This window comes from Runella defluvii (assembly GCF_014195535.1).
Lineage (GTDB): Bacteria > Bacteroidota > Bacteroidia > Cytophagales > Spirosomataceae > Runella > Runella defluvii.
In genome coordinates this window covers 115,344-173,014 of the sequence record NZ_JACIBY010000003.1, presented here as the reverse complement: position 1 = coordinate 173,014, position 57,671 = coordinate 115,344, and the positions used below count along the sequence as shown (strand labels likewise).

The window sequence follows — 57,671 nt, the reverse complement described above, 5'->3', positions numbered from 1 at the left end:
CGGCGCCATCGTCATGGGTAAAGTTTCAAACCCACGACCGACCAAGTCTTGCATCAAGACAAGGCGGCGGTGTAGGCGTTGTTGTTGGTCAAAACCAAACAGTATTTCTTGTCTTTTTTTGTCGTGTAAAAAAGGGATGGTTGGGTCAAAAAGTACTTCTTTCCCAAAGTTTAACCACGAACCATCGGCGGTTCCGTGGTGATGCAAATGTTGCCAAATAACCTCTTCTACTTGCTCCCACACGTTTTCTGAATGGTTGACAAGCCGACCGCCATCTCGCTGCACCCACTCAAACAGGCGAGGATGCGTCAAGACAATTTCCGAAAAACGGTCGGTGTGCGGTATCACATCCAACCCAACCGTTTTGCCCATGGCGTGTAGCAAATTTACCACCACTTTGAGTTGTTTCTCGACCGTATCCAACCACGGCACGGCACGTTGAAGCTGCCAGCTAAAAAACTCCGCGTTGATATTCCAGCTTACTTTTCCGTACAGGCTTCCTACCACCCCAGGTTCCCAAATAGGAAGCAAGTGAATAGAATCGTGGAAAGACGGCAGGGTAAGCGCATATCCTACCACGTTCCAGAAGCTTTCAATCGTTCGAACGTTTACGCCCACCATGTTGGACGTTTTTAGCCATTGGCTATCTGGCTCATTGGCCCGTGGCGAAACGATAGTTTCCGTGGGTTGCAGTGCGCGGCTAAGCAGCTCAGTGCCTAGGCGTTTCTGCAAAATATCGAGCAGTTGAAACGCATCAAATTTCGTAGGCAAATCGGGCAACAAGCCTGACACAAACGAGGATTTTTTTCGTTCGTAGCTTGTTAATGAACGGTGATAAGTAGTACGCCAATCTTGCACGTACGCATCACGCGTCAGCGAAGTAGTAGAAGTCAAACTGTTCATCATAGGTCTTTGTAGGTCAGCAAGGTACTATTTTTTAAGAAAAGGTCATATCTTGTGTTGGAAAAATTAAACAATCGTATGCCTGATTTATCCCCTGGCCTTGCCACCCTCAAAACCGTTATTGATGCGACATCCCCGTTGACAAATGATAGCTGGGAAGCTTTCAGTGGCATTTGGCGGCCTTTTTCTGCCAAACGAAAAGAAATCTTGACCGTGGCAAATGAGCGGGAACGTTATTTATATTTTGTGTTGGAAGGCGTACAGCGGGTCTATTACTTTGACGACCAAAGCCGCGAAGCAACCTTGGTTTTTACCTATGCGCCTTCGTTTGGTGGTGTTTTGGACGCCCTGATGCTCGCCTCGTCTTCTAGGTATTATTACGAAACCCTCACTCCTTCCGTTTTTTTGCGGGCTTCCATCACCGATTTACAACCATTGATTGACACCCGACCTGATGTGGCTACCTTGATTCGTTTAGGCGTAACAAGTGCTCTCTCAGGAGTGCTTGAGCGGCTCGTCGAGCTTCAAACGTTCAGCGCCGAAGACCGTTTTAAGCAACTATTGCGGCGCAGTCCGCACATTTTACAGCTTGTTCCTCACAAGTATTTGGCCAATTATTTGGGAATAGACGCGACCAATTTTAGCAAATTTATCAATCGAATGAAAATCTAGAAAATCTTGGTATTTGCCAAGATTTATTTGGCGGTATCCCCCGACTTTTGCGGACATACAACCAACAACAACGATGGCTACGATTCAGCATTACGAACTTATTGAGCAACTCGAAAACCGCATTGAACGACACTTGGAAGAAGCAATTCATTCACTGCAAAATTTACCCGAAAAAGTACTTCTACAACCTGCTTCTAACGGTGGCTGGAGCATTGCGCAGTGCCTCGAACACCTCAATACCTACGGTGATTATTATTTACCACAAATAAAATCAGGACTAGAAAAAGCCCAAAAATCGTCACCTTCCACGCATTTTCAAAGTTCGTGGTTGGGGGCTTATTTTATCAAAATGATGGAACCTGAAACGGGGAAGAAAAAATATAAAGCATCCAAAGGGCACATTCCTGCGCCCAATTTGGACGCCTACGCTACTGTCGCGCGGTTTATTCAACAGCAAGAAGAGTTGTTGTCGTACGTAAAACAAGCCAAGTCGGTCAACCTCAACAACATTCAAATTCCGATTTCCATCACTCGGCTGATTCGACTCAAACTAGGCGATGTTTTTCAGTTTATGATTGCTCACGATGAGCGCCATTTGCAACAGGCGTTTCGCAATCTGCCTCAAGGGGCATTACCAACGCCCTCAGTCTCTAAACAACGTTAACCTTTTAGGCGCATAAATAGAGAGAAGGAACTGCTATGTTCCCAACAGGTCACTTAAATATTCTTTTATCAAAAGGGAATTTTTCAACCTTTGTAATCTCTATTTTATAAAAATCTTTGTGGTTGGGATTAATCAAAATATTGTAATCACCTTGTGTCACTACTGATGGAACACGCAAAAGGCAATAGTTATTTTCCACCACAAAGTTATCTCCAAATTTTTGTGTAGAAATAGGATGAGGAAATTCTTGCCAGTCAGAAGGCAGCTCTTCTTCAGCTATTTCTTTCATCAAAAACTCATCAGGAATCTTGATAGTTAACATCACATAATCATCAGGCAGCGTCGCTAAAGTAAAATGCACCGCCACTTCCGCCATAGCCAATGATCTATTTTGCGCCGTATAAATCAATTCAACCCCAATTGAATTCCATCGTGCTCCCTTGAGAGCAGCACCTTTACCAGAAAGTGGAGTCGCAAACTTTTCCCTTGAAAGACGAAACACTTCCATTTTATACAAGTATTCCGTAGTTAATACGAGTTAGTTCGCTAATAACCAGTTCTTTCCCATACGAATCTTTCAGTAGTTCAATAGGTTTTAAACTACCTAGTGCATAGTTGGGCGTAGTTAGCCAAAGTCGCAGTTTCTCCATACTTCCAAACACATCTAATCCTACTTTGGTCACCTCTGCCATCTCAATGATTTTTTCAGAATGAATAGGTTTGAAATGGTGTTCAGCCGTTGTTTTATACCGTTGTAATGATTTTGTAGAAATGTCAAGAAAATTAGCCCAGTCATTTTCCGTAAACGGAGTATAAGCTTGAATTAACCCAAAAAGTGAATAAGGAATCCCCGTTCTAATCGCAACGATTATAAGCATTTTATTCGACAAAAAGTCTTCGTACGTCACGGCCTTATTTAACTCGATGTGGTAGTCTTCCAAACGAGATTGCTTCAAAAAAGACGATATTTCTCTATCCAGTCTTCCTTCAATGGTTGAATTGATTGTTGTTGCCATATCTGTATATTGAGACATTTGTCTTCAAAATTAAGACATTTTTCCTTAAAATAACGCAAACATTTCAAGAAATGTGCCTGTAGGCACTACCTATTTGTAGCGATGATGTTTATTTGGTCATTTCGGCGTGCCGTAGGTACGCAACTGACTACAAAAGTTTGCTTACTATTACACATCACACAAAGACAGCAAGGCGCAGAGGTATTAAATCAATACTTCGCGCCTTGCTGTCTTTGTGTGAGCAATTTTCAATCTTACAACTTCATCGTCAACGCAATTCGCTTGCGTGACAAATCGACCTCCGTCACTTTTACCGTCACGTGCTGTTGGAGTTTTACTACTTCGTTCGGGTCTTTGATAAAACGATTGGCCATTTGTGAAACGTGCACTAAGCCGTCTTGCTTTACCCCAATATCGACAAATGCACCAAATGCGGTGATGTTGGTCACGATGCCTGGCAACACCATTCCTTCGTGCAAATCTTCAGGTTTGCGAACGCGGCTGTCAAACTCAAAAGCCACAATGGTTTCCCGAGGGTCACGCGAGGGTTTTTCGAGTTCTTTCACAATGTCTTGCAATGTCAACAAGCCAGTAGAGGCACTTACGTATTTTTGAGGGTTAATTTGGCGACGCAACTCAGGTTTTCGCATCAATTCCGCCACATTCGTTCCCAAATCTTTCGCCATTTTCTCTACCACAGGGTAACTTTCGGGGTGAACAGCGCTGTTATCGAGCGGGTTGTCTGCATTTTCAATCCGTAGAAAACCTGCGGCTTGCTCAAATGCCTTGCCTCCCAAGCGGGGAACTTTCAGCAACTGTTGGCGCGACTTAAAATCCCCATTTTGGGCACGGTAAGCCACAATGTTTTTGGCCAAAGCGGGTCCCAATCCCGACACATACTGAAGAAGGTGTTTGCTGGCGGTATTGAGGTTGACCCCCACGGAGTTTACGCAACTTTCAACCACGGCATCCAACGCACCTTTCAGCATATTTTGTTCGACATCGTGTTGGTATTGCCCTACCCCAATGGATTTAGGGTCAATCTTCACCAATTCTGCCAACGGGTCCATCAAACGACGCCCAATCGACACCGCACCGCGGACCGTCACGTCCTTGTCGGGAAACTCATCGCGGGCCACTTCCGAGGCCGAATAAATCGACGCACCTTGCTCCGAAACCATGTAAATAGCCACACCGCTGATGCCACTATTCGGGCCGAGTGGGCCACTTTTTATAAAATCTTCCGTTTCGCGCCCAGCGGTTCCGTTTCCGATGGCAACCGCCTGAATCTGGTGTTTTTTGACCAAATTTAGAATCGTTGCTTCGGCTTCCAAACGTTTATCAAACGGATAAATAACCGTATCGGCCAGCAAATTCCCCTGAGAATCTAAGCAAACTACTTTACAGCCCGTGCGGAAACCTGGGTCAATGGCCAATACCCGTTTTTGTCCCAAAGGCGACGCCAAGAGCAACTGGCGCAGGTTTTCGGTAAAAATTTGGATGGCATATTTGTCGGCTTTTTCTTTTGACAAATTAGAAAATTCCGTTTCGATACTTGGTTTCAACAAACGCTTGTACGCATCCGATACGGTTTGTTCTTGTTGGTCCTTGCACGCAGGTAAGCCTTTGACAAACAAGCGGTCGAGGTATTCGATGGCTTGTTCTTCATCGGGAGAAATGTCAATGTTTAAGAAACCTTCTTCCTCGCCCCGTCGAATGGCCAACAAACGGTGCGAAGGAATTTTGTTGAGTGGTTCGCTGAAATCAAAATAATCGCGGTACTTGGCTCCTTCTTCCTGTTTTCCTTTTTTGACTTTAGAGGTAATGATGGCGGTACGCTCAAAGGCAAAACGCATTTTGTTACGGGCTTCGGTCGTTTCCGAAATCCACTCCGCCATAATGTCACGCGCCCCTTGAAGCGCATCATTGACCGATGCTACTTGGTCGTTGAGGTATTTCTCGGCCAATCGCTCAGGATTACCTTCTTTGCCCGAAAAAATCACCTGTGCAAGCGGCTCCAAGCCTTTCTCAATGGCCATCGTCGCCCGCGTTTTGCGCTTGGGTTTGTAAGGCAAATAAATATCTTCCAACGATTGTAGGTGATACGTATTTTCGAGCAATTTACGGAGTTCAGGAGTCAATTTACCCTGTTCTTCAATACTTTTCAGGATAGCCTCACGGCGTTTTTCTACTTCCTGAAACTTTTGGTATTGTTCTTTAATGGCAAGGATTTGAACCTCATCAAGTTGCCCTGTCATTTCTTTCCGATAACGAGCAATGAAAGGCACCGTAGCTCCTTCGTCGAGGAGTTGAATGGTATTTTGGGTTTGGCGTTCGCTAGTGCCCACGATGGGCGCAATGAATTGAGATGCGGTCATTTACGTTATTTATACTTTTAAAAATCTTTATCGCTTCGTCGCTCTTTCCAAAATTATAATTTAGAAAAAAAGGTCCAGCGTTTCCGTTGCAGTGCTGTCGCTGCACCGAACCAGCCCGCAAATAAGCAAACAGAAGCGGATTGGTGCAAACTATTTTTTCTATCTAAACCTAAAACGCTGGCACAATTGTTTTAGTCGTACCTTCGAAAATTCAAATCACAACTTTATGCACCTCGACATCACGAAAGCACAAGCATTGCAAGAATACCTACAGGCAAAAGGATGGCTCAAAGAGAACGAACCTATTTTTAGCCTTGAAATCCCTGGCGAAGGTAACATGAATTATACGCTTCGGGTTCGGACGCACGACCGTACGCTTATTATCAAACAAGCGCGGCCTTACGTTGAGAAATACCCCCAAATTTCGGCTCCTTGCGAGCGTGCGGTGATTGAGGCTCATTTTTACGAGAAAATCCAAGAATTTGCTTCCATCCAAACCTTCATGCCTGCCCTGATTGGGGTAGATGAAAGTGCCTGTATTCTTACGTTGGAGGACTTAGGGACGTCGAGCGATTATACGTTTTTGTACCAACCTCAGCAAAAGCTGTCGATGGTTGAAGCCGAAGCATTGGCGCATTTTTTGGCCATGTTGCACCAACTAACCTGGAAAGAAACCCTCGACGGGACGTTTGCCAACCGTGCCATGCGGGTACTTAACCATGAACATATTTTTAAGTTTCCCTTCGTGGAAAACAACGGGTTTGACCTCGATTCGCTCCATGACGGATTTCAGATGATTTCGATGGCCTATAAAGTTGACCCGTATTTGAAAAAGAAAGTGGAAGAACTGGGTCAGGTGTATTTGTCGGACGGGCACAGCTTGCTGCACGGCGATTTTTACCCAGGCAGTTGGCTAAAAACCGATTCTGGTCTGAAAGTGATTGACCCCGAGTTTTGTTTTTATGGCTGTCCTGAATTTGATTTGGGTGTACTCACGGCCCATCTGATGTTGGCCAAACAAGACGAAGACACCATTCGTAAAGTGTATCAAGCCTACGGTGCGGTAAAAAATCCACAGTTGGTTGATCAATTTACGGGCGTCGAAATCATGCGGCGTTTGCTCGGTTTGGCCCAATTACCCCTCTCATTGAGTCTGCTCGACAAAGAAGAACTGCTCGAAACGGCCTATGAAATGATTATGAAATAGGCACCCGAAACGGGGACGTTAGAGCGTCCCCGCAGCTTTTTTATAGCGCACATGGGCAATCAAAAATTGATACACACTGTTCAAATAATTGGTTTCGGCGTTCTGAAGGCTGTATTCGGTATTTTTCAAATCGGCCAACAACAACGTTCCTTTTTCGTAGCGAAAGCGGTCGGTTTCTAAAATTTGTTGCGCTAACGCTACGTTTTTCTTCGTGTCCAGCACATTGGCCTTTTCTTGGGTCAGAACTGTCGTTGTGTTGGTAATTTCGTATTCAAAATCTCCTTTTATTTTATCAATTGTATTGCGATTTACTTGCGTTTTCAACGCATATTCGTTGCGCAAAAGGGCCGTTTGTTTACCGTCATACAGGGGAATGTTTAGCTTCAAACCTACGTAATTGAACGGAAACCACGTTCCCGACGAAAACGGATTAAATTTGTCATTAAGCTGGAGTGCGGTGTAGTTTCCGTAAGCACTTACCAACGGTGCCAGCCGTGATTTTTGCTTTTGCTGAAGTAATTCATTCACCCGCAACGCCGATTGCTCTTGCTTTAGCTCAGGGCGAGTATCAAGCGCCGTTTCTGGGGTTGTATTTTCCGAAGTGGCCAACACTTTTTCCAAGGTTTCGGTTAGCTCTACCGAGGTTTGTTTTAAACCAATTTGGTACAACAGGTACGCCTGATTCACTTTTAAATCTTGTTTTGCCTTCGTCAGCGCCGTTTGAGCGTTGTTAACATCCAATTGCAGGCGCTCAAAATCGTTTTTCAGAATCGTCCCTTTTTCCCACTTCGTTTTCCCCGACTCCCAATACGCTTGCGCCCGAACAACCGCTTTTTCGGCCAGCGCAATTCTTTCTTGATTGAACAAAACGGCGTAATAAGCTTCCATAACGGCCTGTTTTATGTCTATTTTTTGTTTTTCAAGCGTAATTTTTTGGCCTTCCACCGTTTCAGAGTTTATCAATCGGTCATACTTGCTAGCCGCATCATAGACTTTTTGCTCGGCCGAAAGTCCCACATTATTGTTAAACGGAACACCTAACACCAATTTGACGTCTTGGCCGTTGGCAAAAGGGGCATTTTTAAAAACCGAGGTTTGAAGTTGGGTATTCCAACGCATATCTGCCGAGGCGTTGACTTGCGGAAGCCATTTTGCCCGAAGTTTAGCCTCTTCTCCTTCCACAATTCGCAGTTGAAGTTGTTGGTTTTTCAGTTCGAGGCGATTATCAATGGCCATTTTTAAGGCGTCATCAAGCGACAGTTTTTGAGCATTTACAGCCATAGGCAACAGCCCAATTCCTAATAAAAAAAACGCGATTTTCTTCATAACAATTAGGTTCTAAATACTTGGGCGGGTTCCATTTTCGTGATTTTACGCATGGCAAACAAACTCCCCAACACGGCGATGAACAGGGTTACGCCAATGAGAAAAAGGATGAGATACGGCGTAATTTTGATGTTAAGGCTGGTTTTGGTGACATTGACAAAGCCCCGCAGCAAGACGTAGGCTATGACAAAACCGACTGTCGAATAAATAACGGCTTGCCATAAAATCAGTTGGCGGATGATTCCGTTGGTTCCTCCAATGGCTTTGAGCGTGCCGTAATCTTTCAATCGGTCGTTGACGGCCGAAAACATCGTTAGACCCACAATGGCAAAGCCTGTGATGATGGCAAAAACGACCAACAAACCGAAGGAAGCGACAATGCCACTATTGAGCGCAAAGTATTTGAGACTTTCTTGGGTAAACGCTTCGCCGTCGCGGGCTTTCACCCCCAAAATCTCTTTGTTGATGTTGTTGACGACTTGTTGGTGCGTAAAACCTGCCTCGGCTTCCACCAAAAACGCCGATGCTTGGTTGGTAGATATTCGGCACAACTTACGGGCACGTTCAACCGTTGTAAAGCCATAGGCCACGCCTAACCCTTTAGCACTTCGGGTGTTTCCACTCAAAAAAACGCGGGAACCGTTGAACTCAAAATGGTCGCCAATTTTGATTTTTTTGGAAGAAATGGGGTCGTATTCGTCCGTAATGAGAGCACCTTCTTGCTGTAAATCTTCCAAATTTCCTTTGACAAAATTCCACGGCCCACCCGCGTGGCGCGGCGATTGAGTACCAATGAGCGTAATGGGCGTTTTGGTACCATCCTTAAACTTGGCGCTGCCTGCGGCCACCACCATCGTATTGACGCGCTTCACGCCCGCCACACTCATTAGCTCCCGCGAGACACGCATATCCAACAGCGGCAAATCACTGACTTGCTGACTTTTATCGCTCACAACCCAAATGTATTGCTTGTTGTTTTCGGCCAAAGAAATAGTGCCGCCCAACAAGGCAAAACAAATACCCAGTTGTTGTCCAATCAGAAACACCGAGAGAATGATACCAAACAAAATCCCAAACATTTTGGCTTTGTCGTACCACATGAACTTAAACGCCTCTTTGAGCATGGTAGGTCAGGTTTATTGGAGAAGAATGAGACAATCAACTCGGCTGCCAATCAACGGCATTTTTCCCGCCTCCAATCGAATGGACACGTCCCGAACGCGGCGGTCTTCTTGTTCGGTCGCTTGATCTTTAAACAGCGATTTTTGTTTCAGATACGCAGCGGCGTAGCTCACCTTTCCCTGCGCCAAGGTGTCGCCCGTGGTTTGGGATAAAATGTAGGCTTTCTGCCCTACTTGAACCCGTTCGGCGTAGAGTTCATCCACTTCGGTTTTGGCATACAACGGCCCTGACGGCGCAAAATCGGCGATTTGGGAGTCGTTATTGACGTATTCACCAACTTTGACCAACACTTTCAGGATTTTTCCAGAAAGCAGCGCCAACACTTTTTTCTTTTCTAAAACCGTTTGGTAATAGTTTAAATCAGCCTTCGATTCCCCAATGCGACTTTGGGCTTGCCGAACGTTGGCCTCGGCCGTCTCACTATCTTTCAGTAACTTATCTACCGTCGCTTTGCTATCATCCACGGCTTGTTTGGTTTGGGCGTTGCCTTTGAACAAATCCACGTTACGGGTGTAGTTTTCTTGGGCATTGGCCAAACTGACCCGCAATCCCTCAAGGGTGGCTTGGTTGGCAGCCAAGGTGGCTTGGAGCGTTGCAATCTTGCTTTGTGACTGGCGAAGTTGGGCGTTTTCCACGGCTACTTCCACGCGCAACAGAGGTTGTCCTTTTGTGACCGAATCGTTTTCGTCGATAAGCACCTCCAGAACGCGGCCTGTTGTACCTGCCGTTAGACTCATAAGTCCATCTTCTGGCTCAATTCTCGCCACCCCCAAAATCTGGTCTTTGGTCGAAGGAAGTGCCACCGAATCGACCTTGGCTACTTTTTCTTCCGAGTCCGATTTTTTACCACATCCCCACCAAAGTGGGAGGCAAAAAAGCAACAACCATTCTTTTTTGACTTTCTTTATTTCCACGTGTGTAAGTTGTTAAGATTAAAGCGGATTCAAAATAGCAGTAAGTAACTGTTAATCATACTAATTAAGTAATAAAACAAAAGTTTTAGAGTAATTCAAAGTAGCCTCGGTAGAGGCGCAACATTTGTAATAACAACAGGTGTTTTTTTAATTTTTGCCAACTACTTAACGGTTAACAAATAACGATTAACTGTTTATCAGCCCTTAACGTTCGTTAATTCAATGGGAATCACTTGTCCATTTTTCACCTCAACAGCACGATCGGCGTACTGTTGCAAGCGCGGGTCGTGGGTGACAACAGCAACCGACTTCCCTTGACGAGCCAGCGTCTGTAATTCTTTCATCACTACCCCCAACGAATCTTTGTCGAGCGATGCCGTAGGTTCATCACACAAAATCATTTTAGGGTTTGTTACCAAAGCCCGAGCAATGGCAATGCGCTGTTGTTGGCCACCAGATAACGCTTTGGGTAAATTTTTACGGCGTTCTATCATTCCTACCGTTTCAAGGGCTTTTTGAACTCGTTTTTTTCGTTCGCTGCTGTCCAAACCGAGTAATTTTAGCGGTAGCTCAACGTTTTCTTCGGCTGTAAGTGGTGCTAAAAGATTGAAGCTTTGGAAGACAAAACCAATGGTTTCCAACCGAAGACGGGCTAATTTGGTGGCGTTCAAGGAATTAATATGCTGCCCATCCACCCACAAATCGCCGTAGCTTGGATAAATGACACACCCCAACAGAGAAAGCAAGGTGGTTTTACCCGAACCAGAAGGGCCAATAATCAAGGTAAGCTCTCCTTCATGCAGCTGAAAATCACTCGCTTGAAGGGCTACAATTGTTTGATCACCCGTTTTGTATTCTTTTCCCGCACCTTTGAGTTCGGCGATGAGCTTTTTCTGATTCATGTTTTCTAAAAAAGTACGATATTGTAATTTATATAAAATACTACAACAACATCGTATTTTTCATACAACTGAGAAGGTTTGAATTTTGTTAGAAAAAAATTAAAATTTAATCTTCAAAAAACGGTGAAGGCAATCGTGAATTAGGTCAAATAAAAAGACTTCCCACTTCGGCCAACATAGCCTTAGTAGGAAGTCTCCAGCAAGCAGTTGAAACTACTTGGTTTACATATCCATCATCAAACGAAGCTGGGCGGCTCCGTTTTGGTCATCCAACACTTGTACAGAAATACTATTTTCTTTAAAGGCGTTTCTGTCGATGGCAATTGTGAACGAATGAATGCCTTTGGCCAATTCACCCGAGATACCCGTTGACGACATTTTCATCGGTTTGGCATCCACCCAAGCCGATACTCCCGTGACTGAGTTCAGCGCTAATTCAACGTTTCCTTTGTTGACTACTTCCAAATTGAAACGGACAAAACTAAAACGCTTTCCAGCACCGCCTTCCACCACTGGTAGTTCATCGAGCGGCAAATTGCCCGATACTTTACTGTAAATCGGCATGTTTATGACCTTTCCTTTGTCCTTTGCCACAAACAAACCTCCTTCTTCTGTTACTTTTCGGGTCAGCTCTTTGCTTCCCATGGCAGTATTCCAACGGCGAACAAAGCGGGAAGTAGGAACGCGGTATTGCCCACCCATTTTTGATAAAAACCCAATCAAATCCACAAATTCTTTCTTGTCAAGCCCCGCCGTCAAGCTCGCTGGCATCAACGAACCTGGTGTTTTTTCGATGGTTGAGATTTGATTTTTAGCCATTGATATTTCCTGTCCTGCAACATCCCGCACCACTACTTCAGTATTGCCATTGCTCACCAAATAGGCCATCATTTCACTGCCATCTTTTTTCACAATTCGCTGCAATTCATAGCCTTCTTTGATCGAAAGCGTAGGATACAACACCGAACGAATGATGGTTTCAACGGGCGAACTTGTGCCCAAACTACTCAAATCGGGTCCAATTCGTCCTCCAGCTCCGCCAATGGCGTGGCACGTTTGGCACAACAATTCAGTCTTTCTAAAGACTTTTTCGCCCAAGGCGGGGTCAGCCGTTTCGACCACCGTTTTGGCCAAGGCCGTTATTTCGCGGTCGTTGAGTTGTTGGGGCATTTTTTCGACGGGCAATGTACCGCCCGACGCCTCCAGCGCTTTTTCCAGTTGGACCACATCATCGGCACGGCGACGAGTCCAAGGAATATTTCGCCCCATCAATTGGCGGCCTGCCTTGGCAAAATTTTCAGGAATTTTTCGCGTATTAATGGCTTCTGACAAAGCCTCTGTCGCCGTTTTGGTCGCAAAAAACGCTTTAAACAACTCAGTTACATCCGTTTCAGCGGGAACAGTCCGCATCAAGTCTGTCCCAATTTTGGCCGCTTCGTTGGCATCCAGCCCCACCAGTTGCGTCACTGACATTACCCGTAGCTCGGGAGAATTTTTAGTCCCTGTTAAGTCGATGAGCATTTTTTTTGATTTTTCGCTGCCCATCGCCGATAAAGCCACCAATGCTGCCTTTTTGACGGGTTTTTCGCCTTGTTGAATCAACCCCAACAATTGCTCACTCAGTTCTTCCATTTTCCACAGCCCAATCAACCGAATCGCCGTGGTCGAGACGGCTTCTTCGTCACTCTTTATAAAATCCACAATTCTACCCAATCCATTGGTAGGTTGTATTTTTCGTTGCTGTGCTGCCTCCGCCAACGCTCCTAGCCGCGCCGCCGTTTGTTTGTCGCGTGCAGCGTTACCTTGAACCGCCATATCAAACAAGGTAGTTAAGTCACCAGCTTTCCCCCATTTTGTAATCGCCGACAACGCATCCTTTTGATATTCTTCGGGCACTTGTCCTTTCTGATACAATTGGGTCAAGCGGGCTACCGCTTCTGGGTTGTTGACTGATTTTAGGGCAAAAGATGTCTTCTTGGAGTCACCCATAAAGTTGGAATCTGTTTTTAAGCGACTCAACCACTGAGGCTCCAATTCGCGTACGGTTTCCCACAGTGCAAAATCCAAAAATTCATCCATTGAGTTGTCCAATACGGTCAAAGCCGTTTGCGCTGCTTCGGCAGATTTTAGCTTTCTCAAGGCAATTACGGCCTCCAATCGAACCCGAGGATGGGCGTCTTTTACGGCGTTTGCCAATAGTCCTGCCTCGTCTTTTATTTTACCATGCCACAACTGAAAGGCCCGAATCGCCGCTGCACGGGCGTTGTGGTTTTCAGCTTTGAGAAGAGTCAACAAAACCGACTCATTGACGGTATCCAACGTTTGATACGTCCACAACGCCTCCAACAACAAATGCTCGTAATTGGGGTCTTTTTTATCCAATTTACTCACCCATTGCTCAAGGGCAGGAATCACCTCCTTCGCTCCACGGCTTTTGAGGACTTGTTTGGCTTGAAGCCGTGTCCAATCTTCGGGCTGGCGAAGCGCCTCCAAGAGTTCATTTACCGAAGCTTTGGTCAGTTGTGGTTTCTTTACCAACGGACGATTCTTCGCCACAATCCGCCAAATCCGTCCGTGTTCTTGGTCGCGGCGTGGGTCATGGAAATCCACTTCTCCGTGCTGGATAATGGGGTTATACCAGTCAGCAACGTAAATAGCGCCGTCGGGCCCTACCGAAATATCCACGGGACGAAACGCTACATTATCGGTCCAAAGCAGGTCTTCCACTTGTTTAGAAACAAACCCGCTACCTTGTTCTTCCAATTTAAAACGGTTGATGCGATTGGCACGAAAATCATTGGTAATCAACGAACCCGCCCACGATTCGGGCAAGTGTCGTCCTGAAATAATATCCAAGCCGCTGTGCTTAGGTTGGCCTGGGTTAAGCCCTCTTAAAATACGTTCAGCACCAGGTGCCGTCACAAACGTAGCGCCAGGAAAGGCGTAGTTAATTCCCTCATTTCCCGCCCCATCGGTCAAGAATGACGAACCCCAACGCGAGAACTGCAAGCCCCACGGATTGATAAGCCCTTTGGCATAAATATCGAGGTCGAGTTGTTGAGGGCGCAGTTGCCACACTCCTCCCCCTTCCAAACGCTTAATTCCAGAGGGCGTTTCTACGTGGCTATAGATATATATGGATTGGTTAAAATACATGCTTCCTTCGGGTCCCCAGCGGAAGGTGTGAATCAAATGGTGCGTATCGGCAGTTCCGAATCCGCTCAAAATACGTCTTCTTTTATCCGCCTTCCCATCTCCATCGGTATCGGCAAAGTGCAAAATTTCGGTCGAGTTGGCTACATAAACGCCACCATCTCCTGGCAAAATACCCGTGGGAGTAAGAAGTCCTTCGGCAAAAATGGTTGACTTATCCGCCTTGCCATCCCCATCGGTGTCTTCCAACACAAACACTTTGTCGTTGGCTTGTTCACCCGTTTTTAAGTGAGGATAGGCAGTGCTACTTACCACCCAGAGACGCCCTTCTGCATCCCAGTTCATCTGAATGGGCTTTGCAACCAATGGCTCGGCCGCAAAGAGGGTCACTTCAAAACCATCGGCTACTTTAAACGATTCGAGTTCTTTTTGAACATCAGGGTTTGGAACATCCCAGTTTTTATCTTGATTTACCAAAGCCGTCGTCAAAATAACAACGGGCAGAAGTAAGGTTTTTCGCAACAACGAAATAGTTTTATTGATTGTAGTACGTTGCATAATCGAAGTTCACTGTTTGGGGTTTTCAGGTTGGGGTTTTGAGTGTACTGTTTGGGGTTTTCTGTTTAGGGTTTCGGGTTTTCTATTTTTTCCCAGGTTGAACGCATTAAAAATAAAAAGTGACTATTTATTGCTCCAGAGGAGCCAAATCTTCGTAGAAAGAAATAATTAGAAAATGTTTCGCCTCTCCGAGGCTGTTTTTTTAAAATGCTTTTAACCTGATTTTTCCCAATAACCAATCACAAATAACCAATACCTACTTCAAAAGGGTTAATTGATAAGTAACTGGTTTAGGTTGGTTGGCAGTGGCAATTTGAGCTTCTAGCCACGTAATAAGGTAATTTTGCTCCTCCAATCCTTTTTTATGTCGCCCTTGCTCGTACGAACGAAAGCCCAAAATGTACGTTTGATTCAAGGGGCGGTATTGGTAAAAAAAGAGTTCTTCCTTTTTAACAATGTTCTTTTTCAGTTCTTCGGCTTGGACAAAGGCAGCTCCTTGTCGAATAACAACGCCCTCTTCCCATTGTTTTGCCGACGCTACCGCAATCACTTCATTTTCGGACGTTAGTGTGTAAAAACCTTTCTTCAGTCCTTTGATGCTTAGCTTTCGACCGTTATCAACCATGATGGTTTTGCCATCCTCTTGCGGGGCTGGTAGAGGAAAATACGTCTCTTTCACCACAAAACTTGTGGATTCTTTTGCTTGACTTAACAGTTGGGTGGGCACATTCGACTCCACCGTATTTTTAGATACGTCCAACGTAATACCTTCGTTTCGGGCGATCCACCCCAGCCCTTTTTCCAAAAAAGTAGCCAAATGGTAATAGCCCGTCGCATTAAGGTGAACACCGTTTTCCGTAATCATGGACTGTTTACTTGCTTCCAAAATGGGTTTAAATACGTTGATAAAACGCTTGTTACGGGCTTTCGCAATTTGCTCAATGACCGAACCATACGTCTCTAACGCACTGTTTTTTTGTGAAACACTTTCAGAAGGTGATACTAAGAGAGGTATGGGCGAAACCAGAATTGTTTTAGCCCCCAACTGGTCAATTTTATCAATGAGTTGATTAAGACCTTGTTTAAAACGTGGCAAGCCCTCCTCTCCTTCCTGCGCTTCGATGCCCCCATAAGCGACAAAAACCACCGTGGGCTTTGCCTCCGTTATTTGTTGCATCAAAAGCTCGTAGGGCGTTGGCGGCGTTGTTACGTAGCTCCTCGCGTCACCAAACACATTGTCACCCGACCAACCAATGTTTCGGAAAGTCAAGTTTCGGTTGGGCCAGCGGGTCGTCAGGGCTAGTTCCAAATAACCAAATTGGACGTCGTTTTCAATCAACGAATTTCCAACAAAAAGTACCCTATCACCATTCTCAAAAGCGAAGGGTGCCGTAAGGTCCGTTTTTGGCTGGGAAAAAACGTGGGTACAAAAACCAACAATAAAGAGGAAACAATAAAAAGTAAGTGAATTAGACAGCTTACACATGGATAAAGGGTTTGTGAGGAAAGTGAATAAAACTCAATTTGTAGATAGATGATTGGTTGGTGCGTTGGTTGGCAGGTTGAAGTTTAGCCAAACCTATTATAAAGAGTCACTTTTTGCCAAAAATTACCTACTTGGTCGCCTAGATTTTCAAAAAATGAAGAAAATTCTCCTTATTTATGACATTGTTTGGCAATTAGCTTCATTTACAATTAACAAATAACGGTCAACCGACTTAGTACACATGATGAAATATTGGTTCTTCCAACTCCTTTTTGTCATTGCCGCAAACGCCCAGGAGCCATACGTGGTGGTATTGGGGACTGCACAAGACGGCGGTTATCCTCAAGCAGGTTGCAATAAAGCCTGTTGTAGAGCAGTTTGGGAAAAGAAATTGGCGTTTGAGGCCGTCTCTTGCATCGCCTTGGTAGATCCCAATACGGGACAACGTTGGATTTTTGACGCTACCCCTGATTTCAAAATTCAACTTGAAGCGCTTAAAACCACTTCCCAAAACGCGAACAACGACTTGTCAGGAATTTTTCTGACCCATGCCCACATCGGACATTATACAGGACTAATGGATCTCGGTCGAGAAGTAATGGGTGCCAAATCGGTACCCGTTTACGCCATGCCCCGAATGAAAACTTACTTGGAATCAAATGGGCCGTGGAGCCAATTGGTACAACTGGAGAATATTAAACTTCAACCATTGCAAGAGGATATACTTATTGAACTAAATGACCGCCTAAAAGTAAGAGCATTTAGAGTGCCTCACCGTGATGAATTTTCAGAAACGGTCGGGTTTGAAATAATTGGCCCTCAAAAGCGACTGGTCTTTATACCCGACATCGACAAGTGGCAAAAATGGAACCAATCCCTCGAAACACTCGTCCAAAACGTTGACTATGCACTTTTGGACGGTACTTTCTACAAAGATGGCGAAATCAATCGTCCCATGAGTGAGGTTCCCCACCCTTTTGTTACTGAAACAATTTCCCTTTTGAAGCACCTCCCAATATCCCAAAAAAAGAAAGTACATTTTATTCATTTAAACCATACCAATCCGCTACTTCAACGAACGTCACCCGAATACCAAGAGATACTAAAAGACGGATTTCAAGTAACGCATACCCAGCAATCCTTCAAACTGTAATTTCAGCCGAAAAGACGCCATAACAATCTATGGATTTTAGGGATTTATAAACTTTTTTAAGTATTAGTTCACTATTTGTCATTTTTTTTAGTGTTTTTTTGACACACTTCTTGCTATTTTCACAAATATCATTTTATCTTTACACCCAAGTTCAGAGAAATCTAAGAGCCAACAAAAAAAAACACGTATCGAGAGAACTTTTTACCTCAGTCATGAATTCAGTTTTTACGAGATTTAGTACAGTAGCTGTGCTGATTTTTTTAGCTACACTTTCTCGGATTTTACCTCATCCATTTAACTTTACTCCCATTGGAGCAATTGCCTTGTTTGGTGCTGCTCAGTTTAGTCGTAAAGTTTATGCTTTCATGATTCCGATGGTAGCCATGCTTTTGAGTGACGTACTCATTGGCTCACCTTCTCTCCCCACTTACGTTTCTTTTGTTATCATTTCCGCATTTGGTCTTTTCTTTTTGAAAAAAGTTACTTATGGACGCGTTGTCGTGGCTAGTTTGGTAGCTTCTATTTCGTTCTTTTTAATTACGAATTTCTTTGTTTGGTTTCAAGGTTCAATGTATCCACAAACGTGGGCGGGTCTTGTAGCGTGCTATACTGCGGGTTTAGCATTTTACCAACAAACCTTTTGGGGAAATTTATTCCTCAACACCGTCATGGGTGACTTCTTTTACAATGCTGTTCTTTTTGGAAGTTACTACGGTATTCAACGATTGACATTCAAGCCTTCTATGGCGTAAAATATTTGTTTTCATGGCTGTTAATAGGTAGATAAATAGCCCCGATATTCGGGGCTATTTTCTTTTTATCGGAGGCAACCGTTCACTTCTTCCTTGTAAGCCTCCCGTATGCAAAACTACCATTTGGGTTCCTGATTTAAAAAAACCTTCTTTCGCTAATTCCACCAGTCCATACATCATTTTAGCGGTGTAAACTTGTTCAAGTGGTATGCCCGTCTGCGTTTCAAAGTCGCGGATAAAATCCAGCAGTGTGTCGTTCATTTTTCCATAACCTCCAAAGTGATATTTTTCTATCACCTTCAGACGTCCTGTGGGTTGGGGAATATGCGTTAAAATCAACTGCGCAGCCTCTTCTGACGAAATTTTCAAACTAGGAAAAACCAATACCTCGTTCTCAAAGACAGATAGAATACCCGCTGCCGTTCCACCCGTGCCCAGCGCAGTACAGAAATAATCGATCTTTCCTCCAAGCTGATTTTTCACTTCTTCTACCATTTCCGCAACCCCTGGTACGGCCAACTGATTTGAGCCGCCTTCGGAAATCACAAAAGCATCTCTGCCGTAAAAGTGAGCCAATGTTTCTTTATCTCGATAGGCTGTTCGGCCTACAAAATGTAGTTTCATCCCGCACTTGGCCGCAAACTGCAACGTTGGGTTTGAGTCAGGACGAAGTTCTTCACCGCGAATGATACCGATGGTGTCAAAATCCAGCGCCTTCCCCGCAGCTGCTACGGCTGCGATGTGATTTGAAAATGCACCACCAAACGTAAGCAATGTTTGAAAGCCATTTTTTTCGGCCTCAATCAAATTATATTTTAGCTTCCGCCACTTATTTCCCGAAATGTAAGCATGAATTAAATCATCACGTTTGATGTAAACGCGTAAACCTAGCTCTATAAAAATAGGGGCTTCAACGATTTGAATAGGCGTTTGGGCGGTGTTCTCCCAAAATCTGACGACTTTACTCACAATAACAATTTCCTTTTTACGTACATTTGCTTAAATCAATACCCAAGTTTTATCAACTTTTATCATTCCCCAAACAACTATGAAAAAAATAATTTTGAGCCTGATGATGTTTGGCGTTGTTGGCGCTGCTTCAGCCCAAGAAACTCCCTCGGCAGATGCCATCCTTGACAAATACCTAGCTGCCATCGGCGGCAAAGAGGCCCTTTCCAAAATCGAAGACATTTCTATTAGTACCGTTGCCGAAACCCAACGCGGCTCGATGGAGTCGGAAGTGAAATTTAAAAAAGGCAATAAATTCAGCAGCGTCGTGTACATGATGGGCAATGAGGTTATGCGCCAAACTTGCGATGGGACAAAAGTAGCCATTACTTCTGGTTTTGGAGGTAATACCAACTCTAGTACACTCGAAGGCAAAGACGCCGCAGGCGCCATTTTACAAGCTGCTCCTTTCCCAGAATTACTTTATGCTGAATTTAACGTTCAAAAAACAGTGGTTGGCAAAGAAGCAGTCAATGGCAAAGATGCGTGGAAAGTGGAATTTGCCATTCCTGAGGGAAGAAAATGGAACGATTTCTTTGACGTAGAGACGGGTCTTAAAGTGAAAAGAGCTGGCTCGGGTGAAGGTCAAAGAGGCCCTCGTCCTGATGGTCAAGGCGGTGGTCAGCGTCCAGGAGGGCAACGCCCCGAAGGTGGCGGCGGACAGGGTGGCCAAGGCGGCGGCCGTGGTGGAATGATGGGCGGTGGAATGATGAACGCGGCCCTCAGCGACTACAAAGAAATCAAAGATGGCAATGGTGTTAAAATCCCTTACGTCCGCGAACAAGGTAACGGACAGTTCTCTTCAAAAGCAGAAGTGACGTCGGTCAAAGTAAACAAAGGCATCAAAGACAACAACTTCGTGATTAAATAAAATCACTCTTTCTTGAAATGTAGCGTATTGATAAGGTATTCTTTTTCGGTGACTCTCATCAAAATATATACCTGAAACGAATTACCATTAAGTGCCTGATACGTTGCTGTACAATAACGAACTTTAGAAGCCGTCCCCTGAAAGCCATATTTAAAGTCTTTCGGGGGATATTTTTTAAAGAAGTTTTTCAAAATCAATTCTGCCTGCCCATCACGAACGCGCCGAAACTCAACGTGTTCGGCATCAATGACTAAGTCCAAATTTTTCTCAAAATGCACCGCAAGATTGTGGGCATTTCCGCTTTTTATCGAGCCTTTTATTTTTTCGGCGATTTCAAGCTCGCGGGCTGCCTTTTCGGCAATAAAGCCACTAAAAATACACCCAACTACTAACGTCAAGAAAATAATTTGCAGGGTTCTCATTGCGAAAGCGTAAATTTGTTTTTTGATTTCAATAAGTTCTTGGCTAAAATTGTGCCAAACTCGTTCGTCTCACAAAAAACAGATTATTCCTTTTTCGCTGTGCAGAATCCAATACTTTCACTCGACCAAACCCACCAAAAAATAAAGCGAATTGCGTTTGAAATTTACGAACGTAACCTCGAAGAAACCAACGTTGTCCTTGCTGGAATTGTGGGCGAAGGCTATACCATGGCTGGTCTTTTAACCAACTACCTGCGGGAGATTTCGCCTTTGAACATTACGTTGATGAAAATTGACCTAAACAAAGAGCAGCCCCATACCAGCCCTGTTCATTTTGACATAGACAAAGAAGCGCTCAACGGCAAAGTAATCATTGTGGTGGACGATGTGCTAAACACAGGTCGTACGCTTGCCTACAGTCTTTCGCCGTTTTTAGGTGTTTCTGTCAAACGGGTACAAGTAGCGGTCATGGTCAATCGGGCACATCACTCCTTTCCCATTTCGGCCGATTATGTCGGTTATGCCCTCAGCACTACCCTCAACGAGCACATTCGGGTGAAGCTTTCTGAGCCTGAAGCAGGCGTATATTTAAGTTAATAAGAGGGGTAGCCCCCTCTTATTCATAAATAATGGCAGTACCATTGGCGCTTACCATAAGCATGGTACCACTACCACCGATGGTTTGATAGTCTAAATCAACCCCAATGATGGCATTAGCGCCTAGGCGTTGGGCTTGTTCAATCATTTCTTTGAGGGCAATACTCTTCGCTTCGCGCAAGCCCTGTTCGTACGCCCCCGAGCGTCCGCCTACGATGTCACTAATGCCTGCAAAAAAGTCTTTTACAAAATTGGCACCTATGATGGCCTCGCCGTTGACCAAACCGATGTACTGAGTAATTTTTTTACCCTCAATGTTGTTGGTAGTTGTTATGAGCATATCAAAAGCGGTGAGAATGTTAAATATTGGGCACAATAGTAGTCATAATGGGATAAATCGGCGGTACAATCTAGGAACAACGGTCTTGGGAATGTACCAACGACTTAAAACCTCCATGAAAATATTGGGATATGTGCTTTCTAAATAGTGGTTCCTCCATCGACGGTATAAATGCCTCCTGTGCAGTATCCCGACGCATCCGAAGCTAAATACAAAACCAACGAAGCCACTTCTTCTACTGTCCCCATGCGGGCAATGGGCAATCGTTTTGTAAAATGCGCCAATGTTTTTTCATCTTGCCACAATGCCTGACTGAACTTTGTCTTGATAAGCCCTGGCGCGACGGCATTTACGCGGATTCCGTCGGCGCCCCATTCTTTTGCCAATACTTTGGTAAGCATATTGATGGAGGCTTTACTCACGCTATAAATCCCCAAACCTGGATCGGGCGTTTCGCCAGCAATGCTACTAATATTGATAATGCTCCCTCCGCCTCTCAGTTTCATGACGGGATACACCAATTTTGATAGTTGAAAGGGTGCTTTTACGTTGATGTCCATGATTTTGTCATAGGCATTGTCGGGGCAATCTACGGTGGGGCCATAATAAGGATTGGCAGCCGCGTTGTTGACCAGAATATCAATTCCGCCATACACTTCAACCGTTTTATCAAATAAGTGCTTTGTTTGTGCTTCGTCTCCCATTCTTGCCTCTATGGCCGTAACTTCGCCCCCCGTTTTACGAATGTCTTCCGCCAATTCGTCGAGGTCTGCTTGCCGCCTACTACTGATCACGACTTTTGCGCCAAATTGCGCCAAATACCGCGCAATTTGCTCGCCAATTCCTTTACTTGCTCCCGTAATGAGTGCTACTTTACCTGTCAATTGAAAAAGTTGGTTGTCAGCCATTTTGGTTGTTTCTTTAGTAATTGGTGAATGAAATTAGGCAGTTAAAAGTCCGCCATCGAGGACGAGGGTGTGTCCTGTCATAAACGATGATGAAGCCGAGGCTGCGTACAAAATTGCGTCAGCGATTTCTTCTGGTTTTCCAAATCGCTTCATCGGAATGGCATTCTGGAGTGCTTCTAAGTAATTGGTATCGTCGTTGATAATCGCATTTTCGAGCATGGGCGTCAACGTAAAGGCTGGGCAAATGGCATTGACCCGGATTCCGTGTTTGGCAAATTCGAGGGCAGCCGAACGCGTCATGCCTACTACGGCATGTTTACTGGCCGAATAACCAATGTGCCCCGCAAATCCACCCAAACCCGCCACCGACGCAATATTGACGATGTTGCCTCTCTTTTTACTCAAAAAATGGGGTAAAACGGCTTGCATACAATAAAAAAGGCCGTTAACGTTGACATCCAACACTTTTTGAAAGTCGTCAATCGGATATTTTTCGGTACGAGCGCGTGGCCCAACAACACCCGCACTATTGACCAATACATCAATATTCCCAAAATAGGAAATACAATCGCTAATCATACGCTGTACATCTTCTACGTCGGTGACATCAATACGGGCAAAAGTCGCCGCGGCACCCATTCCCGTAAGTTCTTCCACGAGTTCGTCCCCTGCTTTTTCTGACAGGTCGGCAAGGAATAATTTAGCACCTTCGCGAGCAAAAGCCAATGCCGCCGACCGCCCAATGCCAGAACATCCTCCCGTAATAATCACTACTTGATCTTTGAAATTCATTGAATGAAAAATAAGTTAAATTAAGGGTTTTTGAAAAAAGTATCGGTTGTTAAAACTAGGATTATGACGCTTTAAACATCTTTTTTGACTTTCTAGCTAATCTTTACCAGAAGCTCAAAGAATACACCTAATTTTACGGCACGCATTTTGGTTATTTTTTTGATGTAAAACAAATAATTCACCCATTCCCTTTTGCTACTCAAATTTTGCGCATTTGTATGATGGACTCCCAGCAACCTAACGAGACCGAAGGATTACCACCTTTCATTAAAAGTTGGCGCCAAATGTACCGCATTGTCATTGGTACCTTATTAGTACTTATGGTGCTTTTTTACGTAATGATGAAGTATTTCGAATAATATTCCCAGATTTCTAAACCTTTCACTTTCCACCTAATCCCTCCTGCCAATGAGTTTTATTGACTGGATTGTCTTAATTGGTACCCTCAGTTTTATTATTATTTACGGTATTTACCGAAGCCGTGGCAAGCAAAACATCGATGATTATCTTATTGCAGGTCAATCGCTGCCTTGGTACCACGTATGCTTTTCCGTAATGGCTACACAAGCGAGTGCGATTACTTTTTTATCTGCCCCAGGCCAAGGCTTTGCCGACGGAATGCGCTTTGTTCAGTTTTATTTTGGGCTTCCACTGGCGATGGTCGTGCTAAGTATCACTTTTGTCCCTATTTTTCACCGACTCAAAGTGTTTACTGCCTACGAATTTCTCGAAACTAGGTTTGATGGTCGAGTTCGGATTTTTACCGTTATCCTATTTTTATTATCGCGCGGACTTTCAACGGGGCTTTCCATTTATGCTCCTTCCATCATTTTAGCCACTATTTTAGGCTGGGATTTAACTTGGACCAATATTTTGATGGGCTCGTTGGTACTTATTTATACCGTTACGGGCGGCACAAAAGCCATTTCTCACACCCACTTACAGCAAATGATTATTGTAACCATGGCCATGTTTGTGGCAGGTTACATGGTTGTTCATCTGTTGCCTAGTGACATTGGTTTTGTGGATGCGCTCAAGATTGCGGGTAAAGCAGGACGTCTTAACACCATTGATTTTCATTTTGATCCCAATAGCCGTTATAATATTTGGTCGGGTCTGATTGGAGGTTTCTTTTTGCAACTATCGTATTTTGGCACTGACCAATCACAAGTAGGCCGCTACCTCACGGGAGAGTCCATCGGGCAAAGTCGCATGGGTCTCGTAATGAATGGTTTGTTAAAAATCCCGATGCAATTCCTGATTTTGCTCGTTGGCGTGCTCGTTTTTGTCTATTATCAATACAATCCCGCCCCGTTGTTTTTTAACAAAGTAGAAACTGACAAACTCAGAAATAGCGAATACGCCGCCGATTACCAATCGTTGGAAGAGAAACATTCATTGGCCGTGAGCAGTCAACGGGCAGCCGTCGATGGTTTGGCCAAAGCATTGGATTCCAAAGACGAAACTTCGATTGCCCATTGGCAAGAAGCGTTGAAAGAATCGGACGACACCCAAAAACAGCTTAAAAAAGACGCGGTTTCCTTAATTAAGAAAAACAACCCAACCGCCGATACCAGCGATGTGAATTACGTATTCTTACGATTCGTACTCGACCGCCTCCCCATTGGACTGATTGGTTTATTAATTGCCGTCATTTTTAGTGCGTCAATGGGTTCTATTGCCGCTGCCTACAACTCCTTGGCCTCTACCACAGTTGTAGATTTGTACAAACGCGTCTATAAAACCGATGCCAATGACAATCATTATTTGATGGCAACCCGCATTTCTACCATTGGATGGGGCATTTTTTGCATTTTTGTGGCGCAATATGCCAGCAAATTGGGAAGCATGATTGAGGCCGTCAATATTCTTGGTTCACTTTTCTACGGCGTTATTTTAGGGATATTCTTAGTCGCGTTTTACTTCAAAAACATTGGTGGAAAAGCTACTTTTTGGGGAGCAATTGTGGCCGAAATCGGCGTAGTTCTGTGTTGGTGGTATGATTTAATGGCGTTTTTATGGCTCAACGTCGTCGGATGCGTACTCGTTATTGCTTTTGCGTGGTTAATTCAAAAAATTAAGCCTGCCAATGCCTAATTATCACTCTCCGTTCTGACCGAAAATAGTCGCTTCAACCAGCCCATTTTTTCTTCTTTTTCTTCTTTTTTTGCTTGTTCGTCTAAGTCAAAATGCGAGAAATCAGAAAGGATGGGCTGGCCTGCATCCACCCAACACGTAAACCAAAAATCCGCCACCATTTTAACCGAAGCACGCATTTGCCGTTCTACTTGGCGGTTTAGCAGCTGGTGGTACCGTTCCGAAAACTCCCTCGAATAGGTCTTTACTATCACCCCATTACGATCTTCCAATACGTATTTTTGTTCAGGTCGAAATTTCGCCGACAACTCCCGCTCAAACCGTAGGACACTGTCCAATCCTGCATTGGCATTGCGGACAGCCTGCCAAGCGCGATGGGCAACTTTATGTTCATACATAGCCGCACCCACAAACATATCATAACTTTCCCCGTACAATTCTGCCACCCTCGACTCCCAAAAGGCATGAATCCCTTCCTGACCCGTCATTTGTCCGTTGTAATTGCGGGTTGTGTGCAGGGGTACGTTGGCGTCGGCAATATAATGCCCCAAATCTGCCGCTACCCGTAAGATACGACGGGGATTTTTTTGACGAAATGCTTCCGTAAGCTGAAATTTGTATTGCTGGATTGCCCAAGGGACAGTACCATTGAGCGCCAGCGTATCTTCGCCGTATTTTTCAACCGCCTCTTTCCAGTAGTAAGGAAGTTTGTACAATGCGCTATCTCCATACGCCTCTGCGTCAATATAATGGCGTGGGGCCTCTCCCACTACGGCGTAGCGCCTTTTGTCGGGATTGACCGCATTTTCAGTCAAGTAGTTGATTTGTGTTTTGAAAAACACTTGCATTTCGGGAGGAAGGCTAAAAACCGCGAGACGGTTGATGCGCTGGTGCGCCCAAAAACCCCACTTTATTTTACCACAAAAGCCACCAATTGGGATATTCAGCAATAACAGAAGAAAAATTAGTGTAAATATTTTCCGAATTAAACATAGATTACAGGGGTGCACCCCAAATTTTATTTGGTATTTGTTCTTTACACAAAAGTGTAATATCGTATTTTTTATCCTCAAAAACCGAAATAAAACCATTTTTGAACTGTAAAATGGCGTAAAATAAGTTTTTGAATTAAGTAATTGGCTGAGTATTTTTTGCAGAATCATCGATTTAATCTTCAAATTTTTACTGAGACGATGAATAAGGTTGTATCGTCACTTTTAATACAGTCGTAATTTGATTTGGCAAAAAGCAAAAAATACAGAATTGTTTATATTTTTAATAAAAAAAGTACAATTTTTAAATTTCGTTCGTTATCTTTGCATCGTATTCAAAATCAGACGTGAAAACTGAAGTTTAAAAATCAACTTATTACCAAAATGAACAAGAAGAAGTTTTTCGGATATATCAAACCAGTATTTGGCCTTTGTGTATTTATGCTCATCATTTACGGAGCCTACACGCCAAGTCAGAATGCAGAGATTCAAAAAATCGTTTGCATTAAATTTAAAGCCGACGCAAGTGCCGCCGACATTGAGCGCCACATGAATGAATTTGCTCAGCTCCGCCGTGAGATTCACCAAATGGTTGCTTACTCAGGTGGTAAAACGTTGAGCGTGGCAGGAAGCTCAGAATATGATGCGATGCACTATCTTACTTTCCGCACAAAGGATGACATTTTGACGTTCCAAAATCACCCTAAATACCAAGAGTTTGTAAAAAACAACCAAGCATCTTGGGAAAAAGAATTGGTGATTGACGCAAGCATTGCTAAATAGTTTTTCTCAAAAAACTCCCCAACAAAAAAGCCTCGGCGTTGCCGAGGCTTTTTTGTTGGGGACGGGGCAGGATTACCCTGCCACCTTACCCATCACGTATAACTCTTCCAAATGAGGCGTCGGATTGCCTCCCTTCTTTTCGAGCGTGACCGCAAATGCTTCTGCTTGTCCCGTCGTTTTCATTTTTTGGAAGGCAGTACTTACATCAAACACGCCTAAATCAACTGGCTTTCCTTCCACCAACGCCCAAAGTTGATATTGTTTGTCGGCACTAGGAGTAGGCAATGACAAAACACTTAACTGAACTTCCTGCGTTTTAGGATTCCACACAACCCGCACCGAACTACTAGGTGATTTCTCTACCCCTTTCAAAGTCACAAACTGGTTATTGGCATCATTTAATTGCGCAATTTGCGTTGTTTGTACTTTTATTTCGGTCTGTTGTTGTGCCACCGTTGTAGAAAGTGTATCCAAACGAGCGTTGAAGTACACCACCGAGCCAACCAAAGCTGCTACTGAAGCCGCCGCTACCCATCCCCATTGAAAGGAATTTCCGCGCGAATTAAGCGGTAAAACGGGCACATTATCTTCTTCCTCCTCAACAAGTTGTTCCACCTGTGTTTCAGGTTCATCGTCTGCAAAGGTGAGCTGTGCCATAATTTTACTTTTCAATGCAGCTGGAGCAGCCACTTTGTTGGCAAAAGCAAATCGTTCTATTGTATCGCTGAGACTATCTAACTCAGTCCTTATTTCGGGGTAAATTTTAGATAGGCAATCCACTTCCCTCCGTTCCTGTTCAGAAACGTTCCCTGAAAGATAGTCTTCTAGGATACCTGATTCTATGTATTCTTTAACGTTAATCATGCACCAAAAAATTTTCTTAAATCCCTAAGAGCACTTCGCACACGCGTTTTTACCGTCCCAAGCGGCATGTCTAGCCTTTGGGCTGCCTCTTCGTGCGTGTAGCCTCCCCAATACACCATTTCTATCAGCGTTTGCTGCTCCGGTTTTAGTTGCGACACCACTTCTTTAAGTTCGTTGTTGTTAATTTCCTCATATATTGATTGACCTTGTTCTACAGTATATACGGCTGTATCTATGTCTTGGATTTCGAGGCGATTAACTCGCAAATAATCTATCGACGTATTTCGTGCGATATTGAGCATCCAGGTAAACAAACGCCCTTTGCTTGAGTCGTATTGGGCAATGTTCTTCCAAATTTTGACGAAGATTTCTTGCAACAAATCTTGTGCAGTTTCTTCAATGCGAACCACCTTTAAGATAACCCCGTACAGTGCGTCGGAGTAATTATCATAAAGGTAATTGAAAGCTTTGCGATCTTGCCTTCGCAACAGTTCCAATAGTTCGCTCTCATTCAATTTAGGCGTTTTTAATCCCATATAAAAAAGTTAAACCACTTGAGAATAGACAGTATTTACAAGTAAACAAAAGCGAGCGTACTTCTGTTTAAGAGCTTTCATGTATGCAATATCCAAAAAAAAAATCAGTCCTCTAAATCCAACTTGACATTCGTCCTCGTAGATAGTACCAAAAAGGTTATCGACCATGAAAAAAGGACTTATCAAAACCGCTAAAATTTCGCTTTACTCCTTAGGTTTTCTTTTTATGGCATTTGTTGTCTATGCCAATTTAGAACCTGCCCCCATGCACGCTTACGTAAAGCCAATTAGCATGACCATCATAAAAGTAGATGGGCTTGATGAAACTACTAATTCGGAAGCGTTACAAAAACAAATGAGTCAACAAAAAGGGGTCACCGCTTGTACAGTCAACCCCGCAAGTCAACTCGTGAGCATCACTTTTGACCCTGATGCCACCAACGAGTCTTCTTTGAAATCATTGGTAGGCACCTATTCTGCCAAAAAAGTTGAGCCCGCATCCTTTGATGGCATTACAGCAAGCGGCCCTGAATGCCCCGTGCCGTTGTCGTACATTCAAGCATTTGAGCGCGCTAAATACGCCTTCTGTTTCCGTTAGCATCTTTTATTTTCTCTCAATAACTACTCAAGTTTTAATTTAATCCATTTTCTCAATCAATTAAATCAATTAAAACCATGAAAAAAGCATTTTTGTCTTTATCGGTTGCGCTTGTGTTCATTATGTCATCTTGTAAGAAAGAAGAAGAAGCAGCGCCAAAATCATTGTATGACCGCCTTGGTGGGGTTAGCGCCATTTCAGCCGTTGTGGATCAATTTATCACAAACGTAGCGGCAGATCCAAACATGGTTCGTACGTTTACGCCACTTCTTCAAGAAGTACAAAAAGGTAACACGGCACGTTTGACTGCCCTTCGTAACAACCTAATTGACCAAATTGGTCAGGCTAGCGGCGGTCCACAGAAATACACAGGAAAAGACATGGTGACAGCCCACAAAGGGATGAAAATCACTGATACTGAGTTCAACTCACTGGTCAATGACTTAGTGATGGCCTTGAATAAGTTCAATGTACCATCTACCGAGCAAAACGAACTTTTAGGTGTTTTAGGAGGCTTAAAAAGCCAAATTGTAGGCCAATAGTAGGGTCTGGTTGGGTAGTTGAGTATTACAGCAGGGCAAATTGCCCTGCTGTTCTTATTTTTACTCGACCCAAAGTACCAGTCCTTTGAGGTAGCTTCCTTCAGGATGGAAAAGATTGACGGGGTGGTCGGCGGGCTGCGTAATTTGGTGTAAAACCCGCACTTGGCGTCCTGCCTCGATGGCCGCTGCAACCACCGTGTTGTAAAACAGCTCGCGATCCACTACTTGCGAACACGAAAACGTGAACAATATCCCGTTTGGTTTTAGGTGCTTGATACCTTCTGCATTCAATCGCTTATACCCTTGTACGGCACGATGACGCGCCGACATGCTCTTGGCATAGGCTGGTGGGTCAAGAATCATCAAATCGTAAGTACCTGTTGTTTCTTTTAAAAACTTCATTACGTCTTCTGCATACGACTGGTGGTTTGTCGTCTCACCAAAATTGGCTTCTACATTGCGCTCCGTCAATTCAATCGCTTTTTTGGAGGCATCCACCGAATCGACCGATTGTGCTCCTTCTGCCAAAGCATAAATAGAAAAACCACCCGAATAGCAAAACGCATTCAGGACATTTTTTCCTTTGGCATAGCTTCCCAACAACCGTCGGTTATCGCGTTGATCGAGGAAAAAGCCCGTTTTTTGCCCCGTTTCCCAATCAATCAAAAAAGTATGTCCGTTTTCTTTGACAGGATGCGGAACGGGACAACTACCGAAAACGTACCCGTTTTGGGTAGTTTTGGCAAACTCATCGGGCAAGGTATCAGCGCTTTTATTATAAATGGCTTTCAAATCGCTGCCGTATAAATCTTGTAATGCTTGCGCCAACTCATCGAGCACGCGGTACATCCCAATCGAATGGGCTTGAATAACCAACACCCCGTTGTAAAAGTCGATAATAAGCCCAGGTAAACCATCGCCTTCACCGTGTACCAAGCGGTAGCTATTGGTGATGGTGTCTTCACTACTCCATTGGGTGGCAAAAAGCTGCTGGCGAACGGTCAGTGCTTTTTGCAATTTTTGTTTCCAAAAATCAACGTTGGGTACAAATTGTTCAAAACTGAACAATTTTACGGCAATGTTGCCATTGTGGTAATGCCCCGTTGCCAAGTACTGGCCACGGCTATCACAAACTTCAACGATTTCACCGTCAGTTGGTTGGCCTTTGATTCGGGCGATAGCCCCCGAAAAAACCCACGGATGAAACCGCCGTACGGCTTCGTCGCGATTGGGTTTTAGATATACAAGTGGAAAAGAATGCACGAAGATGATTATTAATTGAAAGACAAAAATACTTAGCACAATGCAAGTAGAAAGCACATTTTTCGTTTTTTTTCCTGAAACTAACCACCAATCACCAATGAATCGTCGCGATTTTTTGAAACAAACATCCGCATTAAGCGCGGGAATTGCCCTCACACCAAGTCTTTTTACTGAAGCGAAACCCATCAAAAAATTTGGAATTCAGCTTTACAGCGTTCGTGATTTGATGCCAAAAGATGCCAAAGGAACCATGAAAAAATTGGCTGAAATGGGCTATACACAATTTGAAAGCTACGGCGGTCCTGACTTTTTGTGGGGAATGTCGCCGAAAGAATGTAAAACTTTTTTGGGTGATATGGGCGTCAAAATGGTGAGTACACACTTTGACATGAACAAAGACCTGGATAAAAACATCGAGCGTGGCGCTGAAGCGGGACTCAAATACATGCTTTGTCCTTATTTAGGCCCTCAAAAAACCATCGATGATTGGAAGAAAAAAGCCGATTTGTTTAACCAAGTGGGCGAAAAAGTAACCAACGCGGGAATGAAATTTGGCTACCACAACCACGATTACTCTTTTAAACCGCTCGAAGGGCAAATCCCTCACGAAGTGCTTTTGGCCAACACCGACCCCAAAAAGGTGATGTTTGAATTGGATTTGTGCTGGATTGTAGCAGCGGGACAAGATGCCGTTGAGCACTTCAAAAAATACGGAAAACGCTACGAATTGGTACACATCAAAGACATGGTAAAAGACAGTAGCGGCAAAGTAACCCAGAAAGATTTGGGACAAGGCTCAATCGACTTTGTGACCATTTTGAAAGCTGCCAAAAAAGCGGGTGTAAAATACTACCTTGTAGAACAGGAACAATACCCTGGAACATCGATTGATAGCATCAAAGTAGATGCTGATTGGATGAAGCAACTTTCGATTTAATAGTAACGCAAAACCAAAACCTCCCGAAAGTTTGGAAGAACCTCCCGAAAGTTTAAAACTTTCGGGAGGTTGGTTGGTTCACTCCCCTTCTCGCACCCCCGCTTCGGGTTTGAGGACATATACGTCCAACATCGCCTTAGGACGGGCAAGGTACTCACGGAGCAATGTTTTTAGCGAATAGCCATTGGGGACATCTTGCGCGGCAAATCCGACGGCATCCATCCCTTCATGTTCGGCTAAGTAAAGCGCTCGGGCATTGTGGAAATTTTGAGAAATCACCGTCACCCGTTCTTGTCCATATATCTCGCGACACCGCACTACGGAGTCAAACGTTCGATAGCCCGCGGTATCAAGCAACATGACATCTTCAGGAATCCCCAATTTTGTCAAGGCTTGTTTCATCGCTTTGGGTTCGTCGTAGGTTTCCGCTTCCTTGTTACCGCTCAAAATCAAGTACTTGACTTTTCCTTCTTTGAACAACAGCGCCGAAGCTTCCATGCGGTACTTAAAAAACAGGTTCTCTTTCCCCCGAGCTACGTATTTGCTAGTACCCAACACCAGCCCAACATCGTTGGAAGGCAGCGAGGAAACGTCAAAAAACACCTTGTGACGGGTCGTTAGTACCACAATCCAGTTACATAGCAACACTGCCACTACCACCCCAAATACCGACCACAAGCCTGCTTTGATGAGCTTTTTCATCAAAGAGACCCGCAAACGGCGCGAATGGCGAATGGCGTTGATATGTAAAAAAGCGGTTTTCACATTGCTAGTTTTTTAGAACAACCCCAGCTGCCCCGTCTCATCGGGAGCTGCGGGTGGGGTTTGTGGTGGCGTTTCGTCTTCATCAGACGGCGCGGCTATTTCAGGTTCATTTTCAACAATTTCTGGTTCGGCTATTTCCGCTTGAATAGATTCGAGCTGCTTTATTTCTTTGATTTTTAAAGCAGAAACCCGATTTCCCAGGGCTTTCCAGCCTCTTACCTCCACAAATTCGTCCAAAGTATGTTGCTCAACTTGGTTCTCCGTTTTGCTCTTTTCTATCACCACTTCCATGCGTGGATGTACGTCCGTCGAAACAAAAACGATTTTAGATCCTTTGTTTTCACCAATAAACGAAAATTTCTTATCAGTGGTTGTGGTTTCTATTTTAAAACGCTTGGCAAAGTAATTTTTTTGTACCGATTCGTAATAAACTGCCGTAATTGGTTTTTCGGGAACAAACTTCTCCAAAAGCACCAACTCTTTGGGTTCGTAACGGTTGGTCAAATCAAAGCTGGTAAGTTCGTACGTCCCTTCTTTGTAAAGAACCAGAATTAGGTCACCATTGTCAAAGTTACCCAAATAACGTCCCCGATCGTCACGGTTTAATCGACCTAGCACTTCGTCGTACCACAAGTCAACGCCGCCGAGTGTTGAGGCACCTGCCGATTTAAAGGCAATTTTACGGACGGGATACTTGGTCAGTACATTTCCCATGGCCGAGCGATTTTTGACCGCTAACTTAGAAAAATCAAAATCAAAAATCTTGATTCGGGCCGTACTTTGGGCCGTTAGACTTACGGTAATTATTTCTGCTTCTCCGTTGTCGTTGGCACTAAAATAGGTCATTTTTGACTTGTTTGTCCCCAATGACACGTCGTATTCTTTGTCGCGCGTGATGCCCGTTACGGCAAAACGTTTGGCATAACTCACCCCCGATTTTCCGTCAAGGTAGGATACATTGTATATTTTGCGTTCGTCGTTTTTCTTAAACACCGACACGTAAAATATGTCTTTGCCCACAAAAACCTTATCGGCTACGCGTACCACTTTGTATTTACCGTCGCGGCGAAAAACAATGATGTCATCGATGTCCGAACAATCCATGACGTATTCATCTTTTTTCAAGCCATAACCGATAAAACCTTCTTCACGGTTGACGTACAGTTTTTGGTTCGCAGCCGCAACGACGGTCGCCGCAATGGTATTAAACGAACGAATTTCGGTACGACGCCCACGGTCTTTACCATATTTTTTCAACAACTCTTTGAAATAATTGATGGCATAGCGTGTCAAATGAACGAGGTTATCTTCCACTTCGGCCAACTCCGCCTCAAGGCGTTTCATGGCTTCATCTGCCTTAAACGCATCGTATTTTGAAATACGTTTGATGCGCAATTCGGTCAGGCGAAGAATATCCTCTTCTACGATTTCGCGGTAAAAGTCATTTTTGTAAGGCGTCAACCCCGCATCAATCGTTTGAATAACCGCCTCAAACGTTTCACACTCTTCAATATCGCGATAAATGCGATTTTCGATAAAGATTTTCTCTAACGAACTGTATAAAAGTTTTTCTTTTAGCTCAAATCGTTTGATTTCTAGTTCACGTTTGAGCAAATGGACGGTTTGATCGGTACACGTTTTTAAGATTTGAGAAACCGTCACAAAGTGGGGTTTTTCGTCGATAATCACGCAGGCATTGGGCGAGATACTTACCTCACACTCCGTAAAAGCATACAAAGCATCAATGGTAATGTCGGGCGAAACGCCTGGAGCAAGGTGGATAACAATCTCCACGTCCCGTGCCGTGAGGTCTTCCACCGCTTGCATTCCCTTTTCGGGTTTTTTAATCTTAATTTTCCCTTCCTCGCTGGCCTTGATAATCGAATCCTTGATGGAAGTCGTGGTTGTTCCAAACGGAATTTCACGAATCACCAACGTTTTCTTATCAAGCTCTTCAATTTTGGCCCGCACGCGAATTTTCCCGCTTCGTAGTCCATCGTTGTAGTTGGTTACATCGACAAACCCTCCCGTTGGGAAATCAGGATATAACGTAAACGGCAATCCTTTCAAATAAGCCATTGACGCCTCAATCAATTCCACAAAATTATGCGGCATGATTTTGGTCGAAAGCCCCACGGCAATTCCTTCCACCCCCATGGCCAACAGCAACGGAAACTTCACAGGCAGCGTGACAGGCTCTCGCTTACGGCCGTCGTAGCTCATTTGCCACTCGGTCGTATCTTCGTTAAAAATAACGTCGTTGCCAAACTTAGAAAGGCGCACTTCGATATAACGAGCGGCGGCGGCACCATCGCCCGTTCGGATGTCACCCCAACTACCTTGCGTATCAAACACCAAGTCTTTTTGACCCATGTTGACAATCGCTTCGTTGATAGACGCATCCCCGTGCGGGTGAAATTGCATGGTAGCCCCAATCACGTTGGCTACTTTGTTAAAGCGCCCGTCGTCCATTTCTTTCAGTGCATGAAGAATACGACGCTGCACAGGTTTCAGGCCATCCTCAATGTTAGGAACAGCACGCTCTAGAATTACATAAGAAGCATATTCCAAAAACCAGTTTTGGTACATATCCGACACCACCAACTGGTCGTGGCGGGTGTGTTCAGGGAGATTTTGGTCTTCGGGTAAAGTGTCGTTGATTTCGCTCATCGGTTCGTATTGAGTGCCACGTAATTTAAGAGTTTTGCAAACTCTTTTACCAAAAATAGTCGCTCAATCGCTATTGGTAAATTACAATTTTTTAACACGTAAATATACAAAAAAATGTCCAAAAATCGCGTTTTATACCCACTCAATGCCTTTTTTTAGCATCGAAAGCGTGTATTCTTCGCGCGATTGTGGAGCGGGCTTATAGTCGTACTCCCAGCCTGCCAATGGGGGCAAACTCATTAAGATTGATTCCGTTCGCCCGCCCGTTTCTAGTCCAAATTTTGTGCCACGGTCCCACACCAGATTAAATTCCACATAACGCCCACGGCGGACCAACTGCCACGCTTTTTCTTGCTCACTATACGGAATATCAGCGTTTTTTTTCATCAATGCCGTATAAGTTGGCGCAAAGGTTTCGCCCACTGCTTTGACAAATTCAAACACCTGATTTTTATGGTCGTCGGAAGTTGGTTTTAAATAATCGAAGAATATTCCGCCCACGCCACGGGTTTCTTGACGGTGAGGCAAGAAGAAATAATCATCCGCCCAATTTTTAAATTTGGGATAATAATTGACATCGTGGGCATCGCAGGTAGCTTTGAGTTGTTGGTGAAACCAACGAGCATCCTCATCAACGACGTAATGTGGCGTCAGGTCAATTCCTCCCCCAAACCAGCTAGTGCCGTTGGACATCTCAAAGTAGCGAACGTTCATGTGAATGATGGGAACCATCGGGCTCACAGGGTGCATGACAATCGAGACCCCCGTGGCAAAATAATCGGCCCGTTCGGTGAGGTTCATTTGTTTCATAAGTGCCTCGGATGTTTGTCCCTGCACCGCCGAAAAATTGACGCCTCCTTTTTCAAGGATAGTTCCCGCCTGAATCAAGCGCGTTCGGCCACCGCCACCGCCGTGGTGTTGCCAAAGGTCTTCATGAAACTTGCCTTTTCCGTCGGTTTGTTCGATGGCTGCACAGATTTGGTCTTGTAACTGTTGGAAGTAATCAGAAATCGTGTTACGCATTTTTTAATTTAGAATATCAAATAATAGTCCTTTAATAAAGTACGAAAACCCTCAGAATACTTACCGTCTCCTTCGTGAATGGTAAGTTTCTCTATCTGCAATGGCTTATTGTGCCACTGGAAGGTCGTTATAAGTCGAAAAAGTGCTTTTTCTTCTCGTTGAAAAATCTGAAGTTGCTGGACAGGCCAAAGTCCTTTTCCCTGCAAGAGTTCCGTCATTTTTTGGGTTTCAAAGGGAGGTAATAATACCACAAATCGGCCTTTTTTTTGCAGTAAACTAGCCACTGAATTGGCTAATTCGACCAAAGAAAGGCTTTCGGCGTGCAGGGCTTGGTTTTTAATTTCGTTGGTAGAAAGCAAGTGATTTTCAAAAAATGGCGGATTGCTGATAATAAAATCGTAGCCCTTTTCTTTCTTCCAATTTTGGAGGGCGGTTTTATACACCTGAATACGTTCGGCAAAGGGACTTTGGCTAACATTTTCTTGGGCTTGTTCGGCGCTAGATTGCTCAATTTCAATGGCGTCGATGTGTAAATTTTCGTTCCTTTGCGCCAGCATTAAGGCCAACACCCCCGTACCTGTACCAATATCTAACCCTTTTTTCACCCCGTCCACCGACGCATACGCCCCCAACAAACAGGCTTCTGTACATACGCGCAATGAACTGCGGTCGTGCCAGACAGTAAATTGTTTGAATTTAAAATAGGGGTTTGAACTACGTCCCATTGTCTTACCTTTATAAAAAATGATGTATGAATAATTATCTAAAACAAATCCCTTACTCCATTGCCCAGTACATCATGTACGCCCTTATTGGCTTTGGTCTGGCATTTCAACTTTGTGTTATTATTGGACTCATACCCCATAACTATGTTTGGGGTGGACGGCTCGAAAATCAAGAGCAGATGATTGCGTTTGAGCTTATATCCATGTCCAATTTACTACTATTATTTATACTCATCCAAGTCCACGGACGAACAAAATATGCTAACTTAAAAAAAGTGGCGACCGTACTGTTATGGATTTTTGCGGGAATATTTGCTTTAAACACCCTTGGAAACCTCGCTGCCATTTCGTCGCTTGAAACGTTACTTTTTACACCTATTACTATCGTGGCGTCCATTCTGTGTGGCCGAATCGCGTTGGGCAGATGAAAATTTAGCTATTTGCGGCCAAAATCTGCGGGATTTTCTCCCCAATATTCCGTTTCCCACTTCACGATGGCGTTGGTAAATTTATTTTTTGAAAGCCATTCTTCTGCCCGTTGAAGCATTTCAAAGAGGGCTTTGTTACGCGGCGTTACTTCCAATTTGGTATTGGCGTGTTTCCGCTTAATCCAGCTCATTGCCGTTTTAGAATCGGTATAAATCGGCAGATTGCTCTGGTGTTTTTGGAGATACGCCAAGCCGTGTACAATCGCCAAAAACTCCCCAATGTTGTTTGTACCGTCCTGAAACGGCCCTTGATGAAAAAGTTTTTGACCCGTGCGCACATAGACGCCTTGGTACTCCATGTCGCCCGTGGCGGTATTCCACGCGGCATCTACCGCAATACTTTCAGGGTTGGGTTTGCCCACATTGGCAGGGGCTTCTTTGAGCACAGGCTTGGCTTTGCTAGGGGTAATAAACTCCCAATAACTTTTGCTAAGGGCAGCTTCTGCTTCCTTCAATGAATCGAATGACTTGTATTTTGCTTCAGCAAAACCTTTGATTTGCGCCTCGCACTCGTCCCACTCCGTAAACACCCCTCGACGGCGGCCTTCCCAGACTACGTAAAATTTTCGTTTTTTTGCCATGCTACAAACTTAAAGAAAGTACGGGGTAAAAACGGAATCTCAACGCCTTTAGAAGGAAATTCCACTACAAATTCTATGAAATTTCCTTTTTTAGTGGGCGCTTTGGCACTTTCAAGTTTAGCCATCGCCCAAAAAGGGGTTGTCCTCACCCCCAACGAAACCGAAAAGAAAATCGACGTTACAATCGATGGCAAGCCTTTTACCAGTTATTTTTATCCAGGCCCCGATGTTTTAAAAAAAGCAGTACTTTACCCTCTACTTACTGCCCAAGGTACTGAAATTACGCGCGGCTGGCCCATCAAACCTCGTACGGGCGAACGCGTGGACCACCCGCACCACGTCGGGATGTGGCTCAACTATGAATCGGTCAATGCCCACGACTTTTGGAACAACTCCACGAAAGTAGATCACGCCAAACACACCTACGGCACCATCGTTCATACGGGAATCACCAACATGAAAGGTGGCAAAAACGAAGGTACCCTTACCGTTACGGCCGACTGGCTCGACAAAAATGGTGGCCTGATGTTGACCGAAACCACCACGTATATTTTTAAGGGAGACGCTACCACCCGCACCGTTGACCGCATCACTACGCTAACTGCCAAAACCGAGGTAGTGTTTAAAGACGTAAAAGACGGCATGTTTGCCATTCGCGTTGCTCGACAATTGGAACATCCTTCTACGGGGCCTTCTGAGTTTACGGATGCTTATGGGGTAGTGACCAAAGTTTCGTCGATGGACAACACGGGTATTACGGGGAGTTACCGAACCAGTGAAGGAGTTGAAGGCGATAACGTTTGGAGTACGCGCGGCCGTTGGTGCAACCTTCGCGGAAAGATTGGCGACGAGACCATCAATGTCGTTATTCTCGACCACCCAAAAAATGTGGGGTATCCTACCTACTGGCACGCCCGTGGCTACGGTCTTTTTGCCGCCAACCCGCTTGGACAAGATATTTTCAGTAAGGGTAAAGAAAATCTTAATCTGACGCTCAAAAACGGCGAATCCACTACTTTCCGATACCGCACGGTCATCGCTTCCAAAACCCTTTCTGACGACCAAATCAATAAAATCGCAACAGATTTTGGGAAGTAGCCTTGGTAGCCTTGGTCAGACGATAGTCAGACCCAATAAGAGCAAGTAACGATGATAGTCAGGCCAAGTACCTACCCGAATTGTATTCGGTCTGACTGTCGTCTGACCGAGTATCAATTTAGGTTTGGTTTACCGAGTATCAAGCGCAGCTATTTGGGGTTTGTAGGCCGTAGGTAAAATGGTATCCTTTAGTAAATTTTCCAGCTTTAGGTACCTAAACAACTTGTATGTAGCAATCACAGGTGCAAAAAGTGGAATCCATCCAAGTCCCAAAAGCCGATTAACCCTTTGAGGAACGACTAACGTTTGGGCTTGCTTTAGAATAAAAAAGCGAACAGTCCCCAAATGTTTTTGGTATTGGCGGTACAGGTCATGGGTAAATTCGCTGGCCATTAAATTATCCTGCAAGTGTTCTTCACGCATTCTTTGCCAGTCTTCAAAAGTAGTCGGCAGCCCTCTGAGGCCCATTCTAGCCCCTACCCGATAAAATACGTCGAACGTTTCTTCCTTTTCTTCTTGGGTTAATTTTCGTTCAAGCACTTCAAACGAACGAATGGAATAATCAATCAGCATAAAAAGCACATCGCGGTACGCCCAATCGGGGATTTGAGCGGCTCTTTTTTGTTCTACGGCTTGGTGGATAGCGGCGATTTTATCAATGGACTGAAGGGCTTGTTCCTCCTCCGAAAACACAATTTGACGAGCGTAAGCCACCGTCGAAAATAACCGACCAAGCGGGTCAGAGGGCAATTTACCCGTAAAATACAGCCAATCGACGGCTTTATTGAGGGCAAATTCGGCCGATGCCCCCGCAAAAATAAACAAGATGGTATCGGCTTTCCCCCATATTGTTCGAACGATGGAATTGGGCGCGACAAAGTGTTTCATTTAGCTATTTTTGGAAGAAGATTTTTTTCAACAATCAATACGAACAGAACTCCAGCCGTGTAAGCAAGCATATCTAGCCAAGAAAAGCTCGTCCCCATTATCACACGTGCAATTTTGAAGTGTTCCAACCTTAAAAGTTGGACATAATTGAAAAATTGGAGAATTTCAATTGAATACGCAAAGAGCAATGTACTTGTTAATGCCCCATATACACTAAGTCGCGTAAAACCGCGGAGGGTGGCATAGACCAAAATAACCACCAAGAAATCGCCACCAAATGGGCGCAAAAAAGCATCGTGAACGAATAATGCAATAGCAATTTCAATCAATAACAAGAAAAAAGCCACTGCACTGTATTGTTTTTGAAAAAACATTAAAAGTACTTTTATTTACAAAGTAAAATAAAATGATAGGAAAATAAAAATGATTCTTTACAAAATTTAAATAGATGATTGTATCAACTTGTTAAGAGAAGGGCTTGACAAGCGACAGAATGAAGCTCAAACAAAAAAAGCTCAGATTTCTCTGAGCTTTTCAATTTATGTTGGCGGCCCGGACGGGACTGAAAATTAGTGGTGATTATCAAATAGTTAGATTTATTTTTAAATGTAGGTATCATTGGGGGTATCAAAAAGCTGTGATTTTACTTTACTATGACAATGTAAAGCCTTCAAAATCTTAGGATCCACTAGAAAGCTTTAAAATCAACTCATCGAATATTCATGTGATTGTTTACCTCTATACTCCGTAAATTTTATATTTACTCCCCTATCACTGCTTTTTGTAACAACATCTGACTGTTTACATAAAACGGAGTATCGGTTTTACCAAGGATGCTTTGAGGTAACATAGTCATCTCGCTTAAATTATCCATAGGTACCAACACCGTTTTAGCACCGTTTTCTGAAAGCAGGGTTACTTTTTCCGCAAAGTGTAGCGCCCTTTCTACCGCACCGCCAATGGAAATATTGCCGAGTACTGCCAATCCTCCCTTTAAGTTTTTCTTGTATATCGCTGATATAATACCCACATAGACGGCACATCCTATACCTCCGCTAATATAAGCCCCCATCAAATTGCTAACCTGAATATTCAGGTCATAGCCCATAAGGGAATGCTGTTCATTCAAGATGCTTTTTTCATTGGCTCGTAGGTAATTATAGGTGTTTTTGATATTTTCTTTGACCTCTTGGTTATTGGTACCCGTCACATTTATCTTGCCAGTACCACGGAGAGCCACTACTTCAATTTTTACCAAAGAGGTTGTATCGCCGTCACTGGTGGCGGTATAACATACCCCGGGTGAAAGTGGGTTGCTTTCAATAAGATTTGACCCTCTTTCCTCGGGTAAGCCCACAAAGATTTCTTCCTGCGTTTCTTTATCAATGTAAGAGAAATTGGTGTCCCAGAACTCCATCCCGCCAATGCGCTTTAATTGCTCTTTGACTCTTCTGCGCATTTCCATGGCGATGACCAAATACCCCCTGATGTCATTTTTGGAAAAGACGCCATCTGGATGGAGGAGCTTAATGAAGCCTGAAACGATTCGACGGACTGATTTTGAATCCCTTTGTTTTAGATGGGCACCCAGCGTAAAGTACTTATCAATGGCATCGTAGTAGGTGGTTTTGCGCTGTGACTTTAAAATCTCCGAAAAGAAATCGGTACTGAAGCCAAAGTGATTGGTAAAGTTTTTGGGACTGAACTTTGTGATCTCCCAGCCCGGTAAGAAAAGATTGATACGGTCTAAAAAAGCGGTATCAAAGTTTACTTCATCAGATAATGGACTGAATAAATGGGAAGTCCGTAAAACTGTTTCAACGGGTTGATTGATATTACCGTTTAGAATGATGGATGCCGACCCGGAAATTTCGCCGCCCTTTGCCCTTGAAAATGATCCTGATTCCATGAAGTCTTTCATCAAAGGAATGGCGTCCCGGTCTTTGAAGAGCTTATCGGTACTTTCATCAAAACAAATAGCATCCCACAAACCAACCGCCCCCACTCTTCCCGTTGTGTTGTTCACAAACAATTGCGCTACTGAGCCCTGACCTCCTGAAATCAAAATGGCATAGGGGGTAATTTCTTTGTAGATATAGGATTTACCGGAAGAACGGGGCCCCAATTCCACCATGTTGAAATTGGCTTCTACCAGTGGTATCAAACGGCATAAGAGTAGGGTTAGTTTTCGCTCATCCAAGCCCTCACTGAGTGGCTCATAACCCGCACTGCGCAGCAATAAAGTCTTCCATTCGTCTTTGGTAAAATCTTTCCGCTTTTCAGCAATCTTTGAATTGTCAAAGCTGGATAACTGAATGGGTTTTATGTCCCGAACAACAAAGGGGTTTATTTTGGTCCCGTTGGTAATCATCGGGTCGTATTCCATATCAATAATGGCCCATATACCGCCTAGCAACAGTTTCTCGTGGCTTTTTACCAACTCGTCACTGATGGTTGCTTTTCGGATGTTGCTATTGCTGATAGATGCATAGTATCTGTCTTCGGAAGGCACAAGCTCTACCGACACCTTGTCAATAATTTTATATCGGCCTTTTTCTCTCAGCTTGGACTGAATCAAGGTACTTTCTTCCGGATTGACGTAATGGTCGCGAAGAATTCTTTTCACATTCTCCATCCCTTCTTTTAAAATCTCTTCGTCGTCTGTACTGCATGTATTGGCCAATAGGTATTCCAGCACAAACGCTGGGACATTTGCACCGCCTTTGATGATTCCTACGAGGTCTTTCTTGACCACAAAACCTCTGAAATTTTCTAATGCTTTTTTATCTAATTCGTCTAAAACGATCATACCCTTTTGTATTAAAGTAAACCGCCCAAATCACGGAGGTTTGATTTCTTAATGATTACCGTATCCAATTGTTCCTGCGTTGATGCGTCCACGATGACCGCCTGCACCTGTTGGTTGTGGTTGAACGAAAATTCTTTTTGGTCCCCTTTGCCTGTTTCCAGGGTAATAATGTCACTGCTTTGGTATTCTTTGTTACCAGCGTATAGTTTTATTTGAACTTTCCGCTTTTCCCCAAACAGATTAAAGCCTGTTTTTGCAGCTTCCAATTTGATCATAAATAATTCGCTCGGGACTTCCTTCAAATCGTCTTTATTCGCAATGACCACCTCCAACTGTGAGGTTTGGTGGCCTGCTTTGGTAAACTTAAAGTTGGGAATGATGATCTCCTGTGGTGTAAAACCACCATGGGAAAAGCCATACACGCCTTTTGATTTGAAAGGACGGTGGTTTTTAGCTACGTAAACATACCTGTATTCGGCATAGGGTTCTTCAAAAGCCAACCATTCGTTGTTGTTCTGTTTGTCAATCGTTCGGATAAAGCGCTCGTGCACCTCTTTCTTTCCTACGGTGATTGGGTCAATTTTATCCGCTTCATCCAATAAACCGGTCAACACAAATCCATGATCGGTGATGAGATATACTTCCTGGTAACCGATGTTAAGCAGTAAGCTGATTTTCTCAATAAGTACGTTTTCAAACTCAGAGAACAATTTTATAGCACCCTGTTGCAGTTTTTCGCCGGCACTGTCAATATCCTTGTACGTTAGGATCAGGTAATCGGCCTCTATGCCATAGTTCAGTTGTTCTAAAGGCAGGTACGTAATATTCTTAGCCGATGACTTTGTCAACCTTGTTTCCCGGTCCTTATGGATGGGCACAACTTCATGGCCGCCTATATACAAAGCACTCATGTTATGCTCGGTTTCGGAAGGCATATCCGCCAGCATTATTTGCCTGTCAACCTTAAACTGTTTCTGTAGCTTGGTAGCCACGTAATCGGCTATTTCGTAGCGTACGCCATCACCGACTATCACTGCCGTTTTAGGTTTTGCTGTTTTCAGGAGCTGGGGCAAATAGCCCTGCTGATCAGACGTGTATTCGTTGGAGAAGGTAAACCACGTTTGCAGCACTACATCATTGAGTCCTTCATAATATTCCTGTAAAGGACGTATAATGGAGGTGTCGTTCAGAAAGGTAACGTACAGATTACGAATGGCTCTATCCACCTTTGCGAAAGTCCCCGTATAGTAGTCGATAAAAGCATTCAGGTTATGGCATTTTGACAGCGGCTCGATACTTACCTCAAATAAGGTCAATACGTCCTGCCACCAATTCGGCACAAAGACTTTTGCTTTGGAGGCATTTATTCTTTGTTTCAGCTTTTGCAGCTTCTCGTTTACGAATGATTTATCCCTGAAATTTTCCGTTATCTGCCTAAGTGCACTCAGGTCGAGTTTTTCAAAACAGTGGTCGGGATGGGCATTCCATGGATTGACGACCCCGTTTAGTTTATAAGTCAGAATGTATTGTTCCAGCGAAGGGCGGTAAGTGGTACTATCGGCCCATTTATAATACAGTTGCAGCAATGTATCCGAAATCTCGTTGTTGGCAAGTCCGTCCAGCATTTTTTTGACTACTTCTTCAGCCAAAGTTTTGGCGGGTTTGCTGAGGTATTGTTGTCCCAATAGTTCGTGGACTTTTTCTTCGAACAGCCGTCTGACATCGGTTTCTTTCACGTCCAGATAGTCTTCGGGGGAATGGACAAAAGGAAGCAGCTCTTCCTCCAAATCAATGACTTCTTCTAAATCCTGCACGATTTTCTTCCACCAGCCGAGGTCTTTGCCGATGCCTAACTTTGCCGCAGTAAGCAGCATGGGATTATCAAGTTGTACCTGCAAACCGGCATGGGTAAATATTTTCTTTTTGAGCCAATCCTGCGGATGACTTAAATCAAGGCAACCATGCGTAAAACAGAGGTCAAACAAAAAGCTGAGTTTATCTTGAGGACGGGTCACATAAAATACCACCGGACTGTCCTTGCAGGTGGTTTCTGCTTCATAACGCAAAAAAAGCTCTTCTTTTTCCTGTTGCCATTGGGCTGTTAGGCTTCCATCTGTTTGGAATACCGTCAATTGATTTTGCTGCAAAATAGGAAGCACAAAACTGCACCGACTGGCAGGGTCTAACAATACGACGCGGTTTCGGTGCTGCATTAACCTATTAATATCCTGAATGAGCCATTGTTCTGTCATGGTTGGGTAAGGTCAAGGAATTGGGGGATATATCTGGGTGCGCTATTAAAAGTTAGTTTTGGTTCTTTAATTGTTTTAAGAACGTTCGGCCCATTTCGGTCAATTGATGTCTTTGGGCAGGGTGATTCACGTTGTTGGGAATCAAGTTTGTAATCAGTTGGTCTTGGTGAAGTTTACGAATCACTTTTCTTAACTGCCCGGATATGTTTTTTTGACCCAACAGTTCTGATAGTTCTCCGGTATTCAATGGTTTATCGCTCAATAGCCGTAAGACAGCCCCATAAAGAGACTCTTTTCGTAACTCTGACTGCAACTCTGACTGTAACTCTGACTGTAACTCCGGCTGACGGCCAGTCTCTTTCTTAATAAACTGTACTTGAAAGGAAATCCCGCGCTCATACCATTTGAACTCTATTTCGGGGTAGGCTTTGAGCTCATCCGCAATCAGTTTCAGTCCATTACCCCATTGGTCGATCACGCCTATCTTTTTAAAGAGAGGAGCTATTATTTTATTGCGGATGTCTGATTGGCGAGCTTCCAGTTCGTTGAAGTCAATGGAGGGCATTAGCTTACCGGGGCTGGTGATTTCCACCATATCATCGTAAATCGCTACTTTGATGTCTTTTCCGGTGAGGGAATAGTCCCGATGCACCACGGCATTGCGCAGGGCTTCGCGGATGGCTTTGACCGGATATTCCCAGCGGCTTTCGGTATATACTCCGTTGACCGTTGCTCCTTGGTTGATGTGTCGCATTACAAAATCATAGGCCAATTCGGCCTGAATACCGATGTGGGCATCAATGGTTTTTTGATCAATGAACAGATCGGAGGTAGTTCCCTTAAAACGGGCACATTCAATTTTAGAATAAGGAAACCACTCTTTTCTTGAATCATACTCAGAAAAAAGCGCAAAAGCGTGGGTAGGAATCCAATTGCCCTGAAATGCTTTTAACAAGTCCAGTTTTTTTAAGGCCGCCTCATTGAGGTCTTCACCCGTTTTTTCTTTGAAAAATACTTGGAAAGGCTCGATCATGAAATCAGAGGCTGCTTTATCATAAATAGGTTCACTATCGAAAGAGATGTTGCGTTTTTGACGTTCCAGTTCGGCAATGATCTCGGCATCGGCTTGGCGATTGGTAGAGCCTACTCGGATAAAAGTACCTTCTGATTTTCCTTTTGATTTTAAGTAATAGGGAAGATTGCTGCCTCTGAAAACAGTAACTCGGATCACCTTGGCGGTGGCTTCGCCAAAGAAAGAAATATCGGGGACAATGACGGGGTAGCAGTGGTCATGGATGAGATTGCTGATCTGCTCTTCCAGCTTCAATAGGTCTTCTTCCGGAATACCCACCACTTCTCGCGGCTCATTGCGAATACCGATAAACAACTCCCCACCGGCATCGTTGGCAAAGGCTACGATGGTTTTGGTCAGGTCGGCTACCGTGGGCAGGGTTTCTTTGAACTCCAAGCGACGACCTTCGGGTTGTTGTATGATTTCGTTTATTCTCATTTCCAAATTTACTAATCAGCGTTTAAATATTTCTGTAACTGTGAGTTTTTGCCGGCTGATTTCAGCACCTCGGCCCGGAGCATTCCTTTGGCTTGCAGCGGGGCGATGTTTTTACCGACGCCATCGTCGAGTTTGGGGTCGTAGCATTCGGCGATGAATTCATCTGTTTTCTTGGCAAAGGTTTCTATTTCCTGCAATTGCAGGCGGATCTCTTTCATCTGTTACTTCTATTGTATTTTTTTCCTACCTCCAACTGTACCTTCATTTACACCTTCATCATCAGAAGCAAGCACTTCTATCCAACAGCTTTATATCTTCTGCTGTGAGCATATGATTTTTTTGTACCTCTATCAATCTAAATCCGTAAATCTGCGTTTATATTTTCAGCTATTGAAACTTGTTTTTATTAGCATCATTAAACTTTTAAATATTTTTAATCATTTCGACCCTTGCTTTCTTTTCCCATTCAACGAGCATCTCATTTGCCAGAGCTTCCTCAATATCAGTTACTTTATCTATTAAATTTTTATTCAATTGAATTTCCTTTTCGGATCTATAAGATTCGATTTTTTGCAGTTCATCTTCAAGTAGCTTTATTTTTACTTTTGCTTCCATTTCTGTTACTTTTTCCAGTTTATACATTTCCCAGTCGTATTGGCCAACGGGAGTTTTTAACTTTAAATAGGTGGGAAGGATTTCTATTACCAATAAAGCTAAGAAAATCAACCACTTCAAAACTTGAACGCCAGCATTCGGCATTAAAAACAAAGTAGTAAACTGAGTATCAAACCCTTGCATAGACTCAATCATGCCTTTGTAGCCATCGCTCTGCTTTTTTATACTGTCTTGATTTGCTCTAACTTTACTCTGAGTAACTGCCAGGCTACTGTCCTTTTTTGCTTTTGATACTTTTGTCTCTTCCAGCCAATCATTACAAATTCGATTGGCCTGACTTGCTAAAGAACTAATTTCACCAAGTTTTCTTCCGTAATCTCCGGCAGCTTTTCGTTTAGCAGTATTAAGTGATGTTAATTTAGAATCCGATTTAAAATCTTGAGGGGTAGCATCTGCCTGAGATTGTCTATTTTTCCATATTTTATAATAAGAATTGTAGTTTTTATCGGCAATTTGCTTCTTGTTCAATAAACCTGGCAATTCCTTCCTGTTTATATCATTTATTTGATTTTTGAGGTTTTTATATTCTGCGACAGGGCATAAATCACAACCTTTGTTTATCATATCTTCAAGCTTTTCGGTCTCTTTTTCTAATCTTGCTACCTGTAATGTATCCGCCTTTATATTGTATCCTACGCTTAAATCTGCTTGTCTTTTCAGCCAGTTTTGGGCATTATTTTTATCCATTTCAAACTTAATCTTTTCATGGAATACAATATGGTCAAGAGGAATAGACATAAAAAAAGATAATATAATGGCTAATATAAATCGTGGAACAAAGTAAGGAAGAATTCTAAAGTCAGTAATAGTTGGGTCTTTTTTAATGGAATTAACCATAGACCTATCTAATGAAAAGATTAAAAATGCCCATACTAAAGCAAATCCAATAACACCGATTTCATTGTCCTTTACAAAAGTCTTACCCGCTATGTATCCCATTAGTCCTGCAAATAACGATGTAATGAAAATCATTAACCCGATATTTGCATGGCGATTATAGTCATTAGGACATTTTTTAAGGGCTGAAATTTCGGACCCTGCTATTACCCAAAAAATATACTGTATTTTAGAGTAATGTACTTCTTCATTTTTTTTCATCGTACTTCAGTAATTTCAGAGTTGTAGATATAAATTTTGTTTTGATACTTTTGAAGGGTATTTTTATTCTCAGGATAATCAGAAACAAGTTGAATGAATCCAGTATTTTATTTATTTTCACAAAGTCCCTTTCAAATTTTGGGGTTAAGGAATCAATGTTGTTGATTTTTTGAAAAATAGGTGAAGGAATATTTAGACTTAACTTGGGTAACTCAACGATCTTCCTTTCATATTTCGGAGTGGATAATACTTCAATAGAACCTTCAAAAACTTGCCTATATCTCTTATTCTCAGCAACAATGGAGAAATAAAGATTTGATTTTGTTTTAACATTATACTCTTTTTTGCCAGTCAAATCTACCCCCAAAGGCTCTAATGTTATTTTTTGAGCATTCGTCGCATTTATAGTCAATTTAACTGGCCTGTGTGGGAATACCACCCTTTTATCTTGTGTAATATCAAGATCAATAGGATAATAAACATCCACTTTTAAGATATTTTCTGTAAAGTATTTAGTTTCTAAAGCAAATGCCAAAAGTTTTATTTTAGTAGATTGACCTAAATTTTTAATTTTATAGGTTGACAATTCGGTTACGTCAATTTCAAATTGATTATACTTCAATATTAACCTACTAAAACTTATAGCTGACCAGCTCAAAGTTAATTCTTCATCAAATTTTAAATCTTTATTGTTAGCGGATAAGGAAATGATTTCTGGCTTAGGATAGCAGTTGACTACATACTCATGCTGTAATTCTAAGAGCTCATTTCCATACTCAAAGAAAAATTTATTTTTATCACTGAAGCTAAATGACTTGGAACCTGCCATGGCTAATTCATCACCATTTATTCTTACATAGGTACAGTTTTCGGTAGTCCATACTAAATCTCCCTTATCTCCTGACAATACAGCCAAGGGCTTTTGGAAGATATTTATTTGGGGTTTTGGGAATATACCATTAAGAATATTTATTAAATCTTCAATATATATAAATGGACTCAACGCTGACAATTTCAGATAATAAACGAACCCCTTAATTTCACTTAATGTAAAAAGGTAATTAAATAATACAGAATCATTTGGCGACTTGAAATCATTTTCATTAAATATGATGTTATCACCGTCATTATGGGCATCGTATAGAAGCGGATTAAGTGAAAGAGCAAGAAGTGAAGTATATATCAAGAGAATTGAAAAATGGTCAATATTACTATTATAATCAGCTAATTCCCTATTTAAATGTTGGTACGTAGGAGTACCCAACTCTATAGCTGTTTCACTTGTTAATGTTGGCACAAACATCCCATCGTAGTCAATTAAAGTAAGATTTAGGTTTTCATCTACTAAAATATTACTTAACTTCAAATCACCGTGCGCAACCCCTTCTTTTAAAAGTATAATTGAAATATCTTTAAAGTTCTCTGCAATCTTTCTGATTTTTCCTAAATCTCTATCTTGTACAAGTTTTTTAAGTTTGGTTTCTAAGGATTCCCCTTCAATCCATTTCATCACAACTCCAGGGAAGAATTTTTCATCCTCTCGCAAGTCATCAACATCTACATAAATTAATTTTTGTACAAATTTGAATGGTGTAAAAAATGAATGAGAAGTATTTTCTAAGTACTTTGAAATTTTCGTTAATCTTACAAATCTACCTTCAATGTTTTCATTAAAAAGCTTTAAAGCTGAAAGATCACCTTGTTCGTTAGTTACCTTGAAAACAATAGCATTGCCACCCGAAGAAAGTATCGGCTCGTTACCATTGTATATTGGCTTAAAGCGATAACCTTTGTTCTCTTCGTCGGGAAACATTCCGTTTACCAGCGCAGATTTGTATTGTGATTTACTCGGATACATTTCCCTTGATTACAATGAGTGAATAATCATCTATCTCTATTTCTTTTTTTAAGTATAAACTTTTTAAGTGCTCCTTAAACACATCGTTACTATTACTTATTATATAAAGTTCATTTATATAATCTTCACAAGAACTAAAAGAATATCTTTTTTTAAAATCTTCCTTTAGAGCTAAATATTTATCACTGACCAATGAACGTAAAAAGCTTTCTTCAAAATTAATAGGCTCAAAAAAAGGCAAATCTAAAATATACAAATGAAGTAACATCCATTTTGCCAGACTGTCGGAAGCCAATACTACATAAAAAGGCGAGTTAACCGAAAATTCTTTATGAGGAAAAGCTTTATTACCTTCCATATTCCAATTCAGTAATTCAGGTGAATCATCTATACTGTGTTGTTTATTAATGGAGGTAATATAGGTTAGATGAAAGGTGTCATCACGATGAACAAAGTAAAATACACAGGTATCTCCAATTGAGGAAAATATTAATTTGTTGTTGATTTTATCAACCCAACAGGCACAAAAGGTAGAATAAGAACCATCTCGATGGACTTTTTTATTCAGTATTAAATCAGACAAATCTTTTTTCTCTATGACATTTTCATAAAATAATCTGCAAGTTTCAGAATACCAATTCTCGGAAGGCATAAAAAAATGCATTGGATTTAGTGGAACCCTCTCTGCCAAAAACTTAGCCCATTCTTTACAGAATACTCCCGAACCGCCTGCGCCATCGCATAAGACAAAGGAAGAGAATGGCTCTTCCTGAGAATGATTAATGTGTATAGCATCTTCATTTTCAAACTCCCTTTTATCAATAAAGTTTGCTACGGATGCCCTATGACATTCAATTTCCATTAGCTAATCCTGTTTTTTAGAGTGGATGTACCTATATTCAAGAAGCTGATTACACTTTGAAAGTTACCGAATACTACTCCTTTTATTTCTTCTTCATTGGGTTTTTTTTTTGAGACAAACTTTTTTAAAGAATCAGGGATTGAACTGGAAGCATCAAATAAAGCTGCTTCATATTTATTGCCTTCAAAACTATTACGTTCTGATAAAAGTGGATACTCATTTAGATTTTCACTGTTTTCTGATAATAATAAATTAAAAAGCAATGTGTCTCCATCGTCTGTTGAAATGGATTTTATTCTGTCGGACGCCTCAACTAATTCAGAGTAGGTAGAAATATCTGTCGCGACACCGTCCGTAATATTAAAAACCATGGGCGGAAAGCTTTCTGGATGTGCCTTGACCCATTCCTGCAAATAGGTACAGCTTATATCAAACGCCTTTTTCATGGGTGTCAATCCTTCAGCATAAGGTTCTACCCAAATGTTAACTTCTTCTTTCATTTCTCTTGGACCAAATGGCTTTGGGTTAGGAACAGAGATGACTTCTTTCCGGATTGATCCGTTTCTTAATTCATTTACCGTAACCCATGTACGATTTGCTAACGACCCTTTCCAAGCAATTTCTACAACATTTCCATCATCTTCTTTTATCCTGCCATATCCAATAATTAACAGTTCAAAGTAATCTTTAATAAGATCCGTTTTTTGGCAGGTCAATATCGTTTCTTCTAAAAATTGGTTAACCATCAAGGCTAAATGCTCAGCCTTGGTTTTAATTACACCTCTATTATCTTTCAACTCCTCTTCCATGGAGCCTGATTGATCTATTAATATCAAAAAAGCGCAGGGGTTTGCACTTGAAACTCTAGCGGAATAGTGAGTAGCTGTCATTGCGGCATTTCTGGCACCAAACAAACTCACAGCGTTTGTCAGAACATTCGGAGCGGCTTGGCCCGAAGTGGTTGTTAAATTAGTATTGCTCATTTTTTAGACTATTTAATTCATTTTCTAATCTTTCCTGTTCCTCCTCAAAAAAAGCGGTATTACTTTGATACGCTTTAATATCACGGTATGATTTATCATTCTTTATAATGATAATGTCATTAAACAGCTTGCTTCTACGCTGTTTTAGGTAGTCCAGCCTCTCTTGTAATTGCTTTTTGGTAGATCGCTTGTCTTTTTCATCTATATCATAAATACCGTTTTCAAGTTTATGCAATATTTCAAGTACTCGACTCAGTTCATTTTTCTTGTAGGCATTACTCAGCTCTACAAAGATTCGGTGCGCTTTACGCTTCATCTCTTCTTCCGTAAACTTATCCGGGTGGCAAAGTACGACTGCCTTACGATATGCTTTTTTTAATTCCTCCTGATCCTCATTGCTTAATTCAGCTCGTTGCTCTTGGATAATTTCAGCGTATTCACTTTTAAAATTATTGAATCGTTCCTCTGCTTTTTCGTATTCCTCAGAGCGGATATTTCTTCCAATATTCTTTAATTTCTCTTTTTTGAGTTTTAGAATTTCAAGTATCAGGCTTCCGAAAGCTGTGTTATATTTATGGACAAAATCTGAAATGTATTTTTCCAGCGTACCCTTTTCATTTTCAAGGGTTACTATTTCAATTTCAAGGTATTTGATTTCCCATTTCAAACTATCCAAATCTACCTCATCGTACAGAGTAATGGATTGAATTCTAACTAAATAGTCCTGTATTCTTTCCGAAGCATTTTTAAAGTCCAAACGGTTCAATAGGTCTAAAATGCTGATTATTTCCTTTCGTAATTCATATTCCGCAATTTTTCGAGTATGTAGCGTTATCTGGTCATGCTCCTCCAGTTGGATCAGGCTATTGATCATTGTGAGCCTTCTACAAATTATTTCGACATCAAACTGTTTTAAGGTGTCGTGGCCATGATACAGTACTTTTATTCTTTTAAACTCATCTGTAAATACCTGAGCAAGCTGCTCATTTTCACGGTTGATTGTGATATTTTCGTGATTAGACTGCGCTCTTTTACTCCAATTATAGGAGCCCGTGATGGTGGTTGAGCCATCAATTACACAAAATTTGTTGTGCATGGTAATACCGGCAGTTTTATCATTGATCATGTGTACCCTGCCACCGCACGCTTCCAATTGGGTATAGTCTAATCCATACGTTCTGTTTGTATAATCGTCCATCAGGATCAATTGAACATCCAGCCCTGCTTTTGCCTTATCACATAAAATCTCAAATATTTTTGAGTCGGTAAACCAAGCTACAGCTACATAAATAGAGCTTGTTGCTCCGGTTAATTCGGCGGAGATATGGGCTCTGATGTTTGTAAAATAGGCTTGTGTTTCCATATCAAATTGAGACTACCAATCGGCGTTTAAATATTTCTGTAACTGTGAGTTTTTGCCGGCTGATTTCAGCACCTCGGCCCGGAGCATTCCTTTGGCTTGCAGCGGGGCGATGTTTTTGCCGACGCCATCGTCGAGTTTGGGGTCGTAGCCTTCGGCGATGAGTTCATCTGTTTTTTTGGCAAAAGTTTCTATTTCCTGCAATTGCAGGCGGATGGTTTCGCGCTCGGTTTGGGCTTGTGCACTGCTGCTGTCGCCGATCTGCTGGAGGCGGTAGTTTAGGCTCTCGGTGCGTTTGCTGAGGTAGCTGCTTTTGAGCTTGTAGAGACTGTCGCGGTTCCATTTGTAGATGATGATGTACGCCTCAAAGCCTTGGTGCTCGCCGCTGCTCAGGTGCCAGATAAAAGGCGTTTTGGGCAGGTACATAAACAGGTTGAGGTGATCGCTGAGGTTTTTGAAGAAATGATGCTCGATGTACTCGTTGATGGGGCGACCAAGCAGCCCATCCAACTGCATAAACTGCGCGGAGCTAAAGCCCTGCTGAAAGCAGTACTGTTCCAACCGATCCATCAGGCGCGGCTCGCCGGGCAGGCCCACCAGCGGCACGATGCCGTCTTCATCTTCCATGAGAATCGTACGGAAGGCATCGGCCAAAAACTCCAGGGCGATCTCGGCGGCGCGGGCTTGGGGCAAGACTTTGCTTTCTTTGAACCAATACCACACGTTGATGGGATTGACCTGATGACGAATACAAAACTCCTCCAGATCATTGTTGCTTTGGTACAGGGTGCCAAACTCCGCCTTGAGGGCCTGCACCTGCTGCTCTTCTGCCTCCATGACGGCCAACTGACGGATATGCTCGATGACCGTTTCTTGTTCCAATACGACCTCGGCCAGATACGCCTCGCGAGCCGCCTCCACTACGGGCAGTTGGCCCACGGGCTTGCCCATTTTGGCTTCTACCTGTTGCCGATCTTCCTCGCTAAATTCATAGACTTCAAAAATAAGGTGGTTTATAATAGCTTCATTCAATAGTACCTGCGTAAGTTGGGCATTCTCAAAATTGAGGTATGCGAATAAACGGCCTTTTAATGTAGAAATATTATAGGCTAATATTGGGCTATTAAATAACTCTGTTTCAATTAACTCATATGAACAGAGTTGTTTTTTTATCGCTATATTTTTTGCTGATAAAGAAGAGATATTGTCTTCATGAAGGGGCGAAGGTTTTACAAAGGGTACTCGTTTTATATCACCTACTTGTGTCTCAACTGTTGAATTTAAACAATTTGATACATATGTAACAAATTTTGAATTTAAAAGAGCTAAAAAATAATCAATTTGACTGCTATTTTGAATTTCCCTTAAAAATAAGCAAGAACCTTTTTTATCAAAGATTTGATTTAGGTCAATCTTTCTAAAAGACGCACCTTTACCAGAAGTTGCACTGTAAGTAATACCTTCTTGAAAATAGAATTTTTTATTATCAGTAGTCGCTAAGAGTTTACCCTCTTGATCATAGTTTACTAATAACCAATTATTCCCAAACCACTTATTAGACCCTCCTCCTTTTTGATAAGGAACCCATTTAATAGAGTCTTTGAAATAATTTTGAGAATAAACATATACTTCCCATTTATATCTTAAAAACTTATCATTATTCCCAGTCATTAAACCAGTTACAATAAATAACTCATCATCTAATGCTTTACTTTTAAATTTTTCCCTAAATCCATCACTTATCCAATAAACGAATGGCCAAGTTTTAATTACTTTCAGTTTATCTTGAGAAAGAGAAATGTTATGCTTGTTAGGGCGATTAGATATGTAATCATCAAGTGCTTCAAGGCAGAAATTTTTTTTCAATTTTTCATTTGATGTGCGGGTGTACTGATTTAGGGAAATAAATAATGTATCTTTTTTAAATGTCGTATTTTCAAAAACGTACATTACGGGAGCAGATGCAAAACCTCCGTCAAATACATTTGTAGCGTCAGGGCCATAATCAACAAAAATATTTATGTGCAGTTTTTCCAATATAAATTTACGTACGTCCTCAAACGTTTTGATATACATGAACGTAAGAGGGTGAATCAACGCCATTTTTCCGTTTTCATCAATTAATTCATAACACCTCTTAATAAATGTAGCATAGAGATTGGTATTGAATTTATAGGGCTTTTTGTAGTTGTCTTCCACAAATTTTTTGAGTTCAGGGCCAAAATCGGCACTGTCGGTATAGGGAGGATTGGCTACGGCCACGTCGTATTTCTGCGTTAGCAATTGCAAAAAAGTAATGGCATCCTGCGTTTTGGTATTCAGGAAGGTTTGGCCCTGCTTGGCGGTGTTTTGTTCCACGGCTTTTTGCAGGTTGGCAAAGAAAGTGGCCCTGAATTTCTCAAAATCTTCGAGGTTTTCCTGTCCAAACAAAACGATCTGGTTTTTGTCCACCTGTTTGGTCGTACCAAACCATTTGAGGTTTAGTTTCTCTTCGAGGCGTATCAACGTGCCAAACTTATGGGCGTTTTGGAGGTCGTCCCACAGGTCGGCTATGATGCTGCGCTCACGCTCGCTCAGCGCGGTATTTTCTTCAAAAATGTGTTTTACCTCCGGGTAGGCGGGCAAAAAGAAATCGGCGCTTACAATGTTGAAATGGTCTATTTTGGCCGTGCGTTTTTTGCGTTTGGCCTTGATGTACAGGCCCAACTGCGCCAATTGTATGGCGCGGTCGTCCAAGTCCACCCCGTGGAGGTTGTGGGCAATGATGAGCTCGGCTATTTTGCGGTCGTCATAGTCGGCCCCGTAGTTCTCGATCTGATCGGTGTATAGGTCATAGAACAGATCAAAGCCGTACAGCAAAAAGTTGCCGCTGCCCGGGGCGGGGTCAATCAGCTTGATGTCCGTCAGCGGTTTGGGGGTGCGGGTTTGGGTCTTGGGCGCATTGGCAATCTTGTAGCGGTTTTTGAGGTCGCTGTCGGGGTACATTTCAAGGTATAGTTTTCCCAGGCTGTTGTCCACCAAAAACTTCACCACCCAGCGCGGGGTATATACCTGGCTTTGGATGCTTACTTTGTTAAACTCCGTTTTGTCGCCGCTGTCTTTGTGGGCGGCTTTTTTGTAGTTGTTGTAGCTTTCGTAGAGCCAGCCCAGCACGTCGTCGCTTTTCCAAATATCGTCTTCTACCTGCGCATCGGTTTCCACTTGGTTAAAGGCATTCATGATGCCGTTGAGCTCAATGGCCGTGGGCAGCAAGTGGTACGGGTGCAGGGGGCTGAACAAAGGTATATCGCCGGCCAAGTCGTTCAGTTGATCTTCCATAAACCGTACCAGTCCTTCCATTTCTTCGCTGCGTCCTTCGGGGTGTTGGTCCAGCCAAAATTTATGCGCAAACGAGCGGTCGCCGTGTTGGCTGCGGCGGGTTACGATCTCGGGGTGCAGCGTGTGGGCTTCCATCACCTTCATGGCCGCCAATCGGTTGAAGAGCGTAAAGGTAAATTCCTCCACCAGCTTTTCGTAGGCTTCGCCCACGGTGCCCGTTTCGGCAATCCACACTTCCCGGATGGTTTCAATGCGGCTTCGATCGGCGCGATACTCGTCGGGAACAGTCTCTAAGGGTTGGAGAGCGGCGGGGGTTACGCCCATTCGTCCTAAGCGGTTGCGAAAGGCGTTGTCAATCAGCTGGCGGATATATTCTACGTGGTCAGCGAGTTTCATTTTTTATATTAATGCGCGATAAAAGAATTATATAGATCGGTAGTTGAAGGAAGCGGTTCTTCATTTTGATGACGTTTCTTAAAATACTCGACAATGTCTTTGTATTCAAAACCCCAATTTGAAACCGGATACCGAGTTGAGCAATCAGCTCTTCTTTCATCTGGGCATAAGCAATCCCAGATAAATTGAATCATGTCAACTCCATTAATAAACATATAATTTCCTCTCCCTCCATGTTCTGATTCAATTGAAAAAAGGATAGGCCGTATCGTTATTGCCCCAAATCTATTTTCATGACATACTATGTCAAATGTATTGTTCGCAGCCCGTCCATTTTTGTCTAAAACAGCTTTGATTTGAGGGATTAAGTCAAGAAGTTCCTGCTCTTCAAAAAGGCCACACCAATGCAATAGCTGTGATAAATTCTCAGTACTTCTACTTCCTATTGATCTAATTGATGCATTGAATTTTTTTTCATGATTCTTCACTTCAGCAA

General features: G+C 43.0%; 51 protein-coding genes (2 of these 51 cut by a window edge). 14 read left to right on the top strand and 37 right to left on the bottom strand.

What is annotated here, in order from left to right:
* Positions 1-906: the 5' portion of an alpha-amylase family protein gene (locus FHS57_RS08350; RefSeq protein WP_183972458.1), read on the bottom strand. 1,122 nt of this gene lie to the left of the window's left edge; the window shows 906 of its 2,028 coding nt (coding positions 1-906); it begins with the start codon at positions 904-906; its stop codon lies off the left edge, out of view.
* 75 nt (positions 907-981) lie between these two features.
* On the opposite strand from FHS57_RS08350, the gene FHS57_RS08345 reads away from it, so the two are divergent.
* Positions 982-1,575 carry a Crp/Fnr family transcriptional regulator gene (locus tag FHS57_RS08345; RefSeq protein ID WP_183972456.1) on the top strand — a complete coding sequence of 198 codons (594 nt, stop codon included), beginning with the start codon at positions 982-984 and terminating at the stop codon, positions 1,573-1,575.
* 73 nt (positions 1,576-1,648) lie between these two features.
* A complete protein-coding gene (locus FHS57_RS08340) occupies positions 1,649-2,239 on the top strand; it encodes a DinB family protein (RefSeq protein WP_183972454.1) in 591 nt (196 codons plus the stop codon).
* 49 nt (positions 2,240-2,288) lie between these two features.
* Here the strand turns inward: FHS57_RS08340 and FHS57_RS08335 are convergent, their stop codons facing one another.
* The 3 genes from FHS57_RS08335 to FHS57_RS08325 all read right to left on the bottom strand — a co-directional run bounded on the left by FHS57_RS08335 (position 2,289) and on the right by FHS57_RS08325 (position 5,633).
* Complete coding sequence (locus tag FHS57_RS08335; protein WP_183972452.1) at positions 2,289-2,747, bottom strand: RES family NAD+ phosphorylase; 459 nt, start codon at positions 2,745-2,747, stop codon at positions 2,289-2,291.
* 1 nt (position 2,748) lies between these two features.
* Positions 2,749-3,255 carry an Xre family toxin-antitoxin system antitoxin gene (locus FHS57_RS08330; RefSeq protein WP_183972450.1) on the bottom strand — a complete coding sequence of 169 codons (507 nt, stop codon included), beginning with the start codon at positions 3,253-3,255 and terminating at the stop codon, positions 2,749-2,751.
* Positions 3,256-3,509: 254 nt separating this feature from the next.
* Positions 3,510-5,633 (bottom strand): Tex family protein, encoded by a 2,124-nt coding sequence (locus FHS57_RS08325; RefSeq protein ID WP_183972448.1) that lies wholly within the window; start codon positions 5,631-5,633, stop codon positions 3,510-3,512.
* Between the two features lie 226 nt (positions 5,634-5,859).
* Here FHS57_RS08325 and FHS57_RS08320 point away from each other — a divergent pair, with 226 nt between their 5' ends.
* Positions 5,860-6,840: a phosphotransferase gene (locus FHS57_RS08320; protein ID WP_183972446.1), complete on the top strand. Its 981-nt coding sequence runs from the start codon at positions 5,860-5,862 to the stop codon at positions 6,838-6,840.
* 18 nt (positions 6,841-6,858) lie between these two features.
* Here FHS57_RS08320 and FHS57_RS08315 read toward each other — a convergent pair whose 3' ends face one another.
* From FHS57_RS08315 to FHS57_RS08290, 6 genes are all read right to left on the bottom strand, one after another.
* A complete protein-coding gene (locus FHS57_RS08315; RefSeq protein WP_183972444.1) occupies positions 6,859-8,166 on the bottom strand; it encodes a TolC family protein in 1,308 nt (435 codons plus the stop codon).
* 5 nt (positions 8,167-8,171) lie between these two features.
* Positions 8,172-9,290: an ABC transporter permease gene (locus tag FHS57_RS08310; RefSeq protein ID WP_183972442.1), complete on the bottom strand. Its 1,119-nt coding sequence runs from the start codon at positions 9,288-9,290 to the stop codon at positions 8,172-8,174.
* Positions 9,291-9,302: 12 nt separating this feature from the next.
* Positions 9,303-10,262, bottom strand: a complete 960-nt coding sequence (locus FHS57_RS08305; RefSeq protein ID WP_310586981.1) for an HlyD family secretion protein — start codon at positions 10,260-10,262, stop codon at positions 9,303-9,305.
* A 197-nt stretch (positions 10,263-10,459) separates the two neighbouring features.
* Complete coding sequence (locus tag FHS57_RS08300; protein WP_183972440.1) at positions 10,460-11,164, bottom strand: ABC transporter ATP-binding protein; 705 nt, start codon at positions 11,162-11,164, stop codon at positions 10,460-10,462.
* Between the two features lie 222 nt (positions 11,165-11,386).
* Positions 11,387-14,875, bottom strand: a complete 3,489-nt coding sequence (locus FHS57_RS08295) for a PVC-type heme-binding CxxCH protein (RefSeq protein WP_183972438.1) — start codon at positions 14,873-14,875, stop codon at positions 11,387-11,389.
* 256 nt (positions 14,876-15,131) lie between these two features.
* Entirely contained in the window at positions 15,132-16,361 is a 1,230-nt protein-coding gene (locus tag FHS57_RS08290) for a GDSL-type esterase/lipase family protein (protein WP_183972436.1), read from the bottom strand.
* A gap of 241 nt (positions 16,362-16,602) precedes the next feature.
* On the opposite strand from FHS57_RS08290, the gene FHS57_RS08285 reads away from it, so the two are divergent.
* Together FHS57_RS08285 and FHS57_RS08280 are read left to right on the top strand one after the other, a co-directional pair.
* The gene (locus FHS57_RS08285; protein WP_229601288.1) at positions 16,603-17,514 is read left to right on the top strand and encodes an MBL fold metallo-hydrolase; all 912 of its coding nucleotides are present in this window, start codon (positions 16,603-16,605) and stop codon (positions 17,512-17,514) included.
* Positions 17,515-17,726: 212 nt separating this feature from the next.
* On the top strand, positions 17,727-18,266 hold the full coding sequence (locus tag FHS57_RS08280) for a DUF6580 family putative transport protein (RefSeq protein ID WP_183972434.1): 540 nt from the start codon (positions 17,727-17,729) through the stop codon (positions 18,264-18,266).
* A 54-nt stretch (positions 18,267-18,320) separates the two neighbouring features.
* On the opposite strand, the gene FHS57_RS08275 is transcribed toward FHS57_RS08280, so the two are convergent.
* Complete coding sequence (locus FHS57_RS08275) at positions 18,321-19,235, bottom strand: 1-aminocyclopropane-1-carboxylate deaminase/D-cysteine desulfhydrase (protein ID WP_183972432.1); 915 nt, start codon at positions 19,233-19,235, stop codon at positions 18,321-18,323.
* Positions 19,236-19,314: 79 nt separating this feature from the next.
* On the opposite strand from FHS57_RS08275, the gene FHS57_RS08270 reads away from it, so the two are divergent.
* A complete protein-coding gene (locus tag FHS57_RS08270; RefSeq protein ID WP_183972430.1) occupies positions 19,315-20,145 on the top strand; it encodes a DUF2059 domain-containing protein in 831 nt (276 codons plus the stop codon).
* A 2-nt stretch (positions 20,146-20,147) separates the two neighbouring features.
* On the opposite strand, the gene FHS57_RS08265 is transcribed toward FHS57_RS08270, so the two are convergent.
* Positions 20,148-20,567, bottom strand: a complete 420-nt coding sequence (locus FHS57_RS08265; RefSeq protein ID WP_183972428.1) for a DUF4783 domain-containing protein — start codon at positions 20,565-20,567, stop codon at positions 20,148-20,150.
* 99 nt (positions 20,568-20,666) lie between these two features.
* Between FHS57_RS08265 and FHS57_RS08260 the strand changes: the two genes are divergently transcribed.
* Entirely contained in the window at positions 20,667-21,164 is a 498-nt protein-coding gene (locus FHS57_RS08260) for a phosphoribosyltransferase family protein (RefSeq protein WP_122934342.1), read from the top strand.
* A gap of 19 nt (positions 21,165-21,183) precedes the next feature.
* On the opposite strand, the gene FHS57_RS08255 is transcribed toward FHS57_RS08260, so the two are convergent.
* The 3 genes from FHS57_RS08255 to FHS57_RS08245 all read right to left on the bottom strand — a co-directional run bounded on the left by FHS57_RS08255 (position 21,184) and on the right by FHS57_RS08245 (position 23,204).
* Complete coding sequence (locus FHS57_RS08255; protein ID WP_028525734.1) at positions 21,184-21,504, bottom strand: YbjQ family protein; 321 nt, start codon at positions 21,502-21,504, stop codon at positions 21,184-21,186.
* Positions 21,505-21,644: 140 nt separating this feature from the next.
* The gene (locus FHS57_RS08250) at positions 21,645-22,412 is read right to left on the bottom strand and encodes an SDR family NAD(P)-dependent oxidoreductase (RefSeq protein WP_028525735.1); all 768 of its coding nucleotides are present in this window, start codon (positions 22,410-22,412) and stop codon (positions 21,645-21,647) included.
* Positions 22,413-22,445: 33 nt separating this feature from the next.
* On the bottom strand, positions 22,446-23,204 hold the full coding sequence (locus FHS57_RS08245) for an SDR family NAD(P)-dependent oxidoreductase (RefSeq protein WP_183972426.1): 759 nt from the start codon (positions 23,202-23,204) through the stop codon (positions 22,446-22,448).
* 408 nt (positions 23,205-23,612) lie between these two features.
* Here FHS57_RS08245 and FHS57_RS08240 point away from each other — a divergent pair, with 408 nt between their 5' ends.
* Entirely contained in the window at positions 23,613-25,301 is a 1,689-nt protein-coding gene (locus FHS57_RS08240) for a sodium:solute symporter family protein (RefSeq protein WP_183972424.1), read from the top strand.
* On the opposite strand, the gene FHS57_RS08235 is transcribed toward FHS57_RS08240, so the two are convergent.
* Positions 25,298-26,251 (bottom strand): zinc dependent phospholipase C family protein, encoded by a 954-nt coding sequence (locus FHS57_RS08235; RefSeq protein ID WP_229601287.1) that lies wholly within the window; start codon positions 26,249-26,251, stop codon positions 25,298-25,300. The two genes, FHS57_RS08240 and FHS57_RS08235, sit on opposite strands and share 4 nt — an antisense overlap.
* Positions 26,252-26,677: 426 nt before the next feature.
* Between FHS57_RS08235 and FHS57_RS08230 the strand changes: the two genes are divergently transcribed.
* Positions 26,678-27,076, top strand: a complete 399-nt coding sequence (locus tag FHS57_RS08230; protein ID WP_028525739.1) for a Dabb family protein — start codon at positions 26,678-26,680, stop codon at positions 27,074-27,076.
* 72 nt (positions 27,077-27,148) lie between these two features.
* Here the strand turns inward: FHS57_RS08230 and FHS57_RS08225 are convergent, their stop codons facing one another.
* Positions 27,149-27,940, bottom strand: coding sequence for an anti-sigma factor (locus tag FHS57_RS08225; protein ID WP_183972423.1), 792 nt, complete (start codon positions 27,938-27,940; stop codon positions 27,149-27,151).
* On the bottom strand, positions 27,937-28,476 hold the full coding sequence (locus FHS57_RS08220; protein WP_183972421.1) for an RNA polymerase sigma factor: 540 nt from the start codon (positions 28,474-28,476) through the stop codon (positions 27,937-27,939). The genes FHS57_RS08225 and FHS57_RS08220 overlap by 4 nt, the downstream gene beginning before the upstream one ends.
* A 166-nt stretch (positions 28,477-28,642) precedes the next feature.
* Between FHS57_RS08220 and FHS57_RS08215 the strand changes: the two genes are divergently transcribed.
* Both FHS57_RS08215 and FHS57_RS08210 read left to right on the top strand, forming a co-directional pair.
* Entirely contained in the window at positions 28,643-29,074 is a 432-nt protein-coding gene (locus tag FHS57_RS08215; RefSeq protein ID WP_183972420.1) for a heavy metal-associated domain-containing protein, read from the top strand.
* A gap of 77 nt (positions 29,075-29,151) precedes the next feature.
* A complete protein-coding gene (locus FHS57_RS08210; protein ID WP_028525742.1) occupies positions 29,152-29,616 on the top strand; it encodes a group I truncated hemoglobin in 465 nt (154 codons plus the stop codon).
* 60 nt (positions 29,617-29,676) lie between these two features.
* Here the strand turns inward: FHS57_RS08210 and FHS57_RS08205 are convergent, their stop codons facing one another.
* Positions 29,677-30,879: a class I SAM-dependent rRNA methyltransferase gene (locus tag FHS57_RS08205; RefSeq protein ID WP_183972418.1), complete on the bottom strand. Its 1,203-nt coding sequence runs from the start codon at positions 30,877-30,879 to the stop codon at positions 29,677-29,679.
* A gap of 97 nt (positions 30,880-30,976) precedes the next feature.
* On the opposite strand from FHS57_RS08205, the gene FHS57_RS08200 reads away from it, so the two are divergent.
* The gene (locus FHS57_RS08200) at positions 30,977-31,816 is read left to right on the top strand and encodes a sugar phosphate isomerase/epimerase family protein (protein ID WP_183972416.1); all 840 of its coding nucleotides are present in this window, start codon (positions 30,977-30,979) and stop codon (positions 31,814-31,816) included.
* A gap of 78 nt (positions 31,817-31,894) precedes the next feature.
* On the opposite strand, the gene FHS57_RS08195 is transcribed toward FHS57_RS08200, so the two are convergent.
* From FHS57_RS08195 to FHS57_RS08180, 4 genes are all read right to left on the bottom strand, one after another.
* Positions 31,895-32,581: a SanA/YdcF family protein gene (locus tag FHS57_RS08195; RefSeq protein WP_310586980.1), complete on the bottom strand. Its 687-nt coding sequence runs from the start codon at positions 32,579-32,581 to the stop codon at positions 31,895-31,897.
* 12 nt (positions 32,582-32,593) lie between these two features.
* Positions 32,594-35,251 carry a DNA gyrase/topoisomerase IV subunit A gene (locus FHS57_RS08190; RefSeq protein ID WP_183972414.1) on the bottom strand — a complete coding sequence of 886 codons (2,658 nt, stop codon included), beginning with the start codon at positions 35,249-35,251 and terminating at the stop codon, positions 32,594-32,596.
* Between the two features lie 132 nt (positions 35,252-35,383).
* Entirely contained in the window at positions 35,384-36,274 is an 891-nt protein-coding gene (gene hemF / locus FHS57_RS08185; RefSeq protein ID WP_183972412.1) for an oxygen-dependent coproporphyrinogen oxidase, read from the bottom strand.
* Positions 36,275-36,282: 8 nt separating this feature from the next.
* A complete protein-coding gene (locus FHS57_RS08180) occupies positions 36,283-36,999 on the bottom strand; it encodes a tRNA1(Val) (adenine(37)-N6)-methyltransferase (protein WP_183972410.1) in 717 nt (238 codons plus the stop codon).
* A 26-nt stretch (positions 37,000-37,025) separates the two neighbouring features.
* Between FHS57_RS08180 and FHS57_RS08175 the strand changes: the two genes are divergently transcribed.
* Positions 37,026-37,427, top strand: a complete 402-nt coding sequence (locus FHS57_RS08175) for a hypothetical protein (RefSeq protein WP_183972408.1) — start codon at positions 37,026-37,028, stop codon at positions 37,425-37,427.
* Between the two features lie 8 nt (positions 37,428-37,435).
* Here FHS57_RS08175 and FHS57_RS08170 read toward each other — a convergent pair whose 3' ends face one another.
* A complete protein-coding gene (locus FHS57_RS08170; RefSeq protein ID WP_183972405.1) occupies positions 37,436-38,068 on the bottom strand; it encodes a ribonuclease H1 domain-containing protein in 633 nt (210 codons plus the stop codon).
* Between the two features lie 75 nt (positions 38,069-38,143).
* Here FHS57_RS08170 and FHS57_RS08165 point away from each other — a divergent pair, with 75 nt between their 5' ends.
* Positions 38,144-39,166, top strand: coding sequence for a DUF6807 domain-containing protein (locus FHS57_RS08165; RefSeq protein ID WP_183972404.1), 1,023 nt, complete (start codon positions 38,144-38,146; stop codon positions 39,164-39,166).
* Between the two features lie 129 nt (positions 39,167-39,295).
* Here the strand turns inward: FHS57_RS08165 and FHS57_RS08160 are convergent, their stop codons facing one another.
* The 13 genes from FHS57_RS08160 to FHS57_RS08100 form a co-directional block, all read right to left on the bottom strand.
* Complete coding sequence (locus FHS57_RS08160) at positions 39,296-40,054, bottom strand: oxygenase MpaB family protein (protein ID WP_183972401.1); 759 nt, start codon at positions 40,052-40,054, stop codon at positions 39,296-39,298.
* A complete protein-coding gene (locus FHS57_RS08155; protein ID WP_183972399.1) occupies positions 40,051-40,428 on the bottom strand; it encodes a ribosomal maturation YjgA family protein in 378 nt (125 codons plus the stop codon). Before FHS57_RS08155 ends, FHS57_RS08160 begins: the two co-directional genes overlap by 4 nt.
* A gap of 386 nt (positions 40,429-40,814) precedes the next feature.
* The gene (gene brxL, locus FHS57_RS08150) at positions 40,815-42,863 is read right to left on the bottom strand and encodes a protease Lon-related BREX system protein BrxL (protein WP_183972396.1); all 2,049 of its coding nucleotides are present in this window, start codon (positions 42,861-42,863) and stop codon (positions 40,815-40,817) included.
* 11 nt (positions 42,864-42,874) lie between these two features.
* Positions 42,875-45,115: a PglZ domain-containing protein gene (locus tag FHS57_RS08145; protein WP_183972394.1), complete on the bottom strand. Its 2,241-nt coding sequence runs from the start codon at positions 45,113-45,115 to the stop codon at positions 42,875-42,877.
* 52 nt (positions 45,116-45,167) lie between these two features.
* Positions 45,168-46,625 (bottom strand): RNA-binding domain-containing protein, encoded by a 1,458-nt coding sequence (locus FHS57_RS08140; protein WP_183972392.1) that lies wholly within the window; start codon positions 46,623-46,625, stop codon positions 45,168-45,170.
* A gap of 11 nt (positions 46,626-46,636) precedes the next feature.
* The gene (locus FHS57_RS08135) at positions 46,637-46,843 is read right to left on the bottom strand and encodes a hypothetical protein (RefSeq protein WP_183972389.1); all 207 of its coding nucleotides are present in this window, start codon (positions 46,841-46,843) and stop codon (positions 46,637-46,639) included.
* A 205-nt stretch (positions 46,844-47,048) separates the two neighbouring features.
* Positions 47,049-48,398, bottom strand: a complete 1,350-nt coding sequence (locus FHS57_RS08130; protein ID WP_183972387.1) for a DUF4407 domain-containing protein — start codon at positions 48,396-48,398, stop codon at positions 47,049-47,051.
* Positions 48,385-50,211: a serine/threonine-protein kinase gene (locus FHS57_RS08125; protein WP_221225573.1), complete on the bottom strand. Its 1,827-nt coding sequence runs from the start codon at positions 50,209-50,211 to the stop codon at positions 48,385-48,387. Before FHS57_RS08125 ends, FHS57_RS08130 begins: the two co-directional genes overlap by 14 nt.
* A 31-nt stretch (positions 50,212-50,242) precedes the next feature.
* Entirely contained in the window at positions 50,243-51,118 is an 876-nt protein-coding gene (locus FHS57_RS08120; protein ID WP_183972383.1) for a PP2C family serine/threonine-protein phosphatase, read from the bottom strand.
* A complete protein-coding gene (locus FHS57_RS08115; RefSeq protein WP_183972381.1) occupies positions 51,118-52,101 on the bottom strand; it encodes a hypothetical protein in 984 nt (327 codons plus the stop codon). The genes FHS57_RS08120 and FHS57_RS08115 overlap by 1 nt, the downstream gene beginning before the upstream one ends.
* Positions 52,088-53,464, bottom strand: a complete 1,377-nt coding sequence (locus tag FHS57_RS08110; RefSeq protein ID WP_183972379.1) for a phospholipase D-like domain-containing protein — start codon at positions 53,462-53,464, stop codon at positions 52,088-52,090. The genes FHS57_RS08115 and FHS57_RS08110 overlap by 14 nt, the downstream gene beginning before the upstream one ends.
* Before the next feature lie 12 nt (positions 53,465-53,476).
* Positions 53,477-57,175 (bottom strand): BREX-1 system adenine-specific DNA-methyltransferase PglX, encoded by a 3,699-nt coding sequence (gene pglX, locus FHS57_RS08105; RefSeq protein WP_183972377.1) that lies wholly within the window; start codon positions 57,173-57,175, stop codon positions 53,477-53,479.
* A gap of 8 nt (positions 57,176-57,183) precedes the next feature.
* Positions 57,184-57,671, bottom strand: partial view of a hypothetical protein gene (locus tag FHS57_RS08100; RefSeq protein ID WP_183972375.1) — the 3' portion only. Its footprint extends 217 nt past the window's final position; 488 of the gene's 705 nt are visible here — the last part of the coding sequence; its start codon lies off the right edge, out of view — the gene reads right to left on this strand; it ends in the stop codon at positions 57,184-57,186.

Coding starts and splice junctions, on each gene's coding strand:
- FHS57_RS08345 (WP_183972456.1), top strand. CDS start 982: ATGCCTGATTTATCCCCTGGCCTTGCCACCCTCAAAACCGTTATTGAT.
- FHS57_RS08340 (WP_183972454.1), top strand. CDS start 1,649: ATGGCTACGATTCAGCATTACGAACTTATTGAGCAACTCGAAAACCGC.
- FHS57_RS08335 (WP_183972452.1), bottom strand. CDS start 2,747: ATGGAAGTGTTTCGTCTTTCAAGGGAAAAGTTTGCGACTCCACTTTCT.
- FHS57_RS08330 (WP_183972450.1), bottom strand. CDS start 3,255: ATGGCAACAACAATCAATTCAACCATTGAAGGAAGACTGGATAGAGAA.
- FHS57_RS08325 (WP_183972448.1), bottom strand. CDS start 5,633: ATGACCGCATCTCAATTCATTGCGCCCATCGTGGGCACTAGCGAACGC.
- FHS57_RS08320 (WP_183972446.1), top strand. CDS start 5,860: ATGCACCTCGACATCACGAAAGCACAAGCATTGCAAGAATACCTACAG.
- FHS57_RS08315 (WP_183972444.1), bottom strand. CDS start 8,166: ATGAAGAAAATCGCGTTTTTTTTATTAGGAATTGGGCTGTTGCCTATG.
- FHS57_RS08310 (WP_183972442.1), bottom strand. CDS start 9,290: ATGCTCAAAGAGGCGTTTAAGTTCATGTGGTACGACAAAGCCAAAATG.
- FHS57_RS08300 (WP_183972440.1), bottom strand. CDS start 11,164: ATGAATCAGAAAAAGCTCATCGCCGAACTCAAAGGTGCGGGAAAAGAA.
- FHS57_RS08295 (WP_183972438.1), bottom strand. CDS start 14,875: ATGCAACGTACTACAATCAATAAAACTATTTCGTTGTTGCGAAAAACC.
- FHS57_RS08290 (WP_183972436.1), bottom strand. CDS start 16,361: ATGTGTAAGCTGTCTAATTCACTTACTTTTTATTGTTTCCTCTTTATT.
- FHS57_RS08285 (WP_229601288.1), top strand. CDS start 16,603: ATGATGAAATATTGGTTCTTCCAACTCCTTTTTGTCATTGCCGCAAAC.
- FHS57_RS08280 (WP_183972434.1), top strand. CDS start 17,727: ATGAATTCAGTTTTTACGAGATTTAGTACAGTAGCTGTGCTGATTTTT.
- FHS57_RS08270 (WP_183972430.1), top strand. CDS start 19,315: ATGAAAAAAATAATTTTGAGCCTGATGATGTTTGGCGTTGTTGGCGCT.
- FHS57_RS08265 (WP_183972428.1), bottom strand. CDS start 20,567: ATGAGAACCCTGCAAATTATTTTCTTGACGTTAGTAGTTGGGTGTATT.
- FHS57_RS08255 (WP_028525734.1), bottom strand. CDS start 21,504: ATGCTCATAACAACTACCAACAACATTGAGGGTAAAAAAATTACTCAG.
- FHS57_RS08250 (WP_028525735.1), bottom strand. CDS start 22,412: ATGGCTGACAACCAACTTTTTCAATTGACAGGTAAAGTAGCACTCATT.
- FHS57_RS08245 (WP_183972426.1), bottom strand. CDS start 23,204: ATGAATTTCAAAGATCAAGTAGTGATTATTACGGGAGGATGTTCTGGC.
- FHS57_RS08240 (WP_183972424.1), top strand. CDS start 23,613: ATGAGTTTTATTGACTGGATTGTCTTAATTGGTACCCTCAGTTTTATT.
- FHS57_RS08230 (WP_028525739.1), top strand. CDS start 26,678: ATGAACAAGAAGAAGTTTTTCGGATATATCAAACCAGTATTTGGCCTT.
- FHS57_RS08225 (WP_183972423.1), bottom strand. CDS start 27,940: ATGATTAACGTTAAAGAATACATAGAATCAGGTATCCTAGAAGACTAT.
- FHS57_RS08220 (WP_183972421.1), bottom strand. CDS start 28,476: ATGGGATTAAAAACGCCTAAATTGAATGAGAGCGAACTATTGGAACTG.
- FHS57_RS08215 (WP_183972420.1), top strand. CDS start 28,643: ATGAAAAAAGGACTTATCAAAACCGCTAAAATTTCGCTTTACTCCTTA.
- FHS57_RS08210 (WP_028525742.1), top strand. CDS start 29,152: ATGAAAAAAGCATTTTTGTCTTTATCGGTTGCGCTTGTGTTCATTATG.
- FHS57_RS08200 (WP_183972416.1), top strand. CDS start 30,977: ATGAATCGTCGCGATTTTTTGAAACAAACATCCGCATTAAGCGCGGGA.
- FHS57_RS08190 (WP_183972414.1), bottom strand. CDS start 35,251: ATGAGCGAAATCAACGACACTTTACCCGAAGACCAAAATCTCCCTGAA.
- hemF (WP_183972412.1), bottom strand. CDS start 36,274: ATGCGTAACACGATTTCTGATTACTTCCAACAGTTACAAGACCAAATC.
- FHS57_RS08180 (WP_183972410.1), bottom strand. CDS start 36,999: ATGGGACGTAGTTCAAACCCCTATTTTAAATTCAAACAATTTACTGTC.
- FHS57_RS08175 (WP_183972408.1), top strand. CDS start 37,026: ATGAATAATTATCTAAAACAAATCCCTTACTCCATTGCCCAGTACATC.
- FHS57_RS08170 (WP_183972405.1), bottom strand. CDS start 38,068: ATGGCAAAAAAACGAAAATTTTACGTAGTCTGGGAAGGCCGCCGTCGA.
- FHS57_RS08165 (WP_183972404.1), top strand. CDS start 38,144: ATGAAATTTCCTTTTTTAGTGGGCGCTTTGGCACTTTCAAGTTTAGCC.
- FHS57_RS08160 (WP_183972401.1), bottom strand. CDS start 40,054: ATGAAACACTTTGTCGCGCCCAATTCCATCGTTCGAACAATATGGGGG.
- FHS57_RS08155 (WP_183972399.1), bottom strand. CDS start 40,428: ATGTTTTTTCAAAAACAATACAGTGCAGTGGCTTTTTTCTTGTTATTG.
- brxL (WP_183972396.1), bottom strand. CDS start 42,863: ATGATCGTTTTAGACGAATTAGATAAAAAAGCATTAGAAAATTTCAGA.
- FHS57_RS08145 (WP_183972394.1), bottom strand. CDS start 45,115: ATGACAGAACAATGGCTCATTCAGGATATTAATAGGTTAATGCAGCAC.
- FHS57_RS08140 (WP_183972392.1), bottom strand. CDS start 46,625: ATGAGAATAAACGAAATCATACAACAACCCGAAGGTCGTCGCTTGGAG.
- FHS57_RS08135 (WP_183972389.1), bottom strand. CDS start 46,843: ATGAAAGAGATCCGCCTGCAATTGCAGGAAATAGAAACCTTTGCCAAG.
- FHS57_RS08130 (WP_183972387.1), bottom strand. CDS start 48,398: ATGAAAAAAAATGAAGAAGTACATTACTCTAAAATACAGTATATTTTT.
- FHS57_RS08125 (WP_221225573.1), bottom strand. CDS start 50,211: ATGTTTCCCGACGAAGAGAACAAAGGTTATCGCTTTAAGCCAATATAC.
- FHS57_RS08120 (WP_183972383.1), bottom strand. CDS start 51,118: ATGGAAATTGAATGTCATAGGGCATCCGTAGCAAACTTTATTGATAAA.
- FHS57_RS08115 (WP_183972381.1), bottom strand. CDS start 52,101: ATGAGCAATACTAATTTAACAACCACTTCGGGCCAAGCCGCTCCGAAT.
- FHS57_RS08110 (WP_183972379.1), bottom strand. CDS start 53,464: ATGGAAACACAAGCCTATTTTACAAACATCAGAGCCCATATCTCCGCC.
- pglX (WP_183972377.1), bottom strand. CDS start 57,175: ATGAAACTCGCTGACCACGTAGAATATATCCGCCAGCTGATTGACAAC.